Consider the following 42,677-nt stretch of genomic DNA (forward strand, 5'->3'; position numbering starts at 1 on the left):
CAATTGCGTCGCCTCCACCGCGCCGCAGTGATAAATCCCCTGGCGCGCCAGGCGCTGGAGAAAATCGAACGGCCGGTCTTCTCCCTGCGGGTCCTTGGGATATTTCATGAGATATACATCGCGCTCGTCGGTGCGGCGCGGAAACGACGTGTGAATCGTCACCGGCATGTCGAGATCGATGGCCGCCGCCCAAAAAATATCGTCTTCCGGCGTCGGAAAGCCCTTGCCACTCGGAAACGTGTGCAGCCGCACCGCCTTGCAGCCCTTTTCTTTGCAGCGCTTCATCTCGGCGACGTTTTCCTCAGCGCCGATGTCGGGCATCACGGCGGCGCCGACGAGGCGGTCGGGGTCGACGGCGCAGTACTCTTCAATAAAATAGTCGTTGAACGCCCGAATGATGCCCAAAAAGCAGTCGCGGTCTTTGATCTTGCTGTTGCGCGCCTCGGTGGCGAACAACAATTCGCCGTCGATGCCGTCTTGATCCTGCTCTTTCAGACGCTGCTCGGGTGAGCCGGCGCCGACCGAGGTCTCGAAATCTAAGCGAGTCGGGTTAAAATTCTCCGGCCCCTTGCCGGCAAATAAATTCGTCCCGCGATACTCCAGCGGCTGGCCCTCTTCGACGATGGCGTCCCGGCCATCGCCCAATTTGATGCGCCGCGGCGCGCGGTCGCGAAACTTCGCCGGCACGCGGTGCGTCCAGGTTTCCGGTAGACGTTCGAAGTGACTGTCTGCTGAGAAATAACGATACTTGCGGGCCATGTTAACAAAACCTCCTCAGATATTTGCCGCGCGCAAAGACGCAAAGCAGGCAAAGGGCAAAGTTATTTTCCGAACTCTGCGCGCTCCGCGCCTCCGCGCGAGCCGTTCCGAATCTAAACTAACGCACCAACATTTCCTTCATGATTTTTTCCATCGCCTTTGATACTTGATCGGTCTGCCGCGCCCCGCCGGATAGTTTGGCGATCTCGCTAAAGAGCGGCTCGACCGATGCGGCATGGGTCGTCGCAGCGAATATCGCGATCACGACTTGGACGCACACCCAGGTTAAAGCGGTTCCGAACCCCATCCGCGATCCCCAACCGTCCATCATCGACCGGATCCCCAATCACTTCATCGTGCAATGCGGATGATAATCCATCTTGCACTTGGCGCCGGCGCCGCGCATGGCCTTTTCGAACTCGGAGTGGATCATCGGCTCTTCGTCTTCATACTCGATCTGATCGCCGCCCTCTTTGACGCTTTTGTAAACGTAGGCTTTACCGCCCGCCTTCGGCTTGTCGCTGCCCCAGCCGATAGCGAGAAAAAACACCGGATCGGCGGCGCCGTTAAAATGTTGGTGGAACCACATTTCCGGCGGCACGAAGACACTGCCCGGCCCCCAGTCGATGCGTTCCATCTGATTGCCTTCTTTCCACATGAGCGAATAGCCGTGGCCGCGAATGATGAGAACGTGGATACCGGGGCCGTGACGATGGGCCTTCTTGTAGGCGCCGACGCCCCAGAGCGACACGTGCGATTTCATGGTGTTACCGACCATGCGAAAGACCGTGCTCTTGGCGCCGCCGCCGCGGTCGAAACCGCCGGAAAAAGTCTGGCAGACGCGCACGTCGGAGACAAAGTTGGTCGACCACTGCTGCGTGGCATTGGTCTGCTTAAAATAATTGTCTTCGCCGGTGAAACGGTCTTTGAAGACAAAGTCGTTATCAAAGACAAACTCGTGGTTATTGAACGTGTCGATGACCCGCGGCGCGGCGGTCATGGCGATGTAGCGCACCGCCTCTTGACCCGAGGCATTGTGGTGCTCATGCCAGGCATTCATCGGTATCGCAAAGTAGCTTCCCTCTTGCCATTCAAACGTCTGCTTGTGATTGGGATCGATCCACACCGAGGTCGCGCCGCGGCCTTTCAAGATGTACATGGTCTCTTCGAACAAATGGCGGTGCGCCGTGAAAGATTTGCCCGGAGGAATTTCCGCGACGTACGAATCGTTGAAGCCGCCGGTGCCGTCGAGATTCAAAAACGCCGCCGAGCCGCTGCCGCTCGATTTCCACGGCGCCAGCTCTAGATCGAAGACGCTTTTGACACCGAGGCCGCGGTAGGTCGGCAGGCCTTCGGACTCTTTCCAAGTTTCGTAGGGCGATTTATAGGCGAGTCGCTCTTTGACTTCCTCTTCTGCATTTGCCGGTGTAGCCATGATTTTTCCCTCCAGTTCTATTTCCAATTCGACCTTGTTGTCTCGCACGGCGTCATTGGATCCGATACTCGCCCCGCCTCGGGGGAAGGCCAGGATGGGGGAAAACACTTCGACGTGACCCCCACTCTAACTCTCCGCCGAAACGGGAAACAGAACCCGAATGTTCTTATCTCCCCAGGAATATCTCGTTAAACAACTTAATCTGTTTCCCCGAATCGCCTTCATACTTGATCACGTGCGGCGTCTTCTCGACCAATTCGGCGACCCGCTTCGAATCGGCGTCGACGCCCTTGCGGATCGGAATCTTGTCGATCTCGCGCAGCGATTTTTGCCCCTCGTCCGATAAATAGAAATCCACCAGCAGCCGTGCCGCGTTGGGGCGCGGCGCGTTCTTGGCAATCGCCACCGACGACACCGTCGCAAACGATGGATCCAGCGGTAGCCAGTCCACCGGTCCGTTGCGCTCGCGGATCTTCTCCAGCTTGGTCACTTGCATGAACGCGACGATGGGAAATTCACCGGCGCCGAGCAGCTGGGAAATTTTCGTGTAGCCGTTGTGCGCGATCAAATCCTGCTTGGCGAAGGCGCGCATGAACGCCAACGCCTTCTCCTCGCCGCGCAACTCGGTCATGCCGATCAACGGATTGTTGGTGCCGATGTGAAAGGCGATCTTGCCTTTGTATTCGGGCTTCAAATAGTCGTTGTAGGAGCGCGGCGCCTTCGCCACCGGCATTTGCTTGGTGTTGACGCCGGTGACCAGCACATCGGTATTGATGCCGCTCCAAAATCCCTTGGGATCGTTGAAGCCCTGTTGCAAGAACTTGGTCTCGGGACTCGTGTACTGCGCCAGGACACCGATGTCGCGCAAGTAGTTCATCGAATCGGGCGTCACGCCGAACACGTCGGCCAGATGTTTGCCGGCGCGAAACTCGGCGATGGCGCGCGCCGCCAGCGTCGCCGCGCCCAGGCGCACATGATTGACTTTGAGAAACGGATACTTTTTGGCGATGGCTTTCTGAAACACTTGAAAGTCCGACAGCACCATGGTCGTGTAAAGCACGACCTCGCCTTCTTTCTTGGCGAGTTCGAGGTCGGCTGCGTGGACAGAATGCCCCAGCCCCAGCGCAACAATTAACAGTGTTAGCCAGACCTTCACCAAGGCCAACCAACCTCTGATTTCCCGCTTTGAAAAAGCGGGATTGAGGGGGCTTTGTGCCTTGTGTGCGAAGGGAAATCCCCCCTTATCCACTTTTCGCAAAGGGGGGAAAAATGCCCTGATCATACGTAATCCGCCTTTTCACCTTGATGGGTCAGCGACAAACCTAAGTTATCCATCGCCAACCGCGTGTTGATACCAAGAATGCGCAGAGGCTCGTTGCCGGTATTGAAATACTGGTGCCACTGGAAAACCGGTATCGCCAAAACATCGAGCGTATCGAAGTTGTACTCCTTATCCTCGACGATCACTTTGCCTTTGCCGCCGACCACCAAGTCGATTTCATCGTACAAATGCCGGTGCGCGCCCGAGCGCTTGCCCGGCGGAATCTCCGCCATGACGACACCCAATGCTTTGGCGTGAAAGCCGATGCGCGGGTCGACGACGTAGGCGATGTTGCCCATCGCGGTGGGCTCAAACACCAGATCTTTTTGTTTGACCAACACTTTGCTGTTGCGCCGCAGCGTTTCTTCATGCATGGCGAACGCCACCTGTTCGGCGTAGAGCTTGGCGGCGCCGCTGTTGAGCAGCTTGGCATCTTCGATCTTGCTGCCGCCGCCCGGGATCAGCGTCTTGCGCATATCCTCGCCCTCCTGGGCGTAGATCCAAAACTCGGGATAGCGCTCGTCCTCATAGACCGCTTGACCGAGCGCCAACGACAATGGCCCTGTGGTCGAGGCGATGCGCAGCACCGGCTCGTCGCCATCGTTGACATGGCGGTGCCAGGAGAACATCGGCACCGACAATAAATCTCCCGGCCCCCAATCGTAGCGCACGCCGTCGATGATGCTGTGGCCGTGGCCCTTGAGAAAATAGATGATCGCTTCCACCGTGTGGCGGTGGCCCAGCGACTTCCACTCCTGCCCTTCTTCAGTGTGCGGCGGAATGACGTCATACCATAGACGGTGGGTATGATTGTTGGAACCTAAACGCGCGTCGACGACATAGATATGCTTGTGTTCGCCCAACTGCTTTTCCACGTCGGTCCATTTAAAAAGTACTTCCTGCCCCTTGCGCCGGCCCTGTTCCTCCTTGGCGAACTTGACGCTGTGCATCATCAGTTCGGTATGTTTTTCTTTGATCGACTTAACTTCCATCCATCCTCCTGCGCTTGCTCGATTGGGTAAATTGCGCTGACATTAGCGCAACAGTTGGGCGATGCCAAGGCAGGTTAACCCGGCTTGCCGGTTCGGCGACAAGTTGTTAGCTTGCGCCCATGCGCTGTCCAAAATGCCAATCAGCAACTCTTCGCGAAAAGAACTTTGACGGGGTTAAGATCGATCGCTGCTCATCGTGCCACGGCACCTGGTTCGATGCCCGCGAGTTGGGCCAACTGCTGGCCGCCGAAGCCAACCAGGTGGCCGGCCTGCGACAGGGCGGCGCCAATACAACCGCGGACGACAAACAGGGCAATTGCCCGCGCGACGGTTCGGCGCTCCTGCGAATCTACAGCGCCATCGACCGAGCGGTGGTCTTGGATGCCTGTGCCGATTGTCACGGCATTTGGCTTGACGGCGGTGAATTCGAAAAGCTTTACAACACGCTGACAGCGTAGCGCTTCACTCGCGCAGCTGCGTTTTGGCGGCTTCGGAGATCGCCACCACGGCGGGGTGCTTCAGTTTGCGGTCCAGAGAAACGGCGTAGAAACGTTCGGTCACTTTGCTCAAGCGGCCAACGATGCGCATATCGTCCTGTTTTCGCACCTCCGCCGCGGCCACTGCCGGCGTGAAAAACAACCCCACACCGCGCCGCCCGAACACATGCAACAGCGCGGTGTCTTCAAACTCCGCGACGATCTGCGGCACGATGCTGTGGGCGTCGAACCACTGGTCAAGCGACCGGCGGGCGGTCGTGTTGAGTGTCGGCAGCAAGAGCGGCGCGCCGTGGAGCGAACGCGGGAAACCACGCTGGAAACGCGCCGCGAGTTTGGCGGTCCCGAGCAGCACCATGGCAGATTCGCCGAGCAAGTGGCTAAAGGCCTTGACGTTGAGGGCGGCAACGATCGGCCGGTCAGTCAAGACCACGTCGATTTCATTGGATACTAGCGCCGGCAACAACTGCTCGTTGGTGCCTTCTCGACACACGATGCGGCATGTCGGGCCCAAATTGAGCGCAGGTTGCAATAGCGCGTAAGCCACCAACTTCGGCATGACGTTGGCGACCCCGACCGTCAAGCGAGCGAGCCGCCCCTCCGGCCGCCCCTTGAGAGTGCCCATCATTTCCTGCCCCAGGGAAAAGATCTCGTCGGCATAGCGAAACACCACGTTGCCGGTATCGGTAAGCACGAGTTTGCGCCCGGAGCGGCGAAACAACGCTTCGCCGAGCATGCGCTCCAGAGACTTTATCTGCGCACTGACGGTGGCTTGCGTGAGCTGCAACTGCTCCGCCGCTTGCCCCACGGTGCCGCGCCGCGCCACGGTCCAAAAGTAGAGCAGATGATGATAGTTGAGCCATTCCACGATGGTCTTACATTAGTTCGAATTTTTCTAAGGATCAATCAAATATTATGAGATTGTCTAAATTGCAGATTTACACTATGGTCCCCCGGACAAAACGTCAGGGAGGGTGTGGTTAGGCCATGGCTTATACACCAAACGAATTCAATTATCAGGACTCCGGCAAGCTATTCGAGCCCGATACGGTGCTGCCGGCGCAATACTATGCAACCATCCAAAAGGGCCATCAACAAGATCCTGAACGGCGTCTGATGATCGCGGTGCTGGAAGACGTCGTGGCTTGCCTTTCGGTCAACCCCAAACAATGTTCGCGGCGCCAGCGCCTCGATTTCTACAGCGCGCATTACTGGGTCAATGCGCCGACGCAGGGCGAGTGGATCTTTTCGTTCCACAACATTTGTGAAACTTTGGGCTTCGATCCCGAGTATCTGCGCCGCGGTCTCAATCGTTGGGCCAAGCGCTATGAAAATTCCAGCGCTGCTAGGCGTTCGAGCCGCGAGTCGCCGCGCTACAAGCCGCTGCGCTTAAGAGCGGTGTTCTAATGCGATTTTAAGCGGGAATCGATTTAGCGAAGATAAACCAGTGGAAAGCGACGTTACTTTGCCAGTGAACATGTCAGCGGCGGCAAGGTGGCGATGACAACCGAGCCCGCCGCTCACGACAACCCCGCCGGCTGGCGCCGGCGGGGTTGTGAAACTTGAAACTTACGCCATTTCCAATCTGCGAATCCGATCGTCAAGATCGGGGTGGGTCGACAGCCAGGCCATCAGGCCGCCGCTCTTGCCTGACGAAATTTTTAAGGTCGCGAGCGAGCCCTGTGAATCATCGGTCAGCTCCAGAGTGCGCTTGAGCTTTCTCAAGCCGGCAAGCATGTTCTCGCGACCGGCTAAGGTCGCGCCGCCGGCATCGGCCCGGTACTCGCGCGCCCGCGAGAACGCGGCGACCACGAACATGCCAAGGATACTAAAGACGATTTCAAACAAGATCACCGCCCCAAAGTGCACCCAGTGGCGCATCCTTTCATCAACAAACTGACTGACCGTCCAGGCAATAAGTCGCGCGAAGAACATCACGAAGGCGTTCACTACGCCTTGAATCAAGGTCATTGTCACCATGTCGCCGTTGGCGATATGGGCCACTTCGTGGCCAAGAACCCCGTCAGCCTCGTTGCGGTTCATGTAATTCAGCAAGCCGGACGAGACCGCAACCAACGAGCGCGACTTGGTCGGACCGGTCGCAAAAGCATTGACCTCCGGGCTGTCGTAGATGCCGACTTCCGGCAGGGCGGGTAATCTCGCGCCCCTGGCTAAAGCATGGACGCGATCGATGAGCCAGCGCTCATTGGGGTCGCGGGTCATCGGATCGAGGACGCGCACACCCATCATCCATTTGGCCATCACCCTGGACAAAGCCAGCGAGATAAACGCTCCGGTGAAGCCCCACAAGAGACAAAAGACCGCCAGCGCCTGCAGATTGATACCGCGGTTGCTTAGATAGGGCTGGATTCCTAATAGACTGGTTACGGTTGTGATCGTCAGTATGATCAGCAGGTTAACGCCGATAAAAAGCCCGATTCGTTTAGCCATCTGCATGGACTGCCCCCCTCCTTAAGGGTAAAATTAATATGGTCATCTTACGGGGTTACGGCAATTCGGAAAAAACTAAGCTTTGCATAGCCAGGAACGAAGCTATCAAAGGTGGAACGATTTCATGATCTGGCTCGAGACCGGGTTCTCGATTTTACGCGCGGCCGCCACCAGGTAAAATTCTTCATAGACTCCCGGGAGTTGGCCCAGCACCACCAGTTGACCAGCTCTGATCAGGTCTTCCGCCGCAAAGGTCGGGATCGGGATGATACCGATACCGTCCACGGCCATGAATTTCTGCAATGTCGTATCCTGAGTTTCGGCAATGACATCCATGGTTATCTCGGCCGTTTTGAAGTAATGCTCCAAATCATCGCGGAGCCTGCTGTGGGCAGTTGGCAAAATCATCGGCGCCTTCGCCAGCGAATTGGGAAACTCGGCCTGGAGCGATTTGAACTTGGCTGCGGCGCAGAGACTCACGGGGACCTTGGCGATACTTCGCGAATATAAGCCGCGAGCTTCGTGGGTTGACGGCACATAGTTGGAAATGAACAGATCGATCTGGTGCAGCGCAAGCTCGCGCACCAGCTCGTCCCCCTTGCCTTCCAATACCGTAACCATGCAGTCGCCAATTTTGTAAGCAGCCTGTACCACGGCTAGCGTCAAATGCTTGGGCACACTGTCGAGGGCGGCGATTTGCACGTGGGTGCGGGTCGGCACCAGCCGGTCGTGCAGCACCGCCAGCATTTCATCGCCGGTGCGAAAAATTTCGTTGGCATAGCGCAGCGCCATGCGCCCGGCTTCATTCAAAACCAACTTTTTATGCTGGCGCTCAAAAAGCTTGACCCCGATGGTATCTTCAAACTGCTTGAGCTGCGCGCTGAGGGTGGGCTGCCCCAAGCGCAGCGTCTCCGCCGCCCGGGCGATACTCCCCTCGCTGGCAATCGTCTTGAAATAAAGCAGATGATGATAATTGATCCAAGGCTTCATAAAACTGTTTCGTTTGCGGATTTTTCAGAATCTACCACCTGAGGCGAGCTACGCAAGCGAATATTTCCACACGCACCCTAGTTCGCTTATTGCGATGATTTGCTGCGCCATTATGACTTTGTCCAACGCACGGACAAGACTTATGTTTCTGCCACGGTTGGGGACTAGAACCAAAGGAGGCGCCACCCTCATGACATTTAGGACCAGTGAAAACACGGCAGAAGCTTTCACCATTGCCGAAAACGACTCGCTGGCTCCCTACGAGTTCTACGCGACGTTCAAGCGGAGCCATTACGCCGAGCCGGAAAAGCGCCTGATGGCGGCTCTGCTGGAAGACGCCGTAACCTGCCTGACATTCAACCAGCCCCGTTACTCGCGGCGCCAACAGAAAGAGTTTGCCGCGGCGCACGCCTGGGTCAACGCGCAAGAAGATGGCGATTGGGTGTTTTCGTTCGTCAACGTCTGCGAAACCCTCGGTATGGACCCGAGCTATCTGCGCGGCGGTCTCAACGAATGGGCCAAGCTGCAGCATCAAAAGATCTTCGACACTCGGCGGACACGCTCGAAACCGGACCCGGGACTGCGCCACAAACAGATACGCTTGCGCGCTGTCTACTAGTGCACTGTCTCACGCTGATTGCACCTTATGCCAAATTTGTGACTGGAGCCCGAGCGGTTCCCAGCCTGGCGCCGGCGTGCGATAGTAGCTTTCGTAGCGGCCCGCCGCGACTGGCTCTGCCAGCGCTGCGGCAGGTTGCGTTCGGCTCGCTTGGCGATGGCACTGCGGCACTTCACATACTTTTCCCGTTGGCTGATTATCCTGCTCGCGTTGGTCACTGGCTGCAGCGAACCGGTCGCCGATTTGCCTGCCGTTCAGCCGCACAGCAGCCAGCGCGTCTGGGTAGCTCACGACGATTGGCACGCCGCGGTCATTCTACGCGCGGCGGACATTCCACCCGGCAGCCTGGTCGAAGCCCGTGACTTCCCCGACGCCGAGTATCTTGAAATCAGTTGGGGCGACGCGGAATATTTTCCCGCCGTAACGCCGGGAGTCAGCTCGGCGCTCAAGGCGGCGCTGTGGTCGAGCGGCAGCGTGATTCACATCGTCGGCTTTGGCGGCAACGTCGCCAAAGCGTATCCGAAGGCGCGCATCATCGAGATTGCGCTGGCTGACGAAGATCTGCGCCGGTTGATTGGCTTCATCGACAGCGACATTGCGAGAGACGATCCGGGCAAAGCGGCGCCGGCCTCGCCCGGGCTTTTTCCCGGTAGCCGGTTCTATGCGGCGAAAAGCAGTTTCAGCGGGCTGCGCACCTGCAACACCTGGATCGCCGAAGCCTTCAAAACCGCCGGCCTGCCGGTGCGCACCGCCTGGGTCATGACGGCGAGCAGTCTCGCACGGCAACTGCGGCCCCACGGCACACAAATGCAATAGCCTTGCGCGCTGCGCCCAGACGCGGCAAGCTGGTGCGATGAGTCGGAGTTTCTCCTGTGCCGTGCTGATGCTCGCGCTGGTCAGCTGGCTACAAAGCTGCCAACCCACCCCTACCGCGCCACCCGCCCCCAGCGAACCGCCGGCGCCAACGCTACCGCCTGCGCCGTCGCCGGAGCCGGCAACGCCGCCTGAACCGACACCAGCCACAGTCGAACTGAAAGTCGCGCCGCGAGTCGAACGGAGCCTGCCAGAATCGCAGCTCGCCGCGCCCCAGCGCGACGTGGTTTCGCTCGCGCTCAAATACGACAGCCGTCTACTGCGCCGGACGTTGAATCAAAGCACGCACCCCGGCTGGCAGTACCGCATCAATCAGCAGAATCAAATCGTCGGCTTTGATTTTTCCAACCGCGGCGGCAATCGCATCCTGCCGCAACGTTACGATAGCAGCCGCAATCAATTCTTCGGGCGCGATTTTCAGTTCCGCTTCGACGAGCGCGCGCGCCAAGATATCCACTTGCTGATCGCCGATTGGGCGCCCGCGCGCGACGGCCAGTTTCGCCTTAGCGAGTTGATGAACAGCATCTTTCTGTTTTTCCCGAGAATGCACTTGCCGGCGATCGTCAACACGATGGACCGGACCCTTGTGAGCTTGCCGACCGGCGAAGAAGTGGAGTTTAACGCGCGCACCAACGAGGTCGTCCATGGCGTATTGACCGAAGAACCGGTCGATTTAAACCCCGACCGAAACCTGCGCAGATTTCCAGCAGTCAGGTACACCGGCAAAGGTCTCATGGTGCGCGCCGATGCCCGCGGCAGCGACCCGCGGCTCAACGGCACGGCCGCGATTCAAAACCGCGGCCCCAATGATTTATGCAGAGTCCCGACACCGGAACTTTGGCACAATAGCGGCGCCGTGCGCTTCAAGTTTGCCACCGACGAAGAGTTCGACCGATTCCTGCTTTCCCGCTGTAACTTTGGACTGGGGGAATTAAAAATTAAAAAGTAAAAGTTTCCGAGTTCTTAATTTTCTTATTTTTAGTTTTGCATTTGACTTTGCCTAGTCTTCGACAACCTGCACCACAGCATCGATCCCCTTCGACTTTAGAATATCGACGTATTCTTTTTGTATCGCCGGATCCTCGTCGCCCATCGGAATCATGGTCCAGGCCGGATTGCGGAAGCGATCGTGGCTGTATTTCGGGCTGTCGCCGCGCATGGCGAAATGGCGCATGGTGCCTTTGCCGGTGTTGAAATGGCCGTGCCACATCAGATCGTCGGGGGAATAGATGGTGCCGACTTTGAACTCGTGGCGCTGCCGCTCCTCGCCGTCTTTCCAAAGCACGACGAACCCTTCACCCTGGGTGATAATGATCACCGCGCCGGGGCCGTGGCGATGAAACGTGCTGCGGCAGCCGGGAGGGAATTCCGACACATGGCAGCCGTAGGTCGTGTCGGCCAGCGTAAAGCGCATGTGCTTGACGTTTTTGCCTTTCATCGGAAAGTCGTCAAGCGGGAATTCATTGACGTCGGGCACCAAGTTGGTTTCCCAGTAGCGGTCGGTCACATGCTTGTTGTAGCGCAGAAACTCATCGCCGGCGTGAAAGCGATCGCGAAAGTCGAAGGGGTTACGGAAGATAAAATCCTGGTTGTGAAATATGTTCATCATTGCCGGGCAAGTGGTGCCGACAAACAAACGCACCGGCTCCTTTGAACCATTGAAGTGAATGTAAGAAGCGTTGAGCGGCATCGCAAAAATCGCGCCGGTCGCCCACTCGAACGTCACCTTGCCCACCCCCTCCTGCCACACCGAAGTGGCGCCGCGCCCTTTGGCGACGTAGACGATCTCTTCGAACAAGTGGCGCTGCGGCAGCGTCTGACCGGCCGGCGGGATCTCGCAAATATAGGCATCGGTGCGCTGCTGATTGGAAAGATTGACAAAGCTGCCGAGCACGCCCATGCGCTCCCACTTGCCCAACGCTACATCAAGCACGTCGGCAATGACGTTGCCTCTGACGATGGGAATCCCTTCTTTGGCTTGCAACAGATCGTAAGGCGTCGGGCCGAAATCCAAGTGTTCGCGAAACGGCAACAGCATGAGGCGGGCTCCTTGATTAATTTTTCTTCTTGTTATCAAAAAGAACGACGCGCGACCAGTCGCGCTTGCAAGGAGAAAATCTTATGACGCGAAATGCCTTCACCAGCCTTCTGTTAATTTCGCTTTGTCTCGGCGGCAGCCAGGCCGACAGCGCCACCCAGCTAACCCGCGTGCTGCTCACCACCGGTTCGGTGAGCGAGCGCGAGGCGGCGATCTACGTGGCCCAGGAGCAGGGCTACTTCCGCAAGTACGGCCTCGACGTGCAGTTTGTTCAAGCGCGCAGCGGGCCGGTGGGCATGGCGGCGCTCAGTTCCGGCGAGTCGCAGTTTCATTGGGGCTCGGTCTCCGGTGCCAATCTCGGCGCCATCGCCGAAGGGGCCGATATCGTTTTCGTCGCCGGCTTCATCAATCGCTTGACCGGCATGTTCATGGCGCAGCCGAAAATCAAAACGCCGGCCGAGCTCAAAGGCAAAAGCGTCGGCGTGAATAGCCTTAGCGGCGGCGGCTGGATTTTTTCCATGTTGACGCTCGATCATTGGGGCCTCTCGCCCGAGCGCGACAAAATACAGTTTCGCTCCCTGGGCGACCAGACGGTGATGGTGCAAGGTTTTCAGACCGGCATCGTCGACGCGGTGTTGGTCGGCTATGCCCATGGCAGAAACTTGCAGCACAAAGGCTACACGGTGCTCGCCGACGTGGAGAAATTGCCGATCGCCTATCAGGGCTCGGGGCTGATGTCGCGGCGCGCCTTCATGAAGTCCAATCCTGCCGTCGCCGAAGGCGTGTTCCGCGGCCTCCTCGACGGCGTCAACTTCATTCGCAATCCGGCCAACAAAAGCGAAGTGATCCGCGCATTGGTGAAAGGCATGCGGCTGCGCGGCCCGGAGGACGCCGAAGAAGGCTATCAAAGCCTGCCGACGCTGTACGACAAGAAAATCTATCCTAGCGCAGACGGCATCCGCAACGTTATTCGACTGCTGGGCGGCACCAACGAGAAGATTCGTCGCCTCAGAGCTGAGGATCTGGTCGAGGACAGTGTGCTTCGTAAACTAGAGAAAGAAGGACGCTTTTAGCCACCGGTCCATTGTCCAGTGAGTTAGCTCCCCCCCCTTGAGCGACCAGCGCTGCAAGAATTTGTGTGCGTCGAAGCGATAACCAGGATTGGCCGGTTGTGCTTTACCCAAACGTTCGAGCACCCGCGCGGTGGAACGTAACGAGCCTTCGATGAAGCCCTGGTAGTCGGAATAGGCCTCACCGCAGACATGAACGTGCTTTTTTCCTTTTTCACCGCTTAGCGAAAACGCCTCCAACTCATCCATCACCTCCCAAGATTTCTGTCCCGGGCGCCAGGCGTGGCAAGCGCCGCCGTAGGGCTCCTTGCCCCAATCGCGGATGCCGCAGGCACGCAAATGGTTCAGCGTAAAATCGTTATGCTCGTAGTCGCGCGCATACTGGACAAAGCGGCGCCACAAACGCGGATTCGGCGTGTCGTATTCCGAAGTGACGCGCCTGTCCCCCAACTCCCAAATTTTTGCCGCCTCCTGATGAATGATGCGCTGATAAAAAATCTCTCCGCCTTGATTCTTGTCCGCGCCGGCGATGTCTTCGGTGATATATTCCGTCCAGAATTGGGTCGCCGGGCGGTCGGTGTAGACCATGATCATGCCTTTGGTCTTCTTGGCACTCTTGGAATAGTGCAGCTCGCGCGTCGGCAGATCGCCCGCGTAGCGGTTGGCCGGCCGATTGTCCTCCCACCACGGTTGATCGATCAGGAAAAATGCTTTGAGCAATGGAATGCCGACGACCGTGTTCAGCAGTGCCGCTTGCTTGGTTGGCAAACTGAGCTTTTCCAGCGGTCGTTTCGGCAGGGCGAGAAATAGCTCGTGGCACGAAAAGCTTGCCGTGCGTCCGGCGCCAACGTCAAACGTCAGATTCATCTGACCGCCATCTGGCGCCAGCCGAACCAGCTTGTGCTTTTTCTTGATGACAATCCGCGGATCGCTGCTCAGTTTCGCCTCCGCTTCGTGAATCATCAGGCCCATGCCGCCGGCGATGCCGCGCAGCGAGCTCGAGGTTTTGAAAGCACGCAGCCAAAAAATTAACCACTCGGCAGCGTTAGGATTTTCCGGAATCAGATGGTAGTAGCTCGCCCAGTCGCGAATCCGCACCACGGCGAGATGGCTCAACACCTCGCTCAGCAAATTCCAGAAACCCATGTCGAATAGATAGACGTCGTTGACTTTAAGCCGGCGCCGAATCGTGTCGTAATCATTTTCGGTTAAATTCGAAATCCAATCGCGCAACTCGCCCTTCCAATAGCGTCGCCGCACCGAGCTGTTGCCGAGAAACTGGCGCCAATATTTCCTGGCCTGCGGATTCCACACCGCGGTGGCGTGCGTTTTCGCGGCGCCGCGCTCGGCTTCCTGTTCAAGTTGTTCGTTGATCAGCTCACAGATGCGCAGCATCGCCAAAAGCAGGAGATCGAGGAGCGAATGCTGCTCGGCCTCCTCGCCGCGCAGGGTAAACTTGGGCTCCGCCGGTTCTTCCGCCGCGTAGGATGGAAAAGGCTTCAGATCGTGAATATCTTCGACGTCGCTGTCAGGTTCAGTAATCCCGACGTAGGACAGCAGGTCGTTCAAAAGCGGCTGCTCGCGCGGCTCGATGCGCATCGGGCCAAACTCGGCGCGCAGGCAATCGGTGGAACCACCGTCTGTCTGGCCATACGGCATCGTGTCGGTGGCCAAGCCGGCTTCGCCGGGCTTGATCTCAATCGACCAGGTTTCAATACGGCCGCCCAAGCGCTCCGACGCTTCATAAAGCGTAATCGCCACCGCATTTTTCTTCAGCCACTCCTTGCTGATGGCCTTGCCGCCGATCGGCAATGCCTCCTTCACGTTTCCGGAGCTGATATCGTTCAACCGTTTTTGCAGTTGCAAGCAACAATAAATGCCGGCAATACCGCCGCCCACCACGGCGATATCTAGTTGACTGTCGGCAGGGTTAGTCGCCATGAATTCATCCTCCTCAGTGTTGCGCCCTGATTATCAAGACAAGACGCCATCGGTCAAACCGCGAGCAAATTTTGCCTCGCCAATCTTCGTTGCAAACCGTCACTCGAAGGGTTAAGGCATGATCGTACGACAGATGTCTGACTGGAATAAGGAGAACCCCCTATGTGGTACTTAGTCATGTCCCGTTCGCTGCCGGAAAAAAAAGACGAGCAACAAAAGAACTATGAAGATCACCGCGTTTGGCTCGACGACCAACACAAAGCCGGCCGCTTGATGTTCTCCGGCCCGACCACCGACGGCAACTACGGCGTCTACGTCATGCTGGCGAAAAATCTCGACGAGGCCAAAGCCCTGGCCGCCACCGACCCGCACCACCAGCGCGGCATCCGCAAAATGGAAGTCCTAGAGTGGCGCGCCCACCGGGCATTTAGATTGGATCGAACCATCGAAGACGTCGAGAAGATGGCGCGGGGATAGCCAATATCCGCTACTCGGCTTGGCCTTGCTTGGCGAAGAAATTTTCCAACACCGCACAGATCGTCGGGATAAATACTGTGGCAACTTGACGTACTCGACAATCAGCCGCGCGGCTTCGAGTATGTCCCTCAAGCGGCCGAGTTGGTCAGCTTGCATATAAGCAGACAGCCGTACGGAGTATGTGCTCGCGGGCGAAACGGTTGGAGGAGTTCTCTACAGATTGACGCAGGACAAAATCTACCGGGTAACTAACCAACTCCTCCGCTTCTCCGGCCATTTTAAGGAAGCTCGGCGGTCGATGTATGCGCAGTGTCGTCGAGCGTCTCCCACAAGTCGACATCATGGATCGGATTACTTTGCTCACTCACTGCCGACCCGAATAACTCCAAACGCCGAATGCGGTACTTCTCACAAAATGGCCGCAACCGTTTGCTGAGAAATTCTGGAGTTGGTTTTTGCGGACTCGCAATCATGCGACAAAGATGGACGGCCCATCATATACTTGCAAATTGCCTCATTTTCCCAAACTAAACTCGTAGATATTCGCTTCCCAAGGTGAGAAGCGGTCGCTGAACGATTGTCCATTGCCGAAGACCTTGCCGGTGCGCAGGTTGCGCAGCGCGCGCACCGGCAAGGCAATGCGCATCGAAATTTCTTTCACATCGCTGCTCCCAGTGTCGAGTATTTCGGGCGCGTTTTTCAGGATCGCTAAACAATAACGATTGCGATTGCGCCATAACAACGACTCCATCCACGGTTCACGGCCGGCGGCGCTGGCGATTTCGACGCGGGGCCGCAGCCCGGCGTTATTCAGTACCTTGCCCACGACCTCGCGCCAGGCGCCGCCCATTGCGCCGGCACGAAAATAAAAATCCGAATAGGCCAATGGCGTCAGATTGAGATACAGCGCGCGGCCCTTGTCCGCGCCACGCCGGACCAGCACATGCGCATCGCCGGCTATCTCGAAAACTGAACCTGGGCTCGCCCGTGTGCCGCGCTCGTGCACGATCATCGCGCCAAATTGCAGCGCGCCGCGATAAGCCGTCAAGCGTTCGGCAAACGGCTTCTCGTATTGTTCGGCATCGACCTCGGTGATGCCCTCGCCGTTTAAATAGCCGCGCGTCTCATCGCGCACGATGCCGAAAATATCATCCAGCGCACCGACTCTGCGACCGCGCCCGGTCTCGCTCAAAAGACCGCAAAGGGCATCGGCGATCAGCACACCGCCATTGCCAACGAACTGGCGCAGCGCCTGCGCTTCGCGCTCCGAGAGACAAAGGGTCTGCGGCAAAATAATCACCTTGAAACGCTTGGCAAGATCGACGCGCTCCTCCTGCACATCCAAGTAGCTGACAAAATCGTATTGATAGCCCAAGTCCTCCAAGATTTTGCACCAGGCAAAGCGCAGTCGGGCCGAGGATAGATTGTCGTCATCCATGCGCGTTAAGCGGTTAGGCCAGGATCTACCGTGGACGATGCTGTCGATCGCCCAGCCGGCGCGGATACTCGAGTGCGAGTAGTAAATGCCGATGGGATCGGCATCCAGGTAGCTGTCCGGATGGAGAATAAATTCCCCGGCGCGCCCCTGCACTTCACGAAAAACCGGCGCCAGATTCTTAATCTTCGGCGCGAGCTCGCGCCGGCCCTCAGTCTCGCTGAACCAGCCTTCGGGCCAAACGATCGTCGCTTGTTGACCGTGCGCCAGCCGATGCCACAACGTCCAGGCGCTGCCCTTCTCTGAGAAACGCGCGTCGTAAGTCTGCACATGGGGCCGGCGTGGCCGATTCCAAAAGGAGCGGACAACCTCGTTAGTGGCACCGAAATCGCTCGCCTCCATCCACTGCACGGCGCGCGTCAGCAAGGCGTAGTCAAAGCCGCCGTAGGCCGAGGGCTGCTGCCCGCCGACAAAACCTGCCGGAATTCTTGCATCGAGGCTATTGCTATAACGCGTGAGATCCGCCAGCACCTGAGCGAACTGGTAGTCCATAAAGTGGCGCCATTCGAGCCACTGGGAGAGATTCCAACTCGACAACGGCGGCTGGGTCGCGTTCTTGCGCGCCTCGTCGAAGCCCATCGGTTGGATAGTTGCGAAAGATGCAAACGAGGTTGCCCACGCGCCGTTCAGTTTATCGATCGTGCCGTAGCGCCGCGCCAGCCATTGGCGATACCACGCCAACGATTGCGGATGGATATCGACCTCGACGGGATTGTTAAACGCGCCCAGCGAGATTTCGTCGTCGAATGCGTAGGCGTACACCAGCCCTTTTTTCGTCACAGCGATATTTTCGCGCAGCCAGGCTTTCAGCTGCTCGATGGTTTTAGGGTCAGCCAGGCTATGGGGACGAACTTGCAGGGCGGCCTTGCGCGAAATTTTCTGCTGGACATCTTTTTGGAGAAAAAGAATCCCTTTGCCGGCGGCGTGATCGACGTAGTAGGGAAATTTCTTCTCCAGCGAGAAGCGCACGCGATCCTCCGCGCCGGCGCCGCGATCGATATGAAAGCCGCGCAGCCCGGCTTTTTCGTAGAGCGAAAAATCGCGCCGTACGTCGTTCTTGTACTGCCAGACGAGAATGGTGAATTGTTTCCACGCGGCACGCTGGCGAATGATCCGCAGCGGTTCGAGGGGCGCGACCGGATAATCGCTGGTAACCGGCACCTCTGCCGCCAAGCCGAGGACCGGAGGATCGACGGCAACGCTGCCAGCAACAAGGGCCGCACGCTGCAGAAACGCACGACGGGATATTTTCTGTTCGGGCACGTAGGGGCAGTTTCTGAGATATCAGAGGGCGCGATGTGTCGCGGCCCGACATTCCTATCTGTCCTTTTGCGCTAAGCCGGCGTGCTCAACATCGGGGCCTGGAAGGTCGCCATCCCGAGAACGATCTTTGCCATATCTCCAATCTCCTACTTGCCGAAGGCGAGCGCCTGCTTCTTGCTGATTTCGTCGCGAATCGCCGCGCCAAACACACTTTCAAAATATTTTTCACCGACTAGCTGATCGACCAGGCTGTTGTCGACACCGCGCGCATGCAGTAGGCAGCTTCGGGTGCCTCGAGCGTCGCCGCGCCGTGTCGCGGAACGCTACCAAGTCCTCGCCCAGTAGCGCACGCGTATCGGCGGACAATCGCGTGTCGGAATTTCGTCCGACAGCAGCGCAGGCAACCAATAACACCGCATTAGGCGGCCCATCGGCGTGCCCGGACCAACTCGCGTTAAAAGGTTGTTTTCCTCGCGCGAAAGCATGCTTCTTCAGCTACTTAGAAGCTACCCTCCGATTGTTCTCTCGACTACTTGATCTTGAACACGGCTTTTGCGTTATCACTGAGAATCTTCTGTTTATCCGCAGCACTGAGGAATTCGATATTCTCAACCAGAGGTTTGACATGATCCATAGACCGCCCGCTCGCAGGATCGATGGAAGAACCAGTCCCTGGACACTCCGTGCCGAACAAACACCGGTCGACGCCGACTACTTTGATAAGCAAACGGATCGCCTCTTCGGTATATAGCACCGTATCGTAATAGAGCTTGCGCATACCATCGGAAAAACGCTCGCCGGTACCGCGCCGCAGCGACGGCGCTTCGAAGCGCCCTAGTTGATACGGGATCGCACCGCCGCCGTGGCTGACGACGATTTTCAAATTTGGGAAATCCTTGAAGACATTGGAATTGACGAGACCGAAGACGGCCAGGGTTTCTTCGTTGATAAAGTGCACTGAGTAGGGGGCGCGCTCGGCGCGCGACCCGGTGCCATGTATATGGGCTGGCACATCGAGCTCGCAGAGCTTTTCGTAGAGCGGATACCAGTAGCGATCGCCTAGCGCAGGGGGCTGCTGGCCGTTGTTTTCAAAGGGGTCGGGATTGAGCAGACAACCGACGAAGGCCAGTTGCTTGACGCACCGTTCTAGCTCGGGAATCACGTTTGTGATCGGATCACCGGCGGTTTGCGGCAATCCGCAAACACCAAGAAAAGTGTTGGGAAACAATTTCATCTGGCGATGAATGATATTATTGCACTCCTCAGTGAACCACTGGACGATGCGCGCCGGCTTTTCCGAATGCATCAATTGAAATGGCCGCGGCGAGATCAGTTGCAAGTCAGTGCCGTGGTCTTTGAGATAGTCCAAATGACCCTTAGCCCAATTTTCTTTTTTGTTGGCAGCGGCTCTGATTTCATCGTCGGAAACGTTAACGCCACCGCGCCCGTGGGAGCCGCGTGCCGACAACAGTCCCGCTTTATATGCCCAAAGTTCCGTGGGGGCCGAAACATGCCCATGTACGTCAATCACCATAGCAATTTCCTCCGGCAATTCGATTGTTTATCTAACTAAATGTGATGCCATTCTTAGCTCGAACGGCAAAAAACTACAAACGGCAGATATCGAACATGTTGATTTCATCGATGAGCTTCATCAATTGTTCCTATGACCACGGTCTCCAATACCACCTAAGCAGCAATTTTAGATGCACATCCATGGCAGGATAAGTGACAAAGTAGCAGATGTGTTAAAAAATATTTCAATCGGTCTTGAACTTGTTGAATATATTAAGTATTAGTAACCATCATTTTCAAGGAGGTGATTATGGCTCTAGATTTGCGCTCGGTAGTCGCGAGAGACATCGCAGACATGGAGAGGTCTATTTCGCAAAAAACTGCGGAGGTGAACCAACTCAGACAACAATTGCAGGACTACAAAAGCGCGCTCAGCTTCCTGAGCAAAGGCAGAGGGAGCGTGCGTGTTTCAGGGCGACAAAGAGGCCCACGCTCAACTTTACGCTCGGGACTCGACGATCTTCCCGAGGTATTTAACAGCTCCGATTTCGTCGAAGCCGCATCCGGCTCAGGGAAAGACCCACGTTATTTACGCCAGACCCTAGTGCGCTGGGCGGCCCAAGGAAAAATCAAGCGGATGGAACGTGGCAAGTATCGCAAGGCTTCGAGCAGGGCTCAATCGAACGGTCACGTGCGCGTTGCTGCACCGGCAGGTCAGCGAGGACCGCGCAGCAGTTTGCGCAACGTCCTCGAAGTGCTGCCTGGCACGTTCACCAGCGCCGATTTCGTCAAAGCCGCGGCTGGCTCGCGCAAGGACCCGCACTATTTGCGCCAGACTCTGGTGCGCTGGGCAGCTCAGAAGAAACTGAAGAGACTCGACCGCGGGAAGTATCGCAAAATGAAATAGTGGCTGTGGGCTTACGCACCGCTATGATTCAGCCGATCGGATTGACCAGCGGTCACTACGAATGCCGCTCGCTGGCCGAGACATTGCCGGTCCTAACCGACCTTTTGGCAATGACGGTAGAACATCAAGCAGACGGCATCGCCACACTCAAACATCCGAATACGGCGTGGCGGCTGATCGTCCACGAGGGCGGAGCCGCCGCGCCGGAAAAGACTTTTGACAATCATTACGGCTTTCGCGTCGATAGCCACAAAGAAGTCGCAGCGGCATGGCAGTACATCGATGCTCATAAGGACCAATACCGCCTGAGCAAGATCACCAAGCCGCAAAAGGCCCACTTCGCCTACTCGATCTATTTTCTCGAACCCGGCGGCAATCACCTGGAGATCGAATATTACAACCCAGGCGGTTCGCTGCATGGCCGTTCGCACACCGCCGGCCATTGGGAAAATCCGCTCAGTAGCGAGCAATTCCCCAACCGCGGCTACGTGCCGCAAGCCCTCACCCACGGCACTCTGCAATGCGACGATGCCGAGAAAACCAAAAATTTTCACACCCAGGTGCTCGGCTTGGAGCTTGCCGGGGGCATGAACGAAGCGGTTTATATTAAACACGCCGCGACACCGTGGTACATTGTCATGCTGGCGCGCAGTGCGCGCCAATACTTGGCTCCGGTGAATCGCTTTACTCTTCAGTTAGCTTCGGCCGAGGCTGTCGAGCGGGCTAATCAAGAATTTACCAGGCGCAAGAGCGAGCTCGCTATCCACGAACTTGGCAAAGTGGAAGACAGCGCGGGGCGAGCCAACTTTATTTTCAGCGACCTAGACAAGAACTGGTGGGAGCTAACCTCCTAACCTTCCCTTTCTCACCTCCTGATGACCGTGAGCTTCACGGCGAAATTGCCCTGGAAAAAGTTGCTCTGCGCGGCACCAGTGCCGGCATCAAGACCATAACAGCTGGTGAGCAAGACCAGCCCAATCAACTTACGCAAAGATAGCGTCATGAGAAGGACTTCTCAATGTAGCGCGCCGCTGCGATCGCCGCCGTCGCGCCGTCCCCCGCCGAGGTGATCGCCTGCGATGCCGAGTCGACTCGAATATCACCGGCGGCAAAAAGCCCGGCGCGCTCAGTCTGCATCGAGACGTCGGTCGCCACATGGCCGCTGTCGCTGAGCTTAACGAGATCGCGCAGCAGAGCGGTATTCGGTTTTAAACCCGTGTAGACAAAGACACCGGCCAACTCGACTGCCGATTTCTCCCCGGAGGCGACATTGCGGATACGCACGCCGGTAACAACTTCGTCACCGAGAATTTCCTCGATCACCGTTCGATGGTGCGCGGTGATCTTGCTGCTGCTAAAGACCCGCTGCTGATAGTTCGCTTGGCCGCTGAAACGCTCGCCGTCGTTGAAGACAAGCACGCGCTCGGCATAGTTTGTCAGCGTCAACGCTTCTTGCAGCGCCGAATCGCCGCCGCCGCCGACCGCTACTGTTTGGCCGTTGTAGAGCGGCCCATCGCAACTGGCGCAGTGGCTCACTCCCCCGCCCTCAAGTTTTTCTTCGCCGGGCACACCGAGACCTTTGGGCGTCGAGCCAGTGGCCACGATCACCGCCTTCGCCTGATGCTTGTCGCCGTCGCTACTCACCAACCAAAAGCGCCCTTGGGCCTCGATGCGCGAAACTTCAGCGCGTGAAAACTCCGCTCCGGCATCCCCTGCCTGGCGCTGCAAGTTGGGACAGAGCTCATAACCCGCCACGCCGTCGGGAAACCCAGGAAAGTCTTCGATCTTCTCGATGCTAACCAAATGGCCGCCAGGGATATTCGCTTCAAACACTAGGGTCGACAACCCTTGACGCGCTGCGAACAAACCCGCCGTCAAACCCGCCAAACCCGAACCGACAATAATCACATCGTAATTTGCCATTTTCTCTAGGGGCAAAGGCTACCGCCACAAGCGCGGGCGAATTTTCCGCTTTCCGTTTTCCGCTTTCATAATTTTCGTCGCCCTACGTCTCACGGCCCAGGTTTTGCCTATCTCCATTTATCTAACGATATGGTTTTCTGATAATTGCAATCCATAATCCGCCACTAGCCGTTGGTCTCGCCGCCGACCACGATGACATGAATCTCTTCGGGCTTGAACATGCGGATCATTTGATCCGGCGCAGCCTTGAGCTTCGACGCATAGGGTTCTTCGCCAAAGGTCGCTCGCGGATAGATATAATTCTGAATCAACTGATAGTCCCAAGTTTTCGGATCGTCCTTGGTGTAGACGTTGTTCATCTCGACCAACTTGGTTTGCACCGACGGCAGATGCTCGGCAAACCAATTTTGCATCTGGCGCAAGAACAATCCGGAATCGTCAAAGCGCGGATCGACCAGGTAAACCGTCTTGCCGTCCAAGCTGTCGAGCCGCGGCGCCATCGCCTTGGGTGTGATCTTCGGCGGGCAGCCCATCGGATTGAGCACGGAGAGTTTTTCACCCTGCGCCATAGCCAGTTCCTTCACGTTCGATTTACGTCTCTGCTACCACGGCGCGCGAAAAATTCCCAGGGTTCGAGCGCAGATTGCACTATGAGAAATACTCCGGTAGCCTCACAACCCTATGGGATCGGTCCTGCGCATTGTGCTGGCGGTGGTTTTCGTTGTCAGCTATATCGCCAGCGCCCACACTGGCCTCACATCACAAGGCAATCGATTCGATTTGGCCCATAAAGGCGCGAACCCAGCCGCTGCGATGTTAGCCGAGATCGCCGAGGCGGGTGAAACCGAGCCCATCGGCCACGCGCTGCCGGCAAGCGTGCTATGCCCACCTGCTCGCGCTGACACAATGCGCACAACGCCGGGCCTCGATGAGCGAACCCACCGTCACCGGCCGCACAATGACCTCTACAGTCTCAATCTCGTCTTGCTGATTTGATCTCTCTCCGCCAGCCAGAACGTGCACGTTATCGCTAACGCGAGTCGCTTTGGCGAGTCGACAAGGGCTTACCCGTCAACAGAGCACGCCGCTCTGCAGGAGAGAGAGATGAGCGATTTTCCAATTTGGATGAAGTTACTCGTTTGGGGAACGATCGGTCTGACGGTCGCCTACAGCGCCTGGGGCATGTACAACTCGATCGCCCACTAAATAAACCAAGAGCCGCCAAGCACGTAACTTGGCGGCTCTCTGATCGGCAAGGCTACCGCGAAAATAAGATTAGCGAATCTGAAACGCATCCTTCCAAAGTTTTTCGTAGCGGGGGAATTCTTTGACATCGTCCAGCGTCAGCATGTGCACCGTCGCCGGCCGCACTTTCTCCAACGGCTCAACCTTTGGATGGGCCGGCGTTTCGCCCGCCTCAGCGTAGGCACGCTGCCCTTCTTCACTGACCGCCCAGCGCGCCCAGAGCAGCGCAGTGTTGGGGCGCGGTGCGCCTTTTACGATGGACACGGCGCCGCCTACCTCGCCGATGCCTTCATTCAACAGCGGCAGGACCGGCGCTCCTTTCTTCACCCGCGGCGGGAAGTGATGGGCGTAGCAGGTAAAGCAAACCGGCCGCTGCCCCGCGACCAAAAACTCCGCGAGCTGCGAGTGGCCGCGGTGAAACTCGACATTGTTGAGCGCGATGCGCTTGAGCAGATCCATCGCTTTGTCGTCGCTCTTGTACTTTTTCGCCAAGCCGACCATAATTTGGTAATCGCGCGGCTCAGCCATCAAGGCGTCCTTCCAACGCGGATGCGCCATGTCCTCGAAGCTCTTCGGCTCATCGCCTTTTTTCACCAGGCCGGTATTCCAGCCGATGATGAAAAATTGCGTATCGGTGGCCACCCATTGATCGCTTTTCAACGTCGCCGGATAGGCCGCCGCTTCGGGAATGTTGAGCGGCTCGATCAACTTCATCTCCGAGACCTGCGCAATATAAGGCAGCGCGCTGCCAAACACGTCGGCCAGCACCCGGCCGCCGCGCGCTTCGGCCACCATGCGGGCGATCAACTTGTCGCCGGTGGCGTCGACATGATCGGGGGTAATCGCCGGGAAGCGTTTTTTAAACTGCGGGAAAATAATATCCGCGGAGCGCTGCGACAGCGCCATATAAAGGGTCAGCTTGCCGCCCTCTTTCTTGGCCTTCTCGTAGAGTTCGTCCATCGATTCAGCCTTAGCCGGCGCAGCCGCCGCGCGCACCGCGCCATACGCACTCAACAACAGCGCCACGGCGCTGAGCGCAACTGCGCTGGCGCGGCCGATCTGTTTACAACGTGTCATTCAAGTCCTCCTACAGTGGTAAAATTCTTCCTAAGTTTTGAGTTTTTTTTCGGTTGAATTCAATTCAAACCTGAGCAAAAACCTCGGCGTAGCGTTGGGTTGCCAAGACACTGCCGCAAATAAAGATCGAGTCGCCGGCACGAAACCGAAACTCCGGGTCGAACTCCACCAGCAGGTCATCGCCGCGCTCCACCGCCACCACCGAGCAGCCAGTTTTTTCGCGAATGTGCAAATCCATCGGTAGGATGGTCCTCCAACCCGCGCGCCGATACTTTGACCACCCGTAACTCAGCATCCACCGCCACCGCTTGCTTGCCGAGCAGGCGGGCCGCCAAAATTTGCCCGGAGACCTGACTGATCGACAATGCAAAATCGGCCCCGGCGGCATAGATGCGATCGAGATTCTCAGCGCTGTTGACGCGCGCGATCACCGGCACGTCGGGCGCCAAGTCTTTGACGATGACCGTGGAAAACAATGTCGTCGTATCGGCGCTCAGCGCGACCACTACCGCTTGGACGTTGGCGACGCCGGCATCCTTCAGAACTTTCGTGTCGAGCACGTTGCCGACGATGTCGACCCAGGGTCCGGGGCGGTTGTCAATCAGCACCGTCTCCTCGCCGGCGTCGTTGAGCAGCTCGACGACTTTGCGGCCGACTTCGCCGGCGCCGCAGACCAGAAACGCGCCGTGGCGGCGCAGCCGCTGGGCGCCGGCGCAGGCGTCCATGAACTTCTGCAAACTCTCCGGTGCCCGCACCAAGATCAAGATATTGCCGGCCTCGAAACGAAAGCCGCGCGGCAACGGCGCGATCAGTTTGCCGCCGGCCCACAGGCCGATCACCGTCACCCCGGCATGCTGGCCAATGCCCGCTTCGGCGGACTGTAGTGAAAGATCACCAAATGATCCTTGGCATCGACGGTTTCCTTGGGCAGCCTCGTTTCGAAACGCTCTTCGAGAAACGGGATCAGGTAAATGGGAAAGATCAGAAAAATGAAGAACACACCGGTGAACTGTATCAGCACAACGTAGGCCACCATCACCGGATGGCGCCAAGAAGTATCGCCGCCATATCCCGTGGTGGAAATGGTGCCCGCCGCCCATTGCAACGCCTGCCAGAAGCTGCGCGGCTCGCCCTGCAGATAATACATGCCCAACATGTAGAGGCAGGTGGTCACCGACAGCAGCGTGAAAAAACCGCAGACCAGAATCAACAAGCGTTTGTGTGACCGAAGCATGCGGCTAGGCAAGCGGCGGGCAGGAGCGGCGCGATGGGTTCATGAAATTGGCAACAACTTTTCCGACTTGATTAGCACGCCGGCACGGCGCCAATCAAGTTTGCTCAGGCAACTGCGTATGATTTACATTGCTTTTCCTCCCCTAGCCAGATAAAAAGCGGGCGGTCAAATCGTTTCCATTGGGAGGTGAGCATGCAGCTACATTCTGTTGTCGTCGTGTCGCTAGTCGCGGCCCTCGCCGTCCTGCCTGCCGCCCACGCGCAGGCGCCGGCCGCGACGACCCTTCTGCAAAACAGCGCGCGCGCCATGGGTGGCCTCGCGGCGCTACGGGCGGTCAACAATCAAATCGTCGAAAGCGAAGGCAAACAGTTCGACTCGTCCTCGACCCAGCAGCCGCTCGGCGCGACGCGGCAGATCAGCACCTTTCGCTACACGCTGACGCGCGATCTGAGCCAACCGAAGCTGCGCCTGGAATGGGACGGGCGCAACTCGGCGCGCAATGAGAATGTCCGCTTCGTCGAAGTCATTGACGGCAACATCGGTATGCTGCAAGAAGGCGCGGGCAAGCAAACCCGCCTGCACCCCGGCCGCATGGCGACGCGCCTGCGCGAAGAACTGCGCAATCCGGTGAAACTCGTGCTAGCAGGCCTGGCGCACAAGGGTCTGCAGCGCCGCGCCGACGCCGAGCTCGACGGCAAGACGCACGCGGTGGTTTCTTTCGTTGAGAATGGCGATGAGTTTCGCGTCTACCTCGACCCGCAAAGCCACTTGCCGACCCAAGTCGAAATACTCGAAAGCGACCCCCTCGAAGGCGATAGCAACTATACCTTGCGCTACGGCGATTGGCGCAAGGTGGGCGCCCTGACCTTGCCCCACAACCTGCGCTACGAGCTCAACGGCAAGGCGCTGCTAGAGGAACAGATCAAATCGTTCCAAAACAACGTCAGCTTCGTCGCCGACCCGTTTGCCATTCCCGACGCCGTGCGGCAGCAAAAGACCGACACCGCGCCGATTGCTTCCCAATGGATCCTGCGCCGCGTCGCCGGCAACGTAAGTTATCTGGATTTTGGCCGCCCGCCGACGGTGGAGTGGCAGCGCTTGGCCGACGGCGTGCACAAGATCACCGGCACCGGGCACGCGACGATTCTCGTCGAGATGAACTATCACCTGGTCGCCATTGAAGGGCCGCTCTACGATATGCGCACCAAACCGGTGGTACAGTCGATCAAAGAAAAGTTTCCCAACAAGCCGATCCGCTACGCCATCCCGACACACCATCATCTAGATCACGCCGGCGGCATCCGCGCCTTCATGGCCGAAGGCGCGACCATCGTCGTGCCGCTCAATGCGCAGAATTTCTACACCAAAGTCGCCCGCGCAGCGCACAGCCGCAAACCCGACAGCCTAGAGCGCACGAGGACCGGGGTCGTTATTGAATCGTTTGGCGGTGGGCCGAGAATACTCACCGACGGCGCCCGGCGGGTTGAGATACATCCGCTGCCGACGTCCCATGCCGACGACCTTGTGGTGGTTTATCTGCCCGGCGAAAAGATCTTGATCGAAGCCGACCACATCAGCCCGCGCAACGGCCAAGTGCGCACCGCGCCGCTGGTCAAAGAATTCGTCGATAAACTCGACAAGCTAGGCCTCGACGTGGCGACGATCGTCGGCATCCACGGCGACCAGGCGAGCCTGCAAGCCGCCAGAGCCGCGGCGAAAATCGATAAATAGGAATCGCGAGCGGTGAGGCGTCCCCTTACCCCTCACGCCTTACCCCTTACGAGGAGACCATGCGCTTCGGCATTCAACTCTATCCACCGAAAACCGCGCCCGAGATGGCCGCCTGCGCCAAGAAGGCAATGGCGCAGCACAGCTTCGACAAAGTCTGGGTGCCCGATCATCTAACCTATGAGAATGTTTTCGTCATACTCGCAGCGATTGTCTCGAACACCTTGGCCCACGTCGGCAGCTCGGTGGTTAACCCTTTTATTCGCCAGCCAGTCGACCTGGCATCGAGCTTCGCCGCTCTCGCCCATCTCGCCGGCGCCCAAGGAGTGACCGTCGGCATCGGTGCCGGCTCGTCATCGTCGGACATGATCTACAAAAAAAATCGCGTCGGCATGACGTGGGAAATGGTCCTGTTCCTGCGCGCAATGTTCGCCGGCCAGCGCGCGAGACTCGGCGACTACCCGGCGCTCGTCGACTTCTTCCGCCTCGATCCGAAAGCCGAAGCCTTCCTGCGCCTCCCACCGGCGCGAGCACCTGAGATTTTCATCGCCGCGGCGGGACCGAAGATGTTGAAGATGGCCATCGACATCGGCGATGGCCTGATTGTCAGCAATCTCTCGTTCCCCACCGCGCTCGTGCAGCGCGGCGCACTCGATGTCGCCATGCAGCAGATCGCCGCTGCTCAGGAGGCCCGTTCGCACAAGTTCACCAAAGTGTTACATCTGCACGTCTCGGTGTCGCGCAACGGCGACGCAGCGAGAAAATTCGCCAAGCGCATGGGCGCCGGCGCCTTGATCGGCGGCCACCTGTTAAAGCAAAGAATGCTGCAACTGCCCGTCCCATCGGCAACCGCGGATGCCGTCCAAGACGGCCACCGCCAAGGCAAAAGCGTCGACGACATGATCGACCTGATCAGCGACGACCTCCTCGCCGAGGTCGGCACGGTCATCGCCGGCACGCCGGAGGAATGCCTGACCCAGCTCGACGTCATGCTACGCGCCGCCAAACCTTACAAATTCGACATCTTCGACATGGCCTCACCCCTTGGGCCGGATTGGGATGAAGCGATCGATCTCATCTGCCAGGAGATCATTCCGGAATTGTCAGCCGGCTACGCCGGCTGCCCCACACGCGGGTGAACTCCAACGTTATACGGATGATCAAGCTAATCGGTGATTTCGAACGTGACGGATGCGTGGCTGTCCACGACGTCTTCGCGCCCGAGCACCTCGCCGATGCGGAGTCGGTTCTGCGACTCGATTGAACTGTCTCGGGCCGGTACTCGCGATCTCCTGGAGCAAGAGTGGCGCAGTGCAATGGCGCGCACACTTCGTGAGAGGCCGTCGATTAAACTTGGTGGCGGTGAGGGTACACTTTGAGGATACCGACACGAAAAACGTTTCGCTTGCAACGGTCCAAAAGAGCGGACCTTGAATGTGATCTGAGAGAAGTCAGCGCAAGCCCAATTCGCGGCGCGCTTCGTTCAACGGCTGGAAATCGACGACTTTGGGGATAGGAATTTCACCGATGCCCTTGTCGAGACGCTGAATGATCTGAAAGTGCTCTTTCAACCCCGCGTCGCTGGCGAGGCCGTCTTTGCTGAGCGCGCGCGACACCGGCCCATAGACTTCTTCAGCCACGGCGCGCTCGATTTCCCACTCGCGCGCCATGATCTCGATGGTCTCCTTGGGCCGTTCCTTTGCGAAGGCGAGACCGCGCGACAAGCCGCGCAACAAGCGTTTCACCTGCTCGCGCTTATCGCGCAAGGTGCGATCCAGAGTGGTAAAACCGTTGGCCGGAAGGTCCGTGACGTCAGCCAACGAGAGCAGCAAGTTAAACCCCTTCTGTCTGAGAATAACGTGCGACGGCGGCACCGCTATGGTCGCGTCGATGGAGCCAGAGCTGAGCGCGGCGACCCGCACGTTTTCCGTGCCGATCAGAATCATCGTCACGTCGCGGTCGGGATCGAGCCCGTGGTGACGCAAGCCAATCCGCGTCGAAACTTCGGTGGCACCGCCAAAGGAGCTGATGCCGATGATCTTGCCTTTAAGATCTTGGAGCGTCTTGATCTGCGGCTTGGCCATCAGAAAATAGAGCGGGCTGCGCAGCGAGAAGAATAAGCTCTTCATCGGGCTGCCCTTGGCCGCGAGGCGTAGACCCGATTCAGCGAGACCGTGATACTCGATCTCACCGCCGAGCAGCGCCGAGTGCGCGATGTTGGGGCGCAGATTGGGAATCTCCAACTCCAGCCCCTCGTCGCGCATAAAGCCGCGATGGATCGCCACGTACATTGGCAAGTAGCCCATGGACTTGGCGGGGATGGCGAGCCTCACCTTCTCACTAGTCTGCGCACCGTGGGCCGAAACACCCGCGATGAGAGGAAACAGGACGCCAACGATCCATCCGATCTGTCTGATCCGACTGATCCGTCCCGCCATCGTTACATCCCGTAGAGCCTTCTCGGATTATCCGACAACATTTTCTCTACCATCGTCTTGGGCAAGTCGTCCCGTTCTCTAAACTCCGCGACCATATCTTCCTGCCGCGACGGGTCGCCGTGCGGATAGTCCGAGCCCAACACAAACGAGTCTTCGCCGATCAACGCGGCAATCCCGTTCATATCTTCGTCCGGCTCGGCGCTGACAAAGACCCGGCCCGTTTTGAAATACTCGACCGGATCTTGCGCCAGCTTGCGGCGCGCGTTATCGCGCCGGACTTGCTTGAGCATAAACGGAATCCACGCCGCGCCGGCTTCGAGAAAAGAGAAACGCAGCTTGGGAATTTTCTCAAATGCCGCCGAGCTCATGATGCTGTTGAAGCCCATTACTACCGGCAGGATCGCGCTGTAAAAATTGGTCGACGCGTCAAACAGACGCGTCAGCGCCGGGCAGCCCCAACCGAGATGCACGCAGAGCGGCAGATTAAAATCCGCTGCCACTTCGTAGAATGGAAACAAGCTCTCGTCGCCGAGCAGTTTGTCCCAGGCCAAGCCTTGCAACATGACCGCCGCCGCGCCGATCTTAGCGCAGCGTTGGATCTCTTTGATCGACGCCGCCATGTCGCGGATCGGCACCAACGCCGCGAAGCGAATGCGATTCTTCGACGCAACGGCGCACTCGCCGAGAAAAGTGTTGTAGGCGCGCAACAGCGCTGCCTCCAATTTTACGTCGTCAGCGGTGTGGGTGAGGAACAAGCTCGGAAACACCACCTGCGTGTCGATCTTGACCTTGTCCATGTCTTTGATGCGCGCAGCAACGTCCGTGATCTCCTGGGCGCCGATGGATTCGCGTTTCTGCGTCGCCGCTTCCATCAACGTCGGCGTGCGAAAAATCGTCCCGCCTTTGCCGACCATCTTCGGGTAGGTCTCGCCGTCGATCAGCCAGACGGCATTATAGCGGCCATACACCGTGTCGCGCTCGAGTTTGATCGGCAACGGCCGACGCGCCCGGAACTCTTTGTCCAACCGCTCGAACATCGCTTCGGACTCTTCCACGTGGGCATCAGCGTCGATGATCATGGGTTCTTATCCTTCCGCGGCCCTTCGCGCCCTAATCTACGCCGGAACATCTCACGGCGACTTCGAAATCGCTGTCCACCTGGCGCCGATTGATCACTTCGAATCGAGCGCCGTTGGCCAAAGTCACCATGCGCGTCTGCCCCGGTGCCAAGAAATCGTGGCAGCGCAAACCGATGCGCTCATCGCCTTCTTTGGTCCCACACTTTAGCAGGCGCACCGGCTCATGACCGGTCGGAACCGCCGCATCCACTGTATAGATCAAGAGCCCCTTGTCGCGAAACTCATCGCTTTCGGCCAACGGCTGAGCCACTTCGATAACATAGAGCTGCGACGTCTGCTCGCTCGGCAGCAAGATCATTTTCACGCCTTGCGCGGTGTCGAAGGACGTTAATGTTGTCTCAAGCTCACCAGAGGTAAAATAAACCAACTGCGATTCGTCGAGCCAGTTGAGCTTGTACTTGTGCCAACCCAAGAGATGACGGCCCTGATCGAGGTCGCACATGATGTCCCAGCAGCCCACCGGGCCGCGAAATTCGCCACTCGCCTCGGGATTGAACAGATAGAGATCGGGCAAGCCGAGCAAATGACCGGTCTCGTGGATCAGCACACGGCAACCTCGCGTGTAGGCGTCGCGACCGAAAGTAACTGCGTGATGAATCGTGCCGCTGTGAGTCGCGACGGGAATGCCGGCGCTCAGTGTCGGCGAATTGTGCAGCACCTCCTGATAGGCCGGATCGTTTTCCGGTGTTGCCGCCGCGACGACATAGGCCACCTGATATTGATCGAATCGGATCTCGTCCGTGGAAAATAGTTTCAACGCCGTGGCGATGTAGGACTGATGGGCCTGCCAGTCGTGCTTGATCGCCGCGTAATCGGCGGCGGGCCCTGGCATGCGGCGCCATTGCAGAACCGGCGTCTCGATAACAAATTCCAATCTGCCGTAGGATTCGCGCCAAAACCAATCTTCGCTATCGCCGACAATGAGCTTGACGAGCTTCTTGACGTCGTCGAGGGAACCACTTCCGACCACGTCCGGAAAATCGACAAACACCATGACCGCTTTGACCACGCCAACACCAGTCAGATCTTCGGGGCGGGGATCGTTGGTCTCGTTGAGATTGGTATTGCCGTTGTCCGGCAATTCCGGGACAAACTCGCAATCGACCTCGATGATTTCCCACACGGGCAGCCGGGCGCTCGGCTGATACGCGGCGACTACTCGATCGCCGATCTTGGCCTCCCAATAGTCGCCGCTAAAAGACTCCAGAATCGCCAGCTCTCCGGCATCGAGGGCGCGGATCCGGACCGGCTCGGCGTTGTCTCCAGGCGTGCGAAACAGCATCACCCGTTCGGCGCGCTGGTTTTCCACGACCACTGTGCACTGCGGGCCGTTTTCACTGTCAGTGTCGCGCAGACGCCATTCTGACAATTCACCGGACACGCCAAATTCACCCATCACCTCGTCGCCTGCCTTGGCCACCAAACAATCGTCGAGCCAAACTGATACGCTCTTCGTTTGACCCGGCGCCAGCGCCGCGCGGCTCTCTTCTTCGAAAGTGACGGGATCGATACGGAAAATCTCCACCCCGACCGACTTATCGTTGGTGATGGCGATGTCGACGCGCGGCACCGCGCCGCTGCCGTCTTCATTACCGATAGGTTGAGCCATGCGGCCTCCAGGAAAGACCCTCACCGTGCATCTGTATTTCCACTATGAGTCTCTTACTAAACTGTGGCGGCAGCTGACAAGTATTGCCCCGAAACCACGGCTTGATCGCCCTGGCGAATTCGTTTACCTTTGCGCGAATCGTTCGTCAGGGTTTGAGGGAACATCTCATGAGAAAATCGATCTGGACGTTAATCTTTCTTTTCGCTTGGTTTGCATCCGCACAGGCGCAGACGCCCTTCTACCAAGGCAAGACCGTCAAGGTGATCGTCGGCACGCCGCCGGGAAATCTCTACGATCTTTGGGCGCGTCTTTTGGTGCTGCACTGGGGCCGCCACATTCCCGGCAATCCAAACTTCATCGTGCAAAACATGCCTGGAGCGGGCCACGTCGTGGCCGTCAACCATCTCGCCACAAACGTCAAACCCGACGGTCTCACGTTGATCGGCTCGGTGATCCCCTCGCTCTATTTGAATCAGTTAGTGGGCCGCAAAGAAATCCAATTCGACTGGGCCAAGTTCGGCTGGATCGGCTCACCGGCCGTCGGTCCGTCGCAGATGTACATGCGCGCCGACACGCCCTACAAATCGATTGAAGAAGTGCGCAACGCCAAAGAGCCGCCCAAATGCGGCGCCACCGGAACCACGGGACCGGACTCCTACTTGCCAAAACTCTTGCAGGAAGTGGTCGGCGCCAAGTTCAGCATCATTACCGGCTACCCGGGCGGCACCGACATCGACCTCGCCGTGGAACGCGGCGAAGTGCACTGCCGCGCGTTCACGATCGAGGCTTTTTTCGGCCGCGAGCCCTACACCGGCTGGCGTAAGAAGGGCTTCGTCCGCAATCTGTTTCAGACCGGCGCCAAGCGCGACCCCAAGCTGCCCGACACACCGACGGTCAGCGAATTAATGGACCAATACAAAACCCCCGACTCCGGACGCAGGCTCTCGCGCGTGCTGCTCGCCGCCGGCGACATGGGCCGCCCGGTCTTCGGCCCGCCGAATATGCCGCGCGAAACGCTCAGGATGCTGCGCGCGTCGTTCATGCAAATGGTGAACGACCCGCAGTTTCAAGCCGATGTGAAAAGACGCGAGTGGGAGTACGACCCGGTGAGCGGCGAAACGCTTGAACAGATGGCGAAGGAAGTGACGACTCAGCCCAAGGATGTGATCGAGCGGCTGAAGAATCTCTTAGGAAACTGATTGGCTCCGCGATCGGGTCATCCGAGCGAAAGCGAATGACAACTAGCCCGAATTATTCATGCGACGGGGAAAACCCATGACACTGTGTCGATCGAAGTGGAACTCTGGAGAAGCGAAGGCATCAGGCAAATCGTTCGGTTTGATTTGCCGATGCTGGGGATTTCTCGACCTTTCCACTGCGATTCGCAGAGCAGGGCGACCGCTGGTCGCCCCTACGAGGCGGCGTCGAAGCGGATATCTGTTGCCTTCGCTCCGGAAGAGTTTCACTTCGATCGCGCCGCAGCGATGAAGAATCCGGGCTAGGGACAGGTCGCGACCTGTCCCTACTCGTGGCTTTGTTGGTTTACCCGCCCACGACTTTCCCGCCAATCGCCGCGGCGCGGTTGGCCGCCTTCGGTTTGGTATTGACCTGAATAATTCGATTGGTCCCGCTCTGGTGGATCAACAGATTACCATCGCGCGTTGGTCGCATGTGGCGCAGGATGCCGGAATAAACGTTGCCTGAGGGAATCGGCCAGCTCTGAAATTTTTCCGTCGCCGGATCGAAGCGCACCAGCGCGTCCGGGCGCTGCGCCGATTCGTTGTACCAGACGATGCCATCGACCACGGCGATCGCATAGGGGTGCGACTTCGGCCCACTCGGCGAGGCCCATTCTTTGTATTGGCCGGTTTTCGGGTCCATCTTACCGAGCCGCCCCAGGCCCGAGTTGACGTACCAAACGGTGCCATCGGCCGCGAGATCGAGACGGCGCACCGTGGTTCCCTCGGGCAGTTCGAACTGCTGAATCGCCAAGGTCTCCGGATCGATTTTCAAGACGCAGTTGCTGCCATTGCAGGACACCCAAAGATTGCCGTCAGATGCGACTTTGATGCCGTAGGGCCGGGCGTTTTTGCGCGGCACCGGCACCAACTTGATCTCGCCGGTGGAGGGAATCAGGCGGCCGATCATGTTGCTCACTTGCAGGGTGAAAAAGAGTCTGCCTTTCGAATCGAACTCCGCCGTGTGCGGGTCTTTGGCGTTGGGGTCGGGCATTTTGTACTCGGTGATTTTACCCGTCTTCGGTTCGAGCTTGCCAATGGTGCCGTTGCCATTGCCGGTGTACCAGATGTTGCCGTCGCGATCCGGCGTCACGCTGTGCGGCAGAGCTTTGTCCGGCAAGGTGTATTCCCAGACCTCTCCGGTGTCCGGCTTGATGCGACCGACAACGTTGCCGTATTGCCCGCAATACCAGATCGACCCGTCCGGCGCCTGCACTGGGTCGCGCGCGCGCTGACCTAGCTGCGGCACATGCCATTCTTTCATGCTGATCTGAAACGAGCCGGAGACTAAGTTAGGCTTGCGCTCGGTATGGGGCGGAAAGTTCGCCGCCAGGTATTCGGTGACCTTGTCGCCGGCCGGCGTGCCGTCGATCTTGATCATGGTGCCGATCAATTCTTTCCAATGCTCGCGCGTGTAGCCGGAGCTGCGCGTAATCAAATTCAAGTCATGACAGGTCGAGCACAGACCCTGCACCATCGGTTTGGCTTCGCCGTCCGGCAACTGCACCGGCTGCGCCTGACCCGCCAACGCGGCCTGCGTCAAGCAAAGCGCCATCGCCCATGCAGCCAATAATTGTTTGATCATAACTCCCCTCCAGCGCAGATCGTTGTCACAGCTTTGTACACCAATTGACTCAAGAGCGCCAATACGCCGAAGGCCTAACGGAGCTGCCCGTTTGAGCTTTACGAAACGCCGTCGTAGATTCGCCTTACACTGCAGGAGGGATGGTCATGGCACAAAACGAAATCGCACTCATCGTCGGCACTGGCCCAGGCCTGAGCGCCTCGCTGGCGCGACTGTTCAAGCGCGAAGGCATGAAAGTCGCGCTCGCCTCGCGCAGCACCGACAAGCTCGCTGGTTTAGTCAAAGAGATCGATGGCCGCGCCTACGCCTGCGACGCGAGCGATCCCAAAAGTGTTGAGAATTTGTTTCAAGCGGTGGGCCAAGACATCGGCGATCCCACCGTCGTGGTTTACAACGCCAGCGGCCGCGTGCGCGGGCCCTTCGCCGAGTTCGATCCAGAAGAGGTGCGCCAGACAATACTCGTTACATGCTACGGCGGATTTCTCGTCGGCCAGGCGGCCGCCAGACGCATGCTCAAAGCCGGCGGCGGGACAATTTTATTTACCGGCGCGTCGGCCAGCGTCAAGGGCTACGCCAACTCCGCCGCTTTCGCCATGGGGAAAATGGGATTGACAGGACTGGTGCAAAGCATGGCGCGCGAGCTGCAACCAAAAAATATCCATGTCGCTCAAGTCGTCATCGATGGCGGCATCGCTAACCCGGCGCGCCCCGAGCGCATGGCCAGCGCCGGCCCCGACGGCACCCTCGACCCGGACGCGATCGCGCAAACCTATCTACAGCTGCATCGCCAGCACCGAAGCTCGTGGGCATCGCACATTGAATTGAGGCCGTGGACGGAAAAATTTTAGGGAAACGAGAGACATCGTAAAGCGCCAACCCGCTAACTCTTCACCTTCCAGTCCGGAGCGCCGCTCGAATCTTTGAGAGCACGCGCGCCGGCAGCGGCCTAGCCGATGCAGAAGTCAAACTCGGCCGTACGCTGCCAAACGGTTTGGGCTTGAGCTGAATTGGGCTCAGCCCCCAGATGTTCGGCGAGCCGTTTCTCGGGCGCTGTCGGCTCGATCGAATTTTCATTCTAAACGGAAACTCCCGCCGTAACACTCGCTCGGCGCATGGCAGGCCGGCCTTGCGGTTGTCCTGGTTTTGTTCGAAAAAAAAACCCGCCATCTTTGAGCCAAGCCCGCTTGATCAGATCGGCGTATCGCCTGATCTGATAGTCACTCATCTCGCTCATCGAGAGCGTGTTAATCACCAGGTCGAATCGTTCGGGAAGCTGCTCGGCCATGTAGTTCGGCACGAAACGCACTCCTTGATGTGCCCGTTCGAGTCCCACAGTGGTGGCGAGGTTGGGCCAGCTTAACGAAACGTAGAGCCGCGAGAACAACAGCGATTCCGGTAAATCGATGATCGTGTACGATGCGCCCGGATAAGCTTGCATGAACCAGTGACACAAGGCGCCGTAGCCGCCGCCAATCTCTGCCACGCGAACTGCGCCACTCGTCTTCAACTTCTCGTCCAGCCAGTCCGCCAGACCCGACGCATAAACAAGATTGATCCGCTCCTGGTACGTGCAAGTATCGCTGTTGACGATCACACCGTCGACCTCATGCCCCACTTCACCTAAGAGCGCTGGAGGTGTGAACAGAAATCGCCGCGGCAAGCCGTTTGTCATCCGCCGCCAGTCTTCGATGTGGATCCGGTTCTGTTGAGCCAAGCGCTCGGCAATCTCTTGGTCCAAGGTCGCCGACAATTCCATTGTGGCGGCAGAGAATCCGTAGCCGTTACAAACCCGGTACAGACTGTAGCCACTAAAAACCTGGGCAAGCCCGCGGAAGTGAGCGAGTGTCTGGGCATCGGCTTGCGCCACGCGTTGAAACAGACGGACAAATTCGTTGGGCGCATCGTGCGACCAATTGGCATCGGGAAGCGCAAAGCGGCGGTCCACCGCATGGCGCTCGATGTAGGCCTCACGATCGCGTACCCATTCCAGCGCCTCGTCGCAGATCGCTTTGGCACGCGCCAATTGGGCAGCGCAAAGGCGCCGATTGTCGCGCAGCAGCACCGGTCGCGGCGATGGTTGCAGCATCCTGTTCATTTTCCCAGGCCGGCCCGAAGAAAGCTGTAATCCACAACCTCCTCTTGGTCGATCGGTTTTGCAACTCCCAAGGATTTTCGCGCGTCGGCGCGGCGAATCGTTTCATTGTCCAACTCGCGGCGCTTCTTGGCGCTAAATCCGCCCTTCACAAAACCGATGTTGCTCGACACAATCGACGTGATATGCACCCCGGCTCTAGCCATCGGCCATCGAACACCGGCACGCTGGCATTGGTCGCAGCGAGAATGATGTCCACTGCGGTCGCGGCCTTGCGCCGATTGCCGTAGCCTTCATGGGCCTTCCCGAATGCAAGTTGACCGTCAGCGTTGCAGTATCACGCCGAGATAAACCGCGTAAAGGACCAAGAGCAAAAACCCGCGCCGTCTTTCAATCATCCCACCGCGCAGCGGAAACGTGAATGCCACTGCCAAAAAGCCGAACACTAGCGCGACGGTGACATCGCGCCAGGCCACGGTGATCGGATAAATCAGCGCCGCAACGCCGATGATGAAAACGCCGTTGAAGATATTGCTGCCGAGCACGGTGCCGAGCCCGACTTCGTCGTGGCCGCGCATCTTGGCGATGATCGCGGTCGCCAACTCTGGCACCGAAGTGCCGACCGCCACCACCGTTGCGCCGATGACAAATTCGCCGATGCCGAGGGCGACCGCAATACCCCGGGCGCCGTTGACGATCAAATAGCCCGCGGAAACCAGCAGCGCCAAGCCAACGACGCATTCGGCAATCGCCTTGCCGAGCTTGCGCTCGCCCAAGACATTGCCGGTGGCGCTGCGCTGGCGTTGTGCTGCGATGATCACCGCGATGAGCCAGGCGACAAAGATACAGATCAGAACAGCGCCGTCGAGGCGCGAGATCTGACCGTCCAATATCAAAACACCGGTGATCACCGGGAGCAGCAAAGCAACAGTATAGTCGCGCTTGACGCTGTCGCGCGGGCAGCGAATCGCCGCAATCGTCAGCGCCAACGCAAGGATCAACGCAACATTGACGACATTGCTGCCGAGCGCGTCGCCCAGGGCGATCTGCGGCACGTGCGCCAAGGCAGAGCTCACCGAAACCGCGAGCTCCGGGCTGGAGGTCGCAAAGGCGGCCACGGTGGCGCCGACGATGCCAGGCGGGATCCTGAGGCTGCGCGCCAAACCGACCGAACCGCGGACAAACAATTCGCCGCCCAATCCGGCGCAAACGATGCCCGCAATCAAATAGATATAGTCATTCACGGCTTTGCGGAGATGAAGCTTTGTGGAAACGATTCCTTGGCCGCGCTACTTGTACAAGCCGTCGATGTAGCCCGACTTGTCCAATTCTTGAATAAAGCGCGTGTCCATAAAGTCGCGCGGATTCACCGTGCGCGCCGCCGGGAGTTTCTTGGCGAGCTCGTCGATAAGGTCGTCGGCGCCCTCGATGCGTTCGGATTGAACAGAAGAAATAGCCATCGCGAAAATATCGATTAGCGGGGATACCGGCCTGCGCCGGTATGACAGACTGAATTAGCGGTAGAGTCCATCAATGTAGCCAGATTTATCGAACTCCTCCAAAAAGCGCGTATCAACGAAATCTCTCGCATTGGCGGTTTTCGCCGCTGGCAGTCGTTTGCCCGCTTCTTCGAAGATGGGCTTGAAGCCATCGAGATTCGGATAGGGCTTTGGCTGAATGAAGCTGCGCAAAAGCTGGTAGGACTCTTCCAGCTCCCGCTCATCTTTAATCTGCATGTGCTTGCTGATCGCGCGCTTCGCCACAGCGGGATTGCCACGCATGAAATGAATGCCGTCGATCATCGACTTGACCGCTCGGCGCACGACGTCGGTATGCCGAGAAATAAACTTCTGCGTTGTGTTCAAGCCCGTCTGCTGAAGAACAACATCCATCTCCTGCATGTTCAAGAGCACGCGCAACCCCTGCGCGGTGAGTTTCTTGTCGTAGGGCGGCTGCATGATCGCCGCGTCGATCGTCTTTCCTGTGGCCAGCGCATTCACCATGATCGGCACATCGCCCGTCTGGATCAGCGTCACATCCTTCTCGGCGTCAAGCCCGAGTTTCGCCAACAACAAGCGCGTCGTCCAATCGCTCACGGTGCCAAAGCGGGTGACACCGAAACGCTTGCCCTTCAAATCAGCCACTGAGCGAATCTCCGGTTTAACTACCAGCCGATAGGTCGGCTTGTGCAGAAAACTTAGCAGCATGACGACGTCCGCGCCTTGCAAGCGCGCCGGCGTTAAGAGACTCGCGGAATAAACGCACATCTGGATCTCGCCGGCGATCATCGCCGTCTGGCCAAGCGTCGTTTGTAAGTAGAGAATTTCGGCATCGATGCCGTTCTTCTCGAACAGCTTCGCTTCGTGCGTCACCCAGAGCATCGAGTTAGTAATCGTCGCGCCGGAGTAGCCGATGCGGATTTTGTCCGCGGCAAAAGTCATTTGCGCGGTAAACATCAAAGAACCAACTAAAAACAGTGAAACAAATTTCATGCGATATTTTCTTCCCAAATGCTTCCCCTGACGCAAAGAGGGCGCGATAAATCGCGCCCCTAGATCCGAATCCCTTTTGCGTCCTTTGCGTTTTTTGCGGCTATTCTTCTCTTAGTCTTTAACCACCTTCGTCACACTCCGCGTCGAGCCGCCTTCCGGCGTGCTCTGCCCCCAGACGTGAACATACTGCGACTGCGAGCCGTCGCCGCCGGCGACGACGACGAGGATATCCTCTGGCTTGTCAGTAACACGGATGATGCTGTCGCGCGTCAGCTTCAGATCGCTGCGCCGTTTGACGCGCTGCGCGAAGGTTTCATCGGGCAGATCTTTCATGCGGTACGCGGCGCGCTCCCAAACAAACTTCTGCACGTCTTTTTTGCTAAAGCCGTCGCCGGCAATGATCTTGGCGTGCTCCGGACAAACAACCATGATCGCTTCCGGACCTGACGGTCCTTCCATGCGCTGCGCAAAGTTGGTCAGAATACCTTCGGCTTTGGTGCTGTCCAAATCAGAGGCGCGGATCGACGCGTCGGCGCTGATCACCGTCACGGTGCTTTGATATTTGTCGAAGCCGCGCTCGACGTGCAGCGGCTCCCACGGGCTGACTTCTTCGTTCTCGCCGATGCAGATGGAAAATTTTCCCGGCCAGCCGAGCGTTGCCTTGCAAGTCGTGCCGGGCAGGGAACCGCCGAGGTTGCGCTTGACCATCTGCACGAAGCGGCCAATGGTCGCGTTGGCGCGCCAGCCTTCGCCAAGCGCGTTAGACCCGCCGTTGACGTTGATCTTCTTGCGCACCGGGCCGTTGATGATCGCCATCACCGCCGGTCCGCCGGTGGTTGCCTGGAGCGCGTAGAGATTCAGCTTGGGATCGCAGAGACCTTCGACAACCGCGATCAACACCGGCATGTACTCGGGCTTGCAGCCGGAGAGCACACCATTGATCGCGGTCTTCTCGACGGTGGCGGGCGCCCAACGCGGCGGCACCGAACCGATCACTTCGTCGGGCTTGCGCTTGGTGCCGGCGAGCATCTTGGCCACCCGCTCTTCGGTCGGGGGAATGACAGGCATGCCGTCGGACCAGCCCTTTTCGATGAAATATTCTTGCGCTTCCCAAATATCGTCAGGAATTTCGACGCGTTCTGCCTGGAGTGCTGCTGTGGCCATGGGTTTGTTCCTCAAACTGATTGTAACGAGTGAGAGCTAAGTCGAGTCAGTTCCGAGAGTCAACCATAAATAAATTGGCGGTATAAAAGCATCTCGGGCTCCGAATCTCGCGCATTAACACGCGATCCGAAACCCGAGACTCAAAACGATTACTCAAGCCACCTTCTGTTTGGCGGTGGGCTCAAGCAGAATATCGACCAACTGGTCGAGCGCCGCTTCGGCTTTTTGCTTCACTTCTTCGATCTTGACTGTGCCGATGGGATGTTTGACCACGAGCACCGGATGATCGGGCGCGCCGAAGGCTTCTTTCTCGGACTTCGCCAACGCGGTGAACGCGTCGGTGATGAAAGTCACGGCAAACTTGCCGCGCTTTTGGATTTCGAGTGAGTCGTGGACACTCCACGACGTGCACGACCCTCAATCTCCCAGGCCGGCGAGGACAAAGTCCGCCTCGCCCGCCAGCTCCTCGATATAATTCTTCGGCGCCCCTTGCTGCGCCGTCAGCTTGCGCCGCGTAATCACGTTGGCCGCGCCATAGCGTTCTTTGAGCAGCTCAGCCAGCCGCTCTGCCAACTTGTCGGCGTTGGGTTTGCTGTTATCGAGTATGCCGATGGTTTTGCCTTTTAGGCTCGTGAGGCGCGGCACGGAAGTGATTTTCGCCGCCGAAACCTGCGCCTTCCCTTCCGGACTGAGAACAATCATCTCATTATCCTCCTATGTTAGACGATCCGAAGACTTACCTTGGGACTATAATTGACCTTTGCGGCTTATGTCAAAGGTAGGAATTGGTACAAAAAGTCGCATCGCCCTTTTGACCAACCCAACGATCCACTCGTCGGTGAAAGAGTCGGCGGAGTCAATGTTTTCGGTGGCGGCTTGGCCCTTTACAACAGGAGTGGCGAGTTCGTCGGCGGCGTAGCTGTCAGCGGCGACACCTCGTGCACCGCATCGTTCGCGCACAATTCATTTGACAGCTTGAAAGTGCACCGGCTAGTATCGCGCCGATCACCCGTTACTTCCTGAAAGGACTCTTCCAATGAACTGGCTCTTCGAGACCGACGATTCATTTGCGT

General features: G+C 58.0%; 41 protein-coding genes and 2 pseudogenes (1 of these 43 only partly in view). 15 read left to right on the forward strand and 28 right to left on the reverse strand.

Annotation, left to right across the window (positions count from 1 at the left end; translation table 11 throughout):
* The 5 genes from FJ145_13265 to FJ145_13285 form a co-directional block, all read right to left on the reverse strand.
* A protein-coding gene (locus FJ145_13265; protein MBM4262384.1) for an amidohydrolase crosses the window boundary here: on the reverse strand, positions 1-759 show its 5' portion. Its footprint begins 405 nt before the window's first position; 759 of the gene's 1,164 nt are visible here — the first part of the coding sequence; its start codon is at positions 757-759; its stop codon lies beyond the left edge, outside the window.
* Positions 760-877: 118 nt separating this feature from the next.
* Positions 878-1,066 (reverse strand): hypothetical protein, encoded by a 189-nt coding sequence (locus FJ145_13270; GenBank protein MBM4262385.1) that lies wholly within the window; start codon positions 1,064-1,066, stop codon positions 878-880.
* Between the two features lie 39 nt (positions 1,067-1,105).
* Complete coding sequence (locus tag FJ145_13275; GenBank protein MBM4262386.1) at positions 1,106-2,194, reverse strand: cupin domain-containing protein; 1,089 nt, start codon at positions 2,192-2,194, stop codon at positions 1,106-1,108.
* 166 nt (positions 2,195-2,360) lie between these two features.
* The gene (locus FJ145_13280; protein ID MBM4262387.1) at positions 2,361-3,476 is read right to left on the reverse strand and encodes an extracellular solute-binding protein; all 1,116 of its coding nucleotides are present in this window, start codon (positions 3,474-3,476) and stop codon (positions 2,361-2,363) included.
* The gene (locus tag FJ145_13285; protein ID MBM4262388.1) at positions 3,473-4,507 is read right to left on the reverse strand and encodes a cupin domain-containing protein; all 1,035 of its coding nucleotides are present in this window, start codon (positions 4,505-4,507) and stop codon (positions 3,473-3,475) included. Before FJ145_13285 ends, FJ145_13280 begins: the two co-directional genes overlap by 4 nt.
* Positions 4,508-4,626: 119 nt before the next feature.
* Here FJ145_13285 and FJ145_13290 point away from each other — a divergent pair, with 119 nt between their 5' ends.
* Complete coding sequence (locus FJ145_13290; GenBank protein ID MBM4262389.1) at positions 4,627-4,965, forward strand: hypothetical protein; 339 nt, start codon at positions 4,627-4,629, stop codon at positions 4,963-4,965.
* Positions 4,966-4,969: 4 nt separating this feature from the next.
* On the opposite strand, the gene nhaR is transcribed toward FJ145_13290, so the two are convergent.
* Positions 4,970-5,869: a transcriptional activator NhaR gene (gene nhaR / locus FJ145_13295; protein MBM4262390.1), complete on the reverse strand. Its 900-nt coding sequence runs from the start codon at positions 5,867-5,869 to the stop codon at positions 4,970-4,972.
* 119 nt (positions 5,870-5,988) lie between these two features.
* Between nhaR and FJ145_13300 the strand changes: the two genes are divergently transcribed.
* Positions 5,989-6,408 carry a hypothetical protein gene (locus FJ145_13300; GenBank protein MBM4262391.1) on the forward strand — a complete coding sequence of 140 codons (420 nt, stop codon included), beginning with the start codon at positions 5,989-5,991 and terminating at the stop codon, positions 6,406-6,408.
* Positions 6,409-6,570: 162 nt separating this feature from the next.
* Here the strand turns inward: FJ145_13300 and htpX are convergent, their stop codons facing one another.
* Together htpX and FJ145_13310 are read right to left on the reverse strand one after the other, a co-directional pair.
* On the reverse strand, positions 6,571-7,452 hold the full coding sequence (gene htpX / locus FJ145_13305) for a protease HtpX (protein ID MBM4262392.1): 882 nt from the start codon (positions 7,450-7,452) through the stop codon (positions 6,571-6,573).
* 105 nt (positions 7,453-7,557) lie between these two features.
* A complete protein-coding gene (locus FJ145_13310; GenBank protein ID MBM4262393.1) occupies positions 7,558-8,442 on the reverse strand; it encodes a LysR family transcriptional regulator in 885 nt (294 codons plus the stop codon).
* 190 nt (positions 8,443-8,632) lie between these two features.
* Between FJ145_13310 and FJ145_13315 the strand changes: the two genes are divergently transcribed.
* From FJ145_13315 to FJ145_13325, 3 genes are all read left to right on the forward strand, one after another.
* Positions 8,633-9,061, forward strand: a complete 429-nt coding sequence (locus FJ145_13315; protein ID MBM4262394.1) for a hypothetical protein — start codon at positions 8,633-8,635, stop codon at positions 9,059-9,061.
* Between the two features lie 156 nt (positions 9,062-9,217).
* A complete protein-coding gene (locus FJ145_13320) occupies positions 9,218-9,877 on the forward strand; it encodes a DUF2459 domain-containing protein (GenBank protein MBM4262395.1) in 660 nt (219 codons plus the stop codon).
* Between the two features lie 37 nt (positions 9,878-9,914).
* Positions 9,915-10,883 (forward strand): hypothetical protein, encoded by a 969-nt coding sequence (locus tag FJ145_13325; GenBank protein MBM4262396.1) that lies wholly within the window; start codon positions 9,915-9,917, stop codon positions 10,881-10,883.
* A 51-nt stretch (positions 10,884-10,934) separates the two neighbouring features.
* Here the strand turns inward: FJ145_13325 and FJ145_13330 are convergent, their stop codons facing one another.
* Positions 10,935-11,972 carry a hypothetical protein gene (locus tag FJ145_13330; protein ID MBM4262397.1) on the reverse strand — a complete coding sequence of 346 codons (1,038 nt, stop codon included), beginning with the start codon at positions 11,970-11,972 and terminating at the stop codon, positions 10,935-10,937.
* Between the two features lie 83 nt (positions 11,973-12,055).
* Between FJ145_13330 and FJ145_13335 the strand changes: the two genes are divergently transcribed.
* Positions 12,056-13,045 carry an ABC transporter substrate-binding protein gene (locus tag FJ145_13335; GenBank protein ID MBM4262398.1) on the forward strand — a complete coding sequence of 330 codons (990 nt, stop codon included), beginning with the start codon at positions 12,056-12,058 and terminating at the stop codon, positions 13,043-13,045.
* On the opposite strand, the gene FJ145_13340 is transcribed toward FJ145_13335, so the two are convergent.
* The gene (locus tag FJ145_13340) at positions 13,022-14,983 is read right to left on the reverse strand and encodes an FAD-dependent oxidoreductase (GenBank protein MBM4262399.1); all 1,962 of its coding nucleotides are present in this window, start codon (positions 14,981-14,983) and stop codon (positions 13,022-13,024) included. The two genes, FJ145_13335 and FJ145_13340, sit on opposite strands and share 24 nt — an antisense overlap.
* Before the next feature lie 162 nt (positions 14,984-15,145).
* Here FJ145_13340 and FJ145_13345 point away from each other — a divergent pair, with 162 nt between their 5' ends.
* Entirely contained in the window at positions 15,146-15,460 is a 315-nt protein-coding gene (locus FJ145_13345) for a hypothetical protein (protein MBM4262400.1), read from the forward strand.
* Between the two features lie 514 nt (positions 15,461-15,974).
* Here FJ145_13345 and FJ145_13350 read toward each other — a convergent pair.
* A complete protein-coding gene (locus FJ145_13350) occupies positions 15,975-18,218 on the reverse strand; it encodes a hypothetical protein (protein ID MBM4262401.1) in 2,244 nt (747 codons plus the stop codon).
* A 529-nt stretch (positions 18,219-18,747) separates the two neighbouring features.
* Positions 18,748-19,752 (reverse strand): amidohydrolase, encoded by a 1,005-nt coding sequence (locus tag FJ145_13355; GenBank protein MBM4262402.1) that lies wholly within the window; start codon positions 19,750-19,752, stop codon positions 18,748-18,750.
* A 291-nt stretch (positions 19,753-20,043) separates the two neighbouring features.
* On the opposite strand from FJ145_13355, the gene FJ145_13360 reads away from it, so the two are divergent.
* Positions 20,044-20,640: a hypothetical protein gene (locus tag FJ145_13360; protein MBM4262403.1), complete on the forward strand. Its 597-nt coding sequence runs from the start codon at positions 20,044-20,046 to the stop codon at positions 20,638-20,640.
* A gap of 23 nt (positions 20,641-20,663) precedes the next feature.
* Positions 20,664-21,494 carry a hypothetical protein gene (locus FJ145_13365; protein ID MBM4262404.1) on the forward strand — a complete coding sequence of 277 codons (831 nt, stop codon included), beginning with the start codon at positions 20,664-20,666 and terminating at the stop codon, positions 21,492-21,494.
* 145 nt (positions 21,495-21,639) lie between these two features.
* Here FJ145_13365 and FJ145_13370 read toward each other — a convergent pair whose 3' ends face one another.
* The gene (locus FJ145_13370; GenBank protein ID MBM4262405.1) at positions 21,640-22,563 is read right to left on the reverse strand and encodes an FAD-binding protein; all 924 of its coding nucleotides are present in this window, start codon (positions 22,561-22,563) and stop codon (positions 21,640-21,642) included.
* A gap of 164 nt (positions 22,564-22,727) precedes the next feature.
* Positions 22,728-23,132, reverse strand: coding sequence for a hypothetical protein (locus FJ145_13375; protein ID MBM4262406.1), 405 nt, complete (start codon positions 23,130-23,132; stop codon positions 22,728-22,730).
* Positions 23,133-23,244: 112 nt separating this feature from the next.
* Between FJ145_13375 and FJ145_13380 the strand changes: the two genes are divergently transcribed.
* Positions 23,245-23,559, forward strand: a complete 315-nt coding sequence (locus FJ145_13380; protein MBM4262407.1) for a hypothetical protein — start codon at positions 23,245-23,247, stop codon at positions 23,557-23,559.
* A 279-nt stretch (positions 23,560-23,838) separates the two neighbouring features.
* Here FJ145_13380 and FJ145_13385 read toward each other — a convergent pair whose 3' ends face one another.
* From FJ145_13385 to FJ145_13395, 3 genes are all read right to left on the reverse strand, one after another.
* A complete protein-coding gene (locus tag FJ145_13385) occupies positions 23,839-24,885 on the reverse strand; it encodes an extracellular solute-binding protein (GenBank protein ID MBM4262408.1) in 1,047 nt (348 codons plus the stop codon).
* Positions 24,886-24,949: 64 nt separating this feature from the next.
* The gene (locus FJ145_13390) at positions 24,950-25,273 is read right to left on the reverse strand and encodes a hypothetical protein (protein MBM4262409.1); all 324 of its coding nucleotides are present in this window, start codon (positions 25,271-25,273) and stop codon (positions 24,950-24,952) included.
* Positions 25,062-25,985, reverse strand: coding sequence for a hypothetical protein (locus FJ145_13395; GenBank protein ID MBM4262410.1), 924 nt, complete (start codon positions 25,983-25,985; stop codon positions 25,062-25,064). The genes FJ145_13390 and FJ145_13395 overlap by 212 nt, the downstream gene beginning before the upstream one ends.
* A gap of 326 nt (positions 25,986-26,311) precedes the next feature.
* Here FJ145_13395 and FJ145_13400 point away from each other — a divergent pair, with 326 nt between their 5' ends.
* Positions 26,312-27,850, forward strand: a complete 1,539-nt coding sequence (locus tag FJ145_13400; protein MBM4262411.1) for an MBL fold metallo-hydrolase — start codon at positions 26,312-26,314, stop codon at positions 27,848-27,850.
* Between the two features lie 59 nt (positions 27,851-27,909).
* Positions 27,910-28,986 (forward strand): LLM class flavin-dependent oxidoreductase, encoded by a 1,077-nt coding sequence (locus tag FJ145_13405; GenBank protein MBM4262412.1) that lies wholly within the window; start codon positions 27,910-27,912, stop codon positions 28,984-28,986.
* 312 nt (positions 28,987-29,298) lie between these two features.
* Here FJ145_13405 and FJ145_13410 read toward each other — a convergent pair whose 3' ends face one another.
* From FJ145_13410 to FJ145_13420, 3 genes are read right to left on the reverse strand one after another with little or no spacing between them, the layout of a single operon-like run.
* Positions 29,299-30,285: an ABC transporter substrate-binding protein gene (locus FJ145_13410; protein ID MBM4262413.1), complete on the reverse strand. Its 987-nt coding sequence runs from the start codon at positions 30,283-30,285 to the stop codon at positions 29,299-29,301.
* Between the two features lie 2 nt (positions 30,286-30,287).
* Positions 30,288-31,364 (reverse strand): amidohydrolase, encoded by a 1,077-nt coding sequence (locus tag FJ145_13415; GenBank protein MBM4262414.1) that lies wholly within the window; start codon positions 31,362-31,364, stop codon positions 30,288-30,290.
* A 31-nt stretch (positions 31,365-31,395) separates the two neighbouring features.
* Entirely contained in the window at positions 31,396-33,033 is a 1,638-nt protein-coding gene (locus FJ145_13420; protein ID MBM4262415.1) for a hypothetical protein, read from the reverse strand.
* 167 nt (positions 33,034-33,200) lie between these two features.
* Here FJ145_13420 and FJ145_13425 point away from each other — a divergent pair, with 167 nt between their 5' ends.
* Positions 33,201-34,232 (forward strand): hypothetical protein, encoded by a 1,032-nt coding sequence (locus FJ145_13425; GenBank protein MBM4262416.1) that lies wholly within the window; start codon positions 33,201-33,203, stop codon positions 34,230-34,232.
* 406 nt (positions 34,233-34,638) lie between these two features.
* Here FJ145_13425 and FJ145_13430 read toward each other — a convergent pair.
* A pseudogene (locus tag FJ145_13430) lies at positions 34,639-35,826 on the reverse strand (cytochrome C).
* 176 nt (positions 35,827-36,002) lie between these two features.
* Here FJ145_13430 and FJ145_13435 point away from each other — a divergent pair.
* Complete coding sequence (locus FJ145_13435; GenBank protein ID MBM4262417.1) at positions 36,003-36,704, forward strand: SDR family NAD(P)-dependent oxidoreductase; 702 nt, start codon at positions 36,003-36,005, stop codon at positions 36,702-36,704.
* A 227-nt stretch (positions 36,705-36,931) separates the two neighbouring features.
* On the opposite strand, the gene FJ145_13440 is transcribed toward FJ145_13435, so the two are convergent.
* The 7 genes from FJ145_13440 to FJ145_13470 form a co-directional block, all read right to left on the reverse strand.
* Positions 36,932-37,951 (reverse strand): putative sugar O-methyltransferase, encoded by a 1,020-nt coding sequence (locus tag FJ145_13440; GenBank protein MBM4262418.1) that lies wholly within the window; start codon positions 37,949-37,951, stop codon positions 36,932-36,934.
* Positions 37,948-38,154, reverse strand: coding sequence for a hypothetical protein (locus FJ145_13445; protein ID MBM4262419.1), 207 nt, complete (start codon positions 38,152-38,154; stop codon positions 37,948-37,950). Before FJ145_13445 ends, FJ145_13440 begins: the two co-directional genes overlap by 4 nt.
* A 117-nt stretch (positions 38,155-38,271) precedes the next feature.
* Positions 38,272-39,192: a sodium:calcium antiporter gene (locus tag FJ145_13450; GenBank protein MBM4262420.1), complete on the reverse strand. Its 921-nt coding sequence runs from the start codon at positions 39,190-39,192 to the stop codon at positions 38,272-38,274.
* A 270-nt stretch (positions 39,193-39,462) separates the two neighbouring features.
* Positions 39,463-40,440 carry an ABC transporter substrate-binding protein gene (locus FJ145_13455; GenBank protein ID MBM4262421.1) on the reverse strand — a complete coding sequence of 326 codons (978 nt, stop codon included), beginning with the start codon at positions 40,438-40,440 and terminating at the stop codon, positions 39,463-39,465.
* A gap of 111 nt (positions 40,441-40,551) precedes the next feature.
* Positions 40,552-41,604, reverse strand: coding sequence for a hypothetical protein (locus FJ145_13460; GenBank protein MBM4262422.1), 1,053 nt, complete (start codon positions 41,602-41,604; stop codon positions 40,552-40,554).
* Between the two features lie 153 nt (positions 41,605-41,757).
* Positions 41,758-41,958, reverse strand: coding sequence for a hypothetical protein (locus tag FJ145_13465; protein ID MBM4262423.1), 201 nt, complete (start codon positions 41,956-41,958; stop codon positions 41,758-41,760).
* Between the two features lie 63 nt (positions 41,959-42,021).
* A complete protein-coding gene (locus FJ145_13470) occupies positions 42,022-42,306 on the reverse strand; it encodes a hypothetical protein (protein ID MBM4262424.1) in 285 nt (94 codons plus the stop codon).
* 120 nt (positions 42,307-42,426) lie between these two features.
* Here FJ145_13470 and FJ145_13475 point away from each other — a divergent pair.
* A pseudogene (locus FJ145_13475) lies at positions 42,427-42,549 on the forward strand (heme-binding protein).
* Positions 42,550-42,677: the final 128 nt, after the last annotated feature.

This window comes from Deltaproteobacteria bacterium, assembly GCA_016874755.1.
In the GTDB taxonomy this organism is placed as follows: domain Bacteria; phylum Desulfobacterota; class Binatia; order UBA9968; family UBA9968; genus DP-20.

What these genes read in the sequence shown, in the direction of transcription:
- FJ145_13410 (MBM4262413.1), bottom strand. Translation starts at nt 30,285, where the DNA reads ATGGCGGGACGGATCAGTCGGATCAGACAGATCGGATGGATCGTTGGC.
- FJ145_13280 (MBM4262387.1), bottom strand. Translation starts at nt 3,476, where the DNA reads ATGATCAGGGCATTTTTCCCCCCTTTGCGAAAAGTGGATAAGGGGGGA.
- FJ145_13370 (MBM4262405.1), bottom strand. Translation starts at nt 22,563, where the DNA reads ATGGCAAATTACGATGTGATTATTGTCGGTTCGGGTTTGGCGGGTTTG.
- htpX (MBM4262392.1), bottom strand. Translation starts at nt 7,452, where the DNA reads ATGGCTAAACGAATCGGGCTTTTTATCGGCGTTAACCTGCTGATCATA.
- FJ145_13405 (MBM4262412.1), top strand. Translation starts at nt 27,910, where the DNA reads ATGCGCTTCGGCATTCAACTCTATCCACCGAAAACCGCGCCCGAGATG.
- FJ145_13300 (MBM4262391.1), top strand. Translation starts at nt 5,989, where the DNA reads ATGGCTTATACACCAAACGAATTCAATTATCAGGACTCCGGCAAGCTA.
- FJ145_13365 (MBM4262404.1), top strand. Translation starts at nt 20,664, where the DNA reads ATGATTCAGCCGATCGGATTGACCAGCGGTCACTACGAATGCCGCTCG.
- FJ145_13270 (MBM4262385.1), bottom strand. Translation starts at nt 1,066, where the DNA reads ATGGGGTTCGGAACCGCTTTAACCTGGGTGTGCGTCCAAGTCGTGATC.
- FJ145_13275 (MBM4262386.1), bottom strand. Translation starts at nt 2,194, where the DNA reads ATGGCTACACCGGCAAATGCAGAAGAGGAAGTCAAAGAGCGACTCGCC.
- FJ145_13330 (MBM4262397.1), bottom strand. Translation starts at nt 11,972, where the DNA reads ATGCTGTTGCCGTTTCGCGAACACTTGGATTTCGGCCCGACGCCTTAC.
- FJ145_13380 (MBM4262407.1), top strand. Translation starts at nt 23,245, where the DNA reads ATGGGATCGGTCCTGCGCATTGTGCTGGCGGTGGTTTTCGTTGTCAGC.
- FJ145_13455 (MBM4262421.1), bottom strand. Translation starts at nt 40,440, where the DNA reads ATGAAATTTGTTTCACTGTTTTTAGTTGGTTCTTTGATGTTTACCGCG.
- FJ145_13355 (MBM4262402.1), bottom strand. Translation starts at nt 19,752, where the DNA reads ATGGTGATTGACGTACATGGGCATGTTTCGGCCCCCACGGAACTTTGG.
- FJ145_13340 (MBM4262399.1), bottom strand. Translation starts at nt 14,983, where the DNA reads ATGGCGACTAACCCTGCCGACAGTCAACTAGATATCGCCGTGGTGGGC.
- FJ145_13390 (MBM4262409.1), bottom strand. Translation starts at nt 25,273, where the DNA reads ATGCCGCCGGGGCCGATTTTGCATTGTCGATCAGTCAGGTCTCCGGGC.
- FJ145_13335 (MBM4262398.1), top strand. Translation starts at nt 12,056, where the DNA reads ATGACGCGAAATGCCTTCACCAGCCTTCTGTTAATTTCGCTTTGTCTC.
- FJ145_13290 (MBM4262389.1), top strand. Translation starts at nt 4,627, where the DNA reads ATGCGCTGTCCAAAATGCCAATCAGCAACTCTTCGCGAAAAGAACTTT.
- FJ145_13445 (MBM4262419.1), bottom strand. Translation starts at nt 38,154, where the DNA reads ATGGCTAGAGCCGGGGTGCATATCACGTCGATTGTGTCGAGCAACATC.
- FJ145_13470 (MBM4262424.1), bottom strand. Translation starts at nt 42,306, where the DNA reads ATGATTGTTCTCAGTCCGGAAGGGAAGGCGCAGGTTTCGGCGGCGAAA.
- FJ145_13415 (MBM4262414.1), bottom strand. Translation starts at nt 31,364, where the DNA reads ATGATCATCGACGCTGATGCCCACGTGGAAGAGTCCGAAGCGATGTTC.
- FJ145_13360 (MBM4262403.1), top strand. Translation starts at nt 20,044, where the DNA reads ATGGCTCTAGATTTGCGCTCGGTAGTCGCGAGAGACATCGCAGACATG.
- FJ145_13420 (MBM4262415.1), bottom strand. Translation starts at nt 33,033, where the DNA reads ATGGCTCAACCTATCGGTAATGAAGACGGCAGCGGCGCGGTGCCGCGC.
- FJ145_13460 (MBM4262422.1), bottom strand. Translation starts at nt 41,604, where the DNA reads ATGGCCACAGCAGCACTCCAGGCAGAACGCGTCGAAATTCCTGACGAT.
- FJ145_13310 (MBM4262393.1), bottom strand. Translation starts at nt 8,442, where the DNA reads ATGAAGCCTTGGATCAATTATCATCATCTGCTTTATTTCAAGACGATT.
- FJ145_13325 (MBM4262396.1), top strand. Translation starts at nt 9,915, where the DNA reads ATGAGTCGGAGTTTCTCCTGTGCCGTGCTGATGCTCGCGCTGGTCAGC.
- FJ145_13425 (MBM4262416.1), top strand. Translation starts at nt 33,201, where the DNA reads ATGAGAAAATCGATCTGGACGTTAATCTTTCTTTTCGCTTGGTTTGCA.
- FJ145_13320 (MBM4262395.1), top strand. Translation starts at nt 9,218, where the DNA reads ATGGCACTGCGGCACTTCACATACTTTTCCCGTTGGCTGATTATCCTG.
- FJ145_13385 (MBM4262408.1), bottom strand. Translation starts at nt 24,885, where the DNA reads ATGACACGTTGTAAACAGATCGGCCGCGCCAGCGCAGTTGCGCTCAGC.
- FJ145_13285 (MBM4262388.1), bottom strand. Translation starts at nt 4,507, where the DNA reads ATGGAAGTTAAGTCGATCAAAGAAAAACATACCGAACTGATGATGCAC.
- FJ145_13435 (MBM4262417.1), top strand. Translation starts at nt 36,003, where the DNA reads ATGGCACAAAACGAAATCGCACTCATCGTCGGCACTGGCCCAGGCCTG.
- FJ145_13315 (MBM4262394.1), top strand. Translation starts at nt 8,633, where the DNA reads ATGACATTTAGGACCAGTGAAAACACGGCAGAAGCTTTCACCATTGCC.
- FJ145_13345 (MBM4262400.1), top strand. Translation starts at nt 15,146, where the DNA reads ATGTGGTACTTAGTCATGTCCCGTTCGCTGCCGGAAAAAAAAGACGAG.
- FJ145_13395 (MBM4262410.1), bottom strand. Translation starts at nt 25,985, where the DNA reads ATGGGCGGCGGGCACCATTTCCACCACGGGATATGGCGGCGATACTTC.
- FJ145_13440 (MBM4262418.1), bottom strand. Translation starts at nt 37,951, where the DNA reads ATGAACAGGATGCTGCAACCATCGCCGCGACCGGTGCTGCTGCGCGAC.
- FJ145_13375 (MBM4262406.1), bottom strand. Translation starts at nt 23,132, where the DNA reads ATGGCGCAGGGTGAAAAACTCTCCGTGCTCAATCCGATGGGCTGCCCG.
- FJ145_13400 (MBM4262411.1), top strand. Translation starts at nt 26,312, where the DNA reads ATGCAGCTACATTCTGTTGTCGTCGTGTCGCTAGTCGCGGCCCTCGCC.